Origin of the sequence: Phytobacter sp. V91 (assembly GCF_965644225.1) — a bacterium.
Lineage (GTDB): Bacteria > Pseudomonadota > Gammaproteobacteria > Enterobacterales > Enterobacteriaceae > CBFFRJ01.
The window spans coordinates 1-41436 of sequence record NZ_CBFFRJ010000035.1; the positions used below are offsets into that span (position 1 = coordinate 1).

Genomic DNA, 41436 nt, shown 5'->3' on the forward strand with positions numbered 1-41436 from the left:
CTCTTCTGATTTGTTAGCGCAACCAGTAGATCACACTTCATCGTGCCTTTCACTTTTTCTGGGGATTCCTCAGCCCCCAGGGTGAGGGAGAAAACCAAAGGTGAGGGTAAGGGGAATTATTCGCCGTGATCTTCCCACGCCAGGGCGCGTTTAACGGCTTTCTTCCAGCCGCTGTAGCGCACATTGCGTTCGGTGGTTTCGATCCCCGGACGGAATTCACGTTCAATCACCGCTTTTTCCTGCAACTCATCCAGGTTCTGCCAGAAACCGACCGCCAGGCCTGCCAGGTAGGCTGCGCCCAGCGCGGTCACTTCGCGCACTTCCGGGCGTTCCACCCTGGTGCCCAGAATGTCGGACTGGAACTGCATCAGGAAGTTGTTGGCGACCGCGCCGCCGTCCACGCGCAGGGCATGCAGACGAATACCGGAGTCAGCCTGCATCGCTTCGAGTACATCGCGGGTCTGGTAGGCGATAGATTCCAGGGTTGCACGGATGATGTGGTTAGAGTTCACGCCACGAGTCAGGCCGAAGATAGCACCACGGGCGTACGGGTCCCAGTAAGGCGCGCCCAGGCCGGTAAACGCAGGCACCACATACACGCCGTTGGTGTCTTTCACTTTGGTGGCGAAATATTCAGAGTCGAAGGCATCGCTGATGAGTTTCATCTCATCACGCAGCCACTGAATGGAGGCGCCCGCCATAAACACCGCACCTTCAAGCGCATAGTTCACTTCGCCTTTTGGACCGCAGGCGATGGTCGTCAGCAGCCCGTTTTCTGATTTCACCGCTTTCTCGCCGGTGTTCATCAGCATAAAGCAGCCGGTGCCATAGGTATTCTTCGCCATCCCTTCTTTAACGCACAGCTGGCCAAACAGCGCCGCCTGCTGGTCACCCGCGATCCCGGCGATCGGAATACGGGTACCGCCTTTACCGCCGATGTTAGTCTGGCCATAGACTTCGGAAGACTTACGCACTTCCGGCAGCATGGCGCGCGGGATGTCCAGCGCGTCCAGCATTTTGTCATCCCAGTCCAGATCATGGATGTTGAACAGCATGGTACGGGAGGCGTTGGTGTAGTCAGTGACGTGTACGCGGCCCTGGGTCATTTTCCAGATAAGCCAGGTATCGACAGTACCAAACAGCAGTTCGCCACGTTTTGCACGCTCACGGGAGCCTTCGACATGGTCGAGGATCCACTTCACTTTGGTGCCGGAGAAATACGGGTCAACGACCAGGCCGGTGGCGCTGCGGACGTAATCTTCCATGCCATCACGCTTAAGCTGCTCGCAGATATCCGCAGTACGGCGGCACTGCCAGACGATGGCGTTGTAAATAGGCTTACCGGTTTCACGTTCCCAGACTACGGTGGTTTCACGTTGGTTGGTGATACCAATGGCGGCAATTTCATCGGCGTTGATGTCCGCTTTCGCCAGCACTTCTACCAGCGTGGAGCTTTGGGTTGCCCAGATCTCCATTGGATCATGCTCAACCCAGCCTGGCTTCGGATAAATTTGTTCGAATTCGCGCTGTGAAACGCTGATGATGTTGGCGTCATGATCCATTACAACGGCGCGGGAGCTGGTAGTGCCCTGGTCGAGCGCAACGATATATTTCTTGTCAGTCATGATTTATGTCCCGTAGTCACATTACAGCGAAGCTTTTTGTTGAGCAGTAGAGGTGGAATCTTTGTCTTCCACGGCGCACACATCACACGGCAAATGGCGTCCTATCAGCTTACGATAGCCAAAGGCACCCAGCGATGCGCCGACAATTGGCCCGAACAGCGGCACGAGGAAGTAAGGAATATCTTTGCCACCCGTGAAAGCAACATTGCCCCAGCCTGCCAGCCAGGCAAAGGCTTTCGGCCCGATATCACGTGCCGGATTCATCGCAAACCCGGTCAGTGGGCCCATAGAGGCGCCGATCACCGCAATCAGCAGGCCGATCAGTAGCGGCGCGAGCGGTCCACGAGGAATACCGTTACCGTCGTCCCCCAGCGCCATAATGACGCCCATCAGAATAGCGGTAATCACCATTTCAACCGCGAAGGCCTGCACAAAATTGATATGCGGGTTGGGGTAAGTTGAGAAAGTGCCAGCCAGATCAACACTTTCAACCGTACCGCGGACAATGTGGTGAGTTTGTTCGTAATCGAGGAAAAGATTGTAGTAAAGCCCGTAAACAAGGGCTGCTGCGCAGAACGCACCAGCAAACTGGGAAAAAATAAAAGGAACAACTTTGCGCCCATCGAAACAGGCAAAGAGCCACAAGGCAATGGTCACTGCCGGGTTTAGGTGTGCGCCGGAAACCCCTGCGGTCAGGTAGATGGCCATCGCCACGCCCAGACCCCAAATGATACTGATTTCCCACTGCCCGAAGCTGGCACCTGCTACTTTAAGCGCCGCAACGCATCCCACACCGAAGAAAATCAACAACCCGGTTCCGAGGAATTCAGCGATGCACTGGCCTTTTAAGGTTGAAGTTTGACTCATAATCGGATCCTGCAAAGAGTTTAATGGTTATTGTTTGCATGGAGGTCGGGGCTCCACGATGCCGTGTAGACATACTGTTAATTTATCGTTAATGCTCACAAACGAGAAATATCGAAATCAAAATGTGTGTAGTGCGTCAATAAAATGAGCGTTTACGCGCTACAAAGCGCGTTTTCGAATGGTGGCAAAGTGTGAGCTGAATCATTTTTGTAACTCATAATTTAACAATTAGGGGGCGGCGTCACAATCCTTCCAGGCATAGACTGAAAAGTGTTGCAAAGCTTGATCTGCGCGGCTTGTCGCTGGACAGGGGCGTAAGGGCTTCATACAATCGGCTACCAGGGCCGTGCGCTAAACAAATGAAGGCGTCGCCGTTCACGGAGCGAAGAGGTACCCGCGGGGTACCGCTATCCATCAACGCCTTGCAATTCAGGAGAGGTATGACGATGTCATTAGAAGTATTTGAGAAACTGGAAGCAAAAGTACAGCAGGCGATTGATACCATCACGTTGCTGCAGATGGAAATCGAAGAGCTGAAAGAGAAGAACACCAGCCTGAGCCAGGAAATTGATTCCGCTCAGCAAGGGCGTGAAGAGCTGGAGCGTGAAAACAACCAGCTGAAAGAGCAGCAGCATGGCTGGCAGGAGCGTTTGCAGGCTTTGTTGGGCCGGATGGAAGAAGTCTGATTACGCTTTATCTTTCGCGCTGTGGCGGCGTTGGCAGCGCTCACTCACCCCAGTCACATAGTGGTCTATGTTCCTGGGGATTTGCTCACTTGCCGCCTTGCCACATCACGAAATCTTTCGCGTAATATCCAGTTTTATCTTTCGCGCCGTGGCGGCGTTGGCTGAGAAGAAACGCAACGCTAATACGTGTATCAAGGGCATCTGATGGTGCCCTTTTTTATGCGGATGTCGGCTGTTTTGTTCGCGATACTCTCCCGCTCAGATTACCTGTTCCTCAGCGACGCATTTTGCATTACATTTGTGTAAACGATAATCATTTACATAGAGATGTGCTGAATGTCCCGCAACCTGATTGAGCATTACCAGGACTTCTACCGCGACAAAGATAATCTCTTTGTGGCGAATGGCAGCTTAGCCGATGCCCCTTCTCTGTATGCCAAATATGATATCGCTGAGGGTCAGGGACGAGGCTGGATGGATATGTATCAGATTAACCATGGCCTGATGATTGGCCGTGGCCAGTTCGCGTTGAACTCGGGCTGGCAATCGGATTACAGCGCGCAGAGTCGCAATCTTTCACTCTATATCATGCTCTCCGGCAAAGTGCGGGTTTCCGGCGTTGACGGAAGGGAAGGACGCGTCTTTTCCAGTGGCGCGATGCTGGTGCATGAACACTGTGCGCCAATGCACTATGAGCAGTTCCCGGACAGCCCCTTTGCCGGCATCTCCATTGAGGTGCCAGCGGCAATGGCGGATGGTTTGCATATGGAGGTTGTCAGGCAAAAATGCGCCGCCGTATCAGGCTCACCGCTGGCGATGGGCAGCCTCTGCCCGCAGCACCCTTGCTATGCCTGGGGTTTGCAGGCCGCACAGCGGATCCTTGAACAACGAACTGATTCCGTTATCGGGCGCTTACAGATTGAAGCCGCGGCGCTGGATCTTATCACCCGACTCTGTACCGGCGAGGAGCCGTTGAAACTGCCGGGCAGCCAGCGTCTCTCTTTTCGTCAGCGTACTGCAGTAGCCGAAGTACAACAGATCCTCGAAAGCGAGTTTAAAGACCCGCACACCATTACCTCGCTTTCCCGGCGCGTGCAGCTGAATGAGTGCTATCTGAAATCGGCCTTTCGCCAGGCCACCGGCTACACCATCGCCGAATTTTTGCGTAAGGCGCGTATGACCCACGCCCGTTATTTGATCGAAAAGCATCAGGCCAGCGTGTTGCAGGCGGCACTCTCGGTGGGTTATTCCAATCCCAGCCATTTTTCGACCGCGTTTCGCGCGGTTTACGGCGTGCTGCCGTCATCACTAAAACGCCACCTTCTGTGAGTTTGCGGTCCCCCTCATTCGTATCAACACGAAGTTTCCCGCTCAGGGTATTTCTTCCCGTATCGGGTAGCTGAGCGTTTTTCTTTATTGATAATGCTTCACTGCGTCCAATTGAAAATAAGCATTTTTATTGATGAGTAGCCGCCTGTTGATGATCAAAGAGAGAGAGAAGAAGCCATTTTCCACTTGGGCTCTGCTGGCGAGTTTGTACATTACGCAGTATCTGGGGATGAGCTTTTTTGTGGTGGCGCTGGTGGCGATTCTGCGAGAGCAGGGCGCTTCACTGGAGCGTATCAGCCTGATTTACCTGCTGGGGATGTTCGGCGCCTGTAAATTCCTGTGGGCGCCGCTGGTGGATCGTATCCGCCTGACCCGTCGCTGCGGGCATTATCAGGGCTGGCTGATTGTGTCGCAGTTGGGTCTGGCGCTCGGGCTGGTGGCGATGGGCTGCTTAAATATTGCGACAGACTTTACGCTGATATATCTGCTTTGCCTGCTGGTGACACTCTGTGGGGCCAGTCAGGATATCGCCGTTGACGGACTGGCCTGTCGCTTGCTGACGCCCGCTGAGCGCGGCATCGGTAACGGTCTGCAAACCGCAGGCGGACTGTTGAGTTACCTGATTGGCGGCGGCGTGGTGCTGATCCTCTATCCGCATATTGGCTGGCGAGCCTGTCTGTGGATGCTGGCGGCCGGAACGGCGATTTCGCTTATCCAGTTACCCTTTTTCCGTGAACCAGGCTGGCCCCGGACGCCGCTGCCGGGTCGGCAGCTCCTGCGCTTTATTACCTTCTGGCGTCACGATCGCGCCAGCGGCTGGCTGGTGGTGCTGCTGTGCTATGCGATGGGGATTTCTATCGCATGGAGCATTCTTATCCCGGTGTTGATCGACGCGGGCTGGAAGATGGAGCGGGTCGGCCTGATGGTCAACGTGCAGGGCTCTGTTGCGGGTTGTCTCTCCGCGTTGCTGACCGGCTGGCTGATTCGCCATATTAGCCGTCGTCAGGCTTTGCTGCTGGCGGCGCTGTCTCAGCTTATTGCCGTTGCGGCCATTGCGTTGCCTGTTCTGGGGTATACCAGCAATACGGTGGTGACCTTTGCTGTCTGTATCTATTTCTTCTGTTACAACCCGGCCATGGCGGTGATTGGTACCCTGATTATGGATAACGCATCGCCGCAGACACCCGCGACCGACTTTACCCTGCAATTCAGCTTCTATCAGATCTCAGCCATGTTTATGGGTGCCTGTGGCGTCTGGCTGGCCGGACGACTGGGCTACGGCGCGGTACAGCTGGTAGCGCTTTTCGCCGCGCTCCTGACCGTTGTTTTATCGCTGCGTCACCGGCCAAAGGAGATGCTGCAACATGAGGTTACCGATGCAACCTGAACTGACAGATATTCCCGAAACCATGCTATGGACCCTGCATAATCGGGCCAGCGAATCTCTGCGCCCGGATGCGATGATGAAAGATCCGCACGCCGAGCGAATTTATCGTGCCATCAATTACGATTACCTGCGGCGTTTTGGTCCCTCGGATGCGTCACATGCGGTACGCTCCATGATCTTTGATGAGGCCGTCAAACCCTGGATGAGCGAGCATCCAGGGGGAACCGTTGTGGAGTTGGGCTGTGGCCTGGAAACGCAATTTTATCGTCTGGATGATGGCCAGGTACGCTGGCTGTGCGTCGATGTTCCACAAGCCATTGAGATCCGTGAGCGTTTTTTGACGCCGGATGAACGCTGTCGGCATCTGCGCATGAGTGCCTTTGATACGGCGTGGATCGATGAGGTTGATACCACTCAGGCAGTGTTCGTGACGGCTCAGGGTTTATGATGTATTTTTCCCAGAAACAGGTCAGGGCGCTGATTGAGACCATTATTGCGCGCTTGCCCGGCGTGGAGATCATGTTTGATACCATCCCGTGCTGGTTTTCGCGCAAAACAATCAGTGGCTACTGGCGTACCCCTTTTTACCGTGTTCCCCCCATGCCCTGGGGCATCAATGTCTGGGATGCGCCTGCCCTGATGAAAAGCTGGAGCCCGCAGATAACTCAGGTTGACGTGATCCCCTACCGGCGTTTTCGCACTTTTCCGGCCGCGCTGGCGCCCTGGCTTGCCCGGCTACCCGGTTTAAGAAAGCATATGCCCGGCAATGTCCGGATCCATACCTGCAAATCGCTCTGAGGTCAGTACGTGCAGGTGTGAAAGCCGAATAAAAAAACGGGCCGGTTTCCCGGCCCGTTATCTCTTAATGCGACAGCGAAGCTTACTCGATATCCAGCGGATCTTCGGACAGGATAATACCGGTGTTGTCAGCGTAGAGATGGTCGCCGGAGAAGAACGTTACGCCGCCAAAGTTGACGCGCACATCGCTCTCACCAATGCCTTCACCAGCGGCTCCCACCGGGATAGCGGCAATGGCCTGGATACCTAAATCCAGCTCTTCCAGATCGTCCACCTGGCGCACTGCGCCATAAACGACAATGCCTTCCCATTCGTTCTGCGTGGCGATGCGTGCCAGGTCCGCATCAATTAAGGCACGGCGTACAGAACCGCCACCGTCGACCAGCAGTACACGACCACGGCCATTTTGTTCGAGCAGATCGTACAGCAACCCGTTGTCCTCGAAACATTTCACCGTGATGATTTGACCGCCAAACGACGACCGTCCGCCAAAATTGGAGAACAGTGGTTCCACGACGTTGACATCTTCCTGGTAGATGTCACAGAGCTCAGACGTATCGTATTTCATAGGCTTAACGTTCAGTTGCTGCGAGAATAGTCAGTATATCGCGCATCACACATTGTTGGCAAAATCATCAATTGTTAATTGACCTTTGTCAGTTAAAAATGTACCTGACTTAGAACAATCCCAATCACAAACAAAAGGTTAGTCAGTAATGCCCCTTTAACCGTGCGCTCAAGCATCGGCGGCATGGCTTTCGGGTCCAGCTCACGCATGACAAATCGGGCCTGCTTAAACAGCAATGGCGTGGCAAGCAGGAACAACCAGCCCCAAATGCTTTGCAGTGACAGCAGGTTAAACAGCGCCAGGCAGATCAGGGCTCCGGCCAGTAAACAGGCGTGATAACGACGGGCGTTAACCGGCCCCAGCCGCACGACCAGAGTGATTTTGCCGTTTGCACGATCGCTGTCGATATCGCGCAGGTTATTGATGTTAAGCACTGCCGTTGCCAGTAAACCGCAGGCGGTGGCGGGCAGGAAAACGGCCAGACTCAGTGTGTGCGCCTGTAAATACCAGCTCCCCATCACGCTCAGCCAGCCGAAGAAAATAAGCACCGAAACATCGCCCAGGCCAATGTAACCATAGGGACGCTTGCCGACGGTGTAGGTGATGGCGGCAATAATCGACAGTATGCCCAGCACGATAAAACCGACAAAATCCGCCAGCGTCTGCGTCGCGGCCAGCAGAAGCAACAGGCCGGAAATGCAGCTCAGGGCAATGACGATAATGAGCGCCCGTTTCATCTGCTCAAGGGAAATCGCCCCTTTTTGCATCCCGCGTAACGGGCCGATACGGTCCGGTTTATCGCTGCCTTTAACGGCGTCCCCGTAATCGTTGGCCAGGTTGGAGAGAATTTGCAGCAGCCCGGCGGTACTTAACGCCAGCACGGCGACCAGAGGATCAAAGAAGCCCTGCCACCATGCGAGTGCCGTGCCGACCACAATGGCGGCAAAGGCCAGAGGGAGCGTTTTAGGCCGCAGGCTTTCCAGCCAGGCCTGGGTACGGCTCAAAGATTGTGTCTCAGTCATAGTGCCCAGCCAGTAATAAAAATGGGGGCATAAGCCCCCATCGAAAGTGATGAAAACGTTGTGGCGGGGATTATAAGATAAAACGACTCAGATCTTCATCTGCCACTAAAGCATCAAGGTGCTTACTTACATAGTCGGCATCAATAGTTATGCTTTCGCCGTTCAGGTCGCTGGCTTCATAGGAAATGTCTTCCACCAGACGTTCCAGCACGGTATGCAGACGACGGGCACCGATGTTTTCGGTGGTTTCGTTAACCTGCCATGCCGCCTGAGCGATGCGCTTAATACCGTCTTCGGTGAATTCGATACTGACGCCTTCGGTCGCCATCAATGCTTTGTACTGCACGGTAATAGAAGCATTTGGCTCGGTAAGAATGCGCTCGAAATCTTCTGTCGTCAGCGCTTTCAGCTCGACGCGAATGGGCAGACGTCCCTGCAATTCCGGGATCAGGTCAGAAGGGCTGGCAACCTGGAACGCGCCGGAGGCGATAAACAGAATATGGTCGGTCTTGACCATCCCGTGTTTGGTGGACACGGTGCAGCCTTCCACCAGCGGCAGCAGGTCACGCTGTACGCCTTCACGGGAGACATCCGGGCCGGAAGCGTTACCGCCGCGCTTACAGATTTTGTCGATTTCGTCGATAAACACGATACCGTGCTGTTCAACGGCGTCGATGGCGTCCTGCTTCAGCTCTTCCGGGTTTACCAGCTTGGCGGCTTCTTCTTCCACCAGCAGCTTCATCGCGTCTTTGATTTTCAGCTTACGCGGCTTCTGCTTCTGACCACCCAGGTTCTGGAACATGGACTGCAGCTGGCTGGTCATCTCTTCCATGCCCGGAGGCGCCATAATTTCAACACCCATTGGCGCGGCAGCGAGATCGATCTCAATCTCTTTGTCATCCAGCTGACCTTCACGCAGTTTTTTGCGGAAGGACTGGCGTGCTGCGGAAGGCTCAGTAGGTTGCTCTGCCTGGCCCCAGTTGTTTTTTGCCGGTGGGATCAGAACATCCAGAATGCGCTCTTCAGCCATCTCTTCGGCACGATAGCGATTTTTCTCGATCGACTGCACACGCACCATTTTAAGTGCGGAATCGGTCAGATCGCGGATGATAGAGTCGACTTCTTTACCAACATAGCCCACTTCGGTGAACTTGGTTGCTTCGACTTTGATAAAAGGCGCGTTTGCCAGCTTCGCGAGGCGACGGGCGATTTCAGTTTTACCCACCCCGGTCGGGCCAATCATCAGAATGTTTTTAGGGGTGACTTCGTGACGCAGCTCTTCATCAAGCTGCATACGACGCCAGCGGTTACGCAGGGCGATAGCCACTGAACGTTTCGCCGCGTCCTGGCCGATAATGTGTTTATTCAGTTCGCTGACTATTTCGCGTGGGGTCATTTCAGACATGGGAAATCCTTACGTCCTGGAGGTCAATTCTTCGATGGTGTGGAAATGGTTGGTGTAGATACAAATATCACCAGCGATATTCAATGCTTTCTCAGCAATGTCGCGTGCACCCATTTCCGTGTTTTCCAGCAGTGCCCGGGCAGCCGCCTGCGCGTAGGGACCGCCGGAGCCAATGGCAATCAGATCGTTCTCTGGCTGAATCACATCGCCGTTGCCGGTGATGATCAGCGACGCGGTTTCATCTGCGACAGCCAGCAAGGCTTCAAGCTTGCGCAGCATGCGGTCGGTGCGCCAGTCTTTGGCCAGTTCCACTGCGGCTTTCACCAGATGTCCCTGGTGCATTTCCAGTTTTCGTTCAAAGAGTTCAAACAAGGTGAATGCGTCTGCGGTGCCGCCAGCGAAGCCAGCGATCACTTTGTCGTTGTACAAACGACGGACTTTTTTCACATTGCCTTTCATTACAGTGTTGCCCAGTGTGGCCTGGCCATCACCGGCGATAACGACATGGCCGTTACGGCGTACGCTTACTATTGTTGTCACGAGCAGACCCCCTGGTTACCAATACAGAATTATAAGCCCCGTATGAGTACGGGGCTGAATGCAAGTATAGATGGGGGGGATTTTGGGGGTTTCAACCCCCGGAGGCGAGACGGATACAGTTTGTGTGGCCAGCGACCTTAAGTCTGCTGATGGTGCCATCGGCATTTTCTTTGCCTTTCACCGGGCCGATAACCACGCGATTCCAGCCATTGCTGCTGGTGATGCGGGAATCAAATCCTTCAAACGCGAGCTGGGCACGCACGGTTTCAGCCTGTTCCTGCCCTTTGAAGGAACCACACTGCACCATCCAGCGACGCTCATCCTTCTTCTCGGCCGTCGGCTTCGGCGGCTGCGTTTCGTTTGTAATGGGCGCTGTCGGCGCTGTTTTCGGCGCGGTAGCGGCAGTGTGCGCAGGTGTTTGCAGTAAATCCTGGTAAGGTTGCTGACTGGCCGCAACAGGTTTTTGAGTCTGGCGCGCAGGCTGTTGCGCCGGGGCGGTTTGCGCGGTGCGCGTTTGCGCCGCAGGCTGCTGGCTGCGTGGCTGTTCCGTGGCTGTATTGGCCCACTGCTGTTGCTGCTGAACTTGCTGCTGTGCCTTACGCTGGCGTTGCAGCGTTTGTTGACGCTGTTCCGCCGTTTGTTCGTTCCACGGCACTTCGCTCAGTTGCGTCGGCTGCTGGCGCATATCGGCCTGCATCTGCGCGAGCAACTGGCGCTGTTCGCCCGTCAGCTGATCCGCATTTTGCACTTCCCCGCCGGCAGAAGGCTCGGTCGGCGCACGGACGCCAGGCTGGCGGCTCTCAAGCTCTTTAATGTAACGCCAGCGTTCTTCCGGCTTCGGCGGCAGGCCATTACCTGCCACTTTCTGGCTTTGCAGCGTTTCGGATTCTTCTTTTTTGTGGTGAGTAATAAAGTACAGACCACCGATAAAGGCTACTACCACGGCAGCAGCGATCGCGACCATCGCTGGTGAGACAGCGGACGAACTGCGTTGTTTTTTCCTTGGGCTGTTCTTTTTTTGCCGCGAAGGAGCCGACTGGCTGCGGCGTACATAATCTCGTTGTGCCACTATCGTTTCGCTGTATTTATTTCGTTTATCAGCCCGCCATGTTACTTAAGCGGCGGGCTTTTGACCAGAAGAGGGATTCCAATAACCTGTTTACGTTAGGGCAGCGCTTTTGTCGAGCCTCGAACGATTAATTCGCAGTCCAGCAAGCGGGAACCGCTGCTGACGTTATGTCCCTGTAGTTGATCCAGCAACAGCAGCATCGATTCGCGCCCGATATCGTAGCGGGGCTGGGAGACGGTGGTGAGCGGTGGATCGGAAAATTCAGCCAGCGAAATGTTATCAAAGCCAATAATCGATAAATCGCGCGGGATCTGCAAACCCCGACGTTTGGCATACGAGATTGCGCCAAGCGCCATAATGTCGCTATGACAGAACACCGCTGTGGGCGGCTTGGGCAGATTTAGCAGTTGTTCCAGCGCGTTGCTACCGGCGGCAAAGGTAAAATCACCGCGCGCAATGTAGTGAGGATCAACGGTGATGCCGGAGCGTCTCAGGGCCTGAACGTAGCCCTGGAGCCGGTAGTGGCACAGCGGCATCTCTTCCGGACCGGCAATACAGCCAATTAACAGGTGACCCTGCTCGCGCAGATAATTGACCGCGTTGAAGGCGGCGGTCAGGTTATCAATATGTACCGTCGGCAGTTCCAGCTCTGGGGCGAATTCATTGGCCATCACCATCGGCGGCAGATTGCGTTGTTCTTCAATGCTGGCATCGAAGGGTAAGCGCGAGCCCAACAGCAGCATGCCGTCGATCTGCTTGGTGATGATTAAATCAATAAAGGTTTTTTCTTGTTGATTCTGGTGGGCGCAGTCGCCAATCAGAACCAGATAGCCATTTTCTGCGGCGGTGACTTCAATGCCGCGAAGGATCTCGCTAAAGAAGGGATCGCAAATGTCGGGCACAATCACCAGGATGGTCCGTGATTCATTGCGTTTTACGTTGCGTCCCATTGCCTGCGGCAGATAGCCCACTTCCATTGCCGCCTGCTCAACCCGGTTGCGGGTTGCCTGCGACACCTTATCGGGATTCATTAATGCACGGGACACGGTTGCTGTTGAAACATTCGCTTTTACGGCAACATCTTTCATGGTCGCGGCTGCAACCGGATTCCTGGTCTTCACCTTCTTCTCCTCGCCTGCGCGATACACGCGCAGACACATTTTTATCAGATAGTTAAGCGGACCGGTTACAGTATTTTCATTAAAAGTGTGATGAAAGTTGAATTTTTAGACCCGGCTCGCAACCTTAGCTCTCGATTGGGTCGACATCCAGCGTCCACTTCACTTTGCGTGCCTCAGGCAGGGTGTTGATAAGCGTAAGGGTACCGCTAATGATTTGTTGCAGTCGGACGCGCGAAGGGTGTTGCAGTAACAGCTGCCAGCGCCAGCGGCCCGCGCGTTTTGGGGCAAGGGCAGGGACCGGGCCCAGCACCCACAGTTGCGTATCCGCCAGTGGGCTGGCTTGCAGTAAATTTTTCAACTGTTGCAGGAACACGGGGGCCTGGCTGTTGTTGTTATCTTCGGCGCGGATGATCACATGACTGGTCCACGGCGGTAACTGCATGGTCTGTCGCTCTGCCAGGGCCTGCTCAGCGAAAGTGTCGTAGCCTTTATGTAATAGCGTTTGCAGCAGGGGATGTTCCGGGTGGTGGGTTTGCAGAACCACCTCGCCCTGTTTGCCAGCGCGTCCAGCCCGCCCTGACACCTGGGTATAAAGCTGGGCAAAACGCTCAGCGGCACGAAAATCTGCGGAGAACAACGCCCCGTCCACATCCAGCAGCGCCACCAGGGTGACATCCGGGAAGTGGTGGCCTTTCGCCAGCATTTGGGTACCAATCAGGATACGTGCGCCCCCGCGATGAACATCAGCAAGATGCTGTTCAAGCGCGCCTTTGCGGCTGGTGGTGTCGCGGTCAATGCGGGAGAGCGGCACGCCCGGGAAGAGGGGGGCAAGCGCCTGTTCCAGTTGCTCAGTCCCAAGCCCGACGGGCGTTAAATGCGTTGACCCGCAGGATGGACACTGGCGGGGTACCTGGCGCTGGCTGTCGCAATGGTGGCAGCGTAACTGATGTTGCGTCTGGTGTAGTGTGTAGTAGTGATCGCAGCGCGGGCATTCGGCTATCCAGCCGCAGTCATGGCAGAGCAGGGCGGGAGCGAATCCCCGGCGATTAAGAAAAAGGATAACCTGATTACCGGCCTGTAAATGCTGACGCATCCGGTTAATGAGCGCCGGGGATAATCCCGCCTGTAACGTCTGGCCTTTTAAATCCAGTACGTGTTGCAGGGCCGGGCGAGCGCCACCGGCGCGGCGGGTCAGGCGTAGCATATGGTATTTTCGCGCCCGCACGTTTTGCAGCGTTTCCAGCGCCGGTGTCGCAGAGCCAAGGATGATAGGGATCTGCTCACTGTGGGCGCGGTAAACCGCCAGGTCGCGCGCATGATAGCGCCAGCCTTCCTGCTGCTTATAGGAGGCGTCATGCTCTTCATCGATGACGATGACGCCCAGATTTTTAAAAGGGGTAAACAGCGCCGAACGGGTGCCGATCACAATCGCCGCTTCGCCGTTTTTCGCTTTTAACCAGGCGGATAAGCGTTCACTGTCATTGAGACCGGAATGCAGCACTTCGACAGGGGCGGCAAAGCGTTCACGAAAACGCGCGATGGTCTGTGGCGTCAGGCCGATTTCCGGCACCATCACCAGCGCCTGTTTGCCCTGAGCGAGGGTGTTTTCCAGTACGCTCAGGTAGACCTCGGTTTTGCCTGAGCCGGTAACGCCTGCGAGCAACCAGGCGGAGAAGCGGTCGTCCGCGCTATGAATCGCCCCGACGGCGGTGGCCTGTTCCGTGTTCAGCCTTAAGCGCTCGCCACATACGGCATAACCGGTTCGCCAGTCCTGTAGATCCGGGGCTTCACTATTGAGCTCGGCCAGCCCTTTGCTACGCAGTGACTGCAGGGCCGCTTCGGTGAAATCAAGCTCCGTTACCTGATGTCGCCAGATACGTCCCTGGCGCAGGGCGGCAAGGGCCTGCTGTTGTTTGGGTGAACGCTTAAGTGAGTTGATGTCAACAGCCTGGCCTTGCTCCGTCGCAAACCAGAACCACTGTAATGAAGCGCTGGCGGGTTTCCCCTGGCGCAACAGGACTGGCAGTGCGTTTGAGAGCACGTCGCCGATGGGATGGTGATAATAATCCGCAGCCCAGAGCAAGAGCTTCCAGAGCGATCCGCCGATCACGGGCTCGCCATCGAGTACCTCAAGCACCTCCTTGAGTTCGCTGATGGGCAGTTCGCTGCGTTCGCTGACGGCCATCACGATCCCCACCCGCTGCTGGTTGCCAAAGGGCACACGCACACGGCAGCCCGCGCTGACGACCATGCTCTCAGGCAACCGGTAGTCAAAGGTACGGGGCAAGGGTACAGGCAGCGCTACGTGGGCGACGGACATTTCGGGATCCTGGCTTGAAAACTGGCGGGATAGTATACACATTGTTCCTTGCGGGGCGCGGATCAGTTTGCATACGATGGCTAATTTCTGTATGATTCGCCGCCTTTGGTGCGTATTCACGCAGCAGAGATCCACTATTTTCTTTAACTCGCGTGGTGTCTGGCGTTAGGGCTGGAAGAGCGACGCGGCCTTAAACTGAGGTTTCCCATGAAAAAAGGTATTCACCCAAATTATACCGAAGTTACTGCAAACTGCTCTTGCGGTAACGCGATCAAAATCCGCTCAACCGTAGGTCACGACCTGAACCTCGACGTGTGCGGCCAGTGCCACCCGTTCTACACCGGCAAACAGCGTGATGTTGCTACCGGTGGCCGTGTTGACCGCTTCAACAAGCGTTTCAGCATCCCGGGCGCTAAATAAGCAGCCTGACGAGAAAAGCGCCGCAAGGCGCTTTTTTTGTCCCTACATTTCGCTATAGCCTGGTCTGGCTGCTTCTCACCTCTTCTTTTCCTCATTTTTACAAATTCAGTTTTATTGATTTGATACAGTGTTTCTTTTTTAAAGGCCTATTGTTTCAGTTGGTGATGTGGCGCTTATAAATCTTCGGATTTTTGCCACTAATAGAAAACCCTGGCAAAATTTAAAAGGTTTGCATATTTACATTAAAATACAATTATTCGTGTTGTAACACCTTTTAAATTTGTAGCTATCAATTTCACTTGTTACCTTGGCCTGGAAATTATCAGCTACATGTTTTTCTTTTGTTGAAATTACGTCAAAGAGGAATTTCCATGAAGTTGAAATTCGCATTAATACTGCTTCCAGTAATAGCAGGGGCGGCCCATGCCGGCTATGTCGATTATCGTCATGAATATTATGATGATGGCCGTAACTACGATCGTGTGTATATGTCGCAACGTTTCTCGAACGGTTTTGGTGTGGCAGTGGAAGGTATTTCCCGTTCAAATGATGCACAAGCCAAAAAACCGCTAAATAATATGGAGTCAAACGGCGTCGAGTATACGGCAAGCTACCAGACGACCTTGAGCGACCTGATCTGGCAGGGCGGCATAGCGGTAGAAACAGGCGATAACATCGCGATTTATAAACCTTATATTCGTGCCCAGTACAACATTGATGCTAACTGGTGGACCGCATTCTGCTATCGCTATGAGTATGCGCGCCGCAATGCCGAAGGGCGTGACGATCGCCGTTTGAGTCGCCCGGAAGCCTGGATTGGCTATAACACGGGAAACTGGATGTTCGAGTTAAACGGTTTTTATAAATTCGCGGAAAACGAAAATATTTATAACAACACTAAGACGGATTATGAATATAATTTCCGTGTAGCCTATAAATATGGCTCGTGGGTGCCTTTTGCTGAGGTGGGGAACGTCTCTTCTGGTTATAGTACCGCAACGACAGACGATCGTCAGACGCGTTATCGTATTGGTCTGGGATATAATTTCTAATCATTTCTTTATTGTCGTTATGTGTAAATGCAGTTTTTAATTATAAGTATCTCTTTCATTAAGGACTGCGTAGCAGAATATCGACAGACTAAACAAGTCAGGTAGAAAATCTTAGGCAGAAGATATCGTCTGCCTTTTTATATTACCTGGTAATCATTGGCTGTAGCGCTTTGCCATCTGCGCCTGTTTGGGGTTCATACGCCTGAACCGGGAAAACGATCGCCGGCAGCAAAATTAAGATAAATTTCTTTTGCATGCTTTACCTCCTTGTTGGATACAAAAAGCGACTCAATCCATGAGCCGCCTTTGTTTTATCAGTACTCCCACGTATCAGGGTCGATACCCAATTCGCGCATAATCACTTTGGCTTCTTCCGGGATTTCATCACTGCGTTCTTTACGCAGATCTTCATCATTGGGCAGAGGCTGGCCGGTAAACGCATGCAGGAATGCTTCACAAAGCAGTTCACTGTTGGTGGCATGACGCAGGTTGTTGACCTGTCGACGGGTGCGCTCATCGGTAAGGATTTTTAACACCTTCAGAGGAATGGAAACTGTAATTTTTTTTACTTGTTCACTCTTCTTACCGTGCTCAGCGTAGGGGCTGATATATTCGCCGGTCCATTCAGCCATGAGATACCTTTAATCCTCTCAGTCATTAATAGAAGGTCTGAACCTGGGTTAAGTGCCGTGCCCGGACCGTAATCTCGCGTAGTTTACCGTAGAGTCAGTACAGTGACACGGTGTATCGCGCGACGTTGCTTCACTAAAGCGTATAATTTTAACGGCTATTGCGGTTTTGCTCAATCTATACGCAAAGAAGTTTAGATGTCCAGATGTATTGACGTCCATCAAGCCAGTGTTTACTCTGTGACCTGACTTTTCATCCATTAAGCCAGGAAGCCTTCACCATGACGCGTAAACAGGCCACCATTGCAGTGCGTAGCGGATTGAACGATGACGAGCAGTACGGCTGCGTTGTCCCACCTATCCATCTCTCCAGCACCTATAATTTCACCGGATTTAATGAACCTCGCGCGCATGACTATTCGCGTCGTGGCAACCCAACACGTGATGTTACTCAGCGGGCGCTGGCTGAGCTGGAAGGGGGCGCGGGCGCGGTTCTGACCAATACCGGCATGTCGGCTATTCACCTGGTGACCACCGTGTTCCTCAAACCTGGAGATCTGCTGGTTGCGCCGCATGACTGCTATGGCGGCAGCTATCGTCTGTTCGATAGTCTGGCTAAACGCGGATGTTATAAGGTGTTATTTGTCGATCAGGGCGATGAACAGGCACTAAAAGCTGCGCTGGCGCAAAAACCGAAGCTGGTGCTGGTGGAAAGTCCAAGCAACCCATTGTTGCGCGTGGTGGATATTGCGAAAATCTGCCAGCTGGCGCGCGAAGCCGGGGCGGTAAGCGTGGTGGATAACACCTTTATGAGCCCGGCGTTGCAAAATCCGCTGGCGCTGGGTGCGGATTTAGTATTGCATTCCTGTACTAAATATCTGAACGGCCACTCCGATGTTGTCGCTGGTGTGGTGATTGCCAAAGATCCGGAGACTGTCACTGAACTGGCATGGTGGGCGAATAATATCGGCGTCACCGCCAGCGCCTTTGACAGTTATCTGTTGCTGCGCGGCCTGCGTACGCTGTCTCCGCGTATGGAAGTGGCCCAGCGTAATGCGCAGGCGATTGTTGAGTTTCTGAAAACGCAGCCACTGGTGAAAAAACTTTATCATCCGTCACTGCCGGATAACCAGGGGCATGAGATTGCCGCACGCCAGCAAAAAGGCTTTGGGGCAATGTTGAGTTTTGAGCTGGATGGCGATGAGCAAACACTGCGTCGCTTCTTAAGCGGGCTGTCATTATTCACGCTGGCGGAATCTTTAGGTGGGGTTGAAAGCTTAATCTCCCACGCCGCCACCATGACACACGCGGGCATGGCGCCGGAAGCACGTGCCGCCGCCGGGATTTCGGAGACGCTGCTGCGTATCTCAACCGGCATTGAAGATGGTGACGATTTAATTGCCGATCTGGAAAATGGCTTCCGGATCGCGGCTGAGGGATAAACATGAGTGTGAATGCGCAGGCAGGGGCGAAGGTACGCCAGCTGCACAAATTTGGTGGAAGTAGTCTGGCTGACGTGAAATGTTATCTGCGCGTTGCGGGGATCATGAACGAGTATTCGCAACCGGGCGACATGATGGTCGTCTCGGCGGCGGGCAGCACCACCAACCAGTTGATCAGTTGGCTTAAATTAAGCCAGACCGATCGGCTTTCTGCGCATCAGGTTCAACAGTCTTTACGTCGTTATCAGAGCGAACTGATCGCTGGCTTGCTGCCAGCGGAAGTGGCTGACGGTCTGATCGGCGATTTTATTCGCGATCTCGAACGTCTCGCCGGTCTGCTCGATAGCGGCATCACGGATGCGGTCTATGCCGAAGTGGTCGGGCATGGCGAAATCTGGTCGGCCCGTTTGATGTCGGCGGTGCTCAATCAACAAGGTCTCGAAGCCACCTGGCTTGATGCGCGAGAGTTCCTGCGCGCAGAGCGGGCTGCCCAGCCGCAGGTGAATGAAGGAACCTCCTGGCCGCTATTGCAGCAACTGCTGGCGCAACATCCGGAAAAGCGCATTGTGGTGACGGGTTTTATCAGCCGCAATGAAGCGGGTGAAACCGTGCTGCTGGGGCGTAATGGCTCTGACTACTCAGCGACCCAGGTCGGTGCGTTAGGTGGTGTTTCACGCGTGACCATCTGGAGCGACGTGGCCGGGGTTTACAGTGCCGACCCACGGAAAGTGAAAGATGCCTGCCTGTTACCCTTGCTGCGTCTGGATGAAGCCAGCGAACTGGCGCGCCTTGCGGCTCCGGTGCTGCATGCTCGCACGTTGCAGCCGGTATCGGGCAGCAATATCGATTTGCAACTGCGCTGTAGCTACAACCCGGAGCAGGGTTCCACGCGTATTGAGCGGGTACTGGCCTCGGGCACTGGCGCACGTATTGTCACCAGCCATGACGATGTTTGCCTGATCGAGTTCCAGGTGCCTGCCGGGCAGGACTTCAAACTGGCGCAAAAAGATATCGAGTTGCTGCTTAAGCGCGGGCAGGCGCGTCCTCTGGCTACAGGGGCTCATGCCGATCGCAACCTGCTGCAACTGTGCTACACCTCCGAAGTGGTGGACAGCGTCTTTAAACTGCTGAATGAAGCCGGTCTGCCTGGCGAGCTGCGCTTGCGTCAGGGGCTGGCGCTGGTGGCGCTGGTGGGGGCTGGCGTCTGCCGCAACCCGCTCCACAGTCACCGTTTCTGGCAGCAGCTGAAAGGCCAGCCGGTTGAATTTATCTCTCAGTCTGACGAGGGCATTAGTCTGGTGGCGGTGCTGCGCGTCGGGCCGACCGAAAGCCTGATTCAGGGGCTGCATCAGTCGCTGTTCCGCGCCGAAAAACGTATCGGCCTGGTACTGTTTGGCAAAGGCAATATCGGTTCACGCTGGCTGGAGTTGTTTGCTCGCGAGCAAAGCGCGCTCTCGGCCCGTACCGGCTTTGAGTTTGTCCTTGCTGGCGTGGTCGACAGCCGTCGCAGCCTGCTGAACTATGAGGGGCTGGACGCCAGCCGGGCGCTGGCTTTCTTCAATGATGAGGCTGTCGAACAGGATGAAGAGTCCCTGTTCCTGTGGATGCGTGCGCATCCGTACGACGATCTGGTGGTGCTGGATGTGACCGCCAGCGAGCAGCTTGCCGATCAGTATCTGGATTTTGCCAGCCACGGTTTTCATGTGATCAGCGCCAATAAACTGGCTGGTGCCAGCGACAGCAATAAATACCGCCAGATCCATGACGCCTTTGAAAAAACCGGGCGTCACTGGTTGTATAACGCCACCGTCGGCGCCGGGTTGCCGGTTAACCATACGGTGCGCGATCTGATTGATAGCGGCGACAGCATCCTGGCCATTAGCGGCATTTTCTCCGGGACGCTCTCCTGGCTGTTCCTGCAATTTGACGGCTCGGTGCCTTTCACCGATCTGGTGGATCAGGCCTGGCAACAGGGGCTGACGGAGCCAGATCCCCGGGTGGATCTCTCCGGCAAAGACGTGATGCGCAAGCTGGTGATCCTCGCCCGTGAAGCCGGATACGACATTGAGCCGGATCAGGTGCGCGTTGAGTCACTGGTTCCGGCGGGTTGTGAAGAGGGCTCTGTCGATCACTTCTTCGAAAATGGCGATGAGCTGAATGAGCAAATGGTGCAGCGGGTTGAAGCGGCCCGTGAAATGGGGCTGGTATTGCGTTATGTGGCGCGTTTTGACGCCAACGGCAAAGCACGCGTCGGCGTTGAAGCGGTGCGCCCGGAGCACCCGCTGGCCTCATTGCTGCCGTGTGATAATGTGTTTGCCATCGAAAGCCGCTGGTATCGCGATAACCCACTGGTGATCCGCGGCCCCGGCGCCGGGCGTGATGTGACTGCCGGGGCGATCCAGTCGGATATCAACCGTCTGGCGCAGTTGCTGTAACTAGTCGTTTGGTTTCGCCGCAAAAACCTCTTTTGCGGCGAACAAACCATTCAGCGCAGCCGGAAAACCGGCATAGACTGCCATCTGCATAATGATCTCAATAATCTCTTCCCGGGTTAAACCCACATGCAAAGCCGCAGCGATATGCACCTTAAGCTGAGGCGCAGCGTTACCCAATGCGGTTAAGGCGGCGACGGTGGCGATTTCCCGGCTGCGCAGATCCAGTCCCGGGCGGGTATAGATATCGCCGAAAGGGAACTCAAGCAGGTAACGGGCAAAGTCAGGCGCGATATCCTGCAGGCTGTCTATAACGGCATCACCGCCCTTACCATCCACAAGTTGCAACATTTTTTGACCGGTAATAAAGCGTTCCGAATGCATGATAAATTCCTCATTTGTGATGTACGGCATGAGGATAGAGAGCAGGCGACGTTTTGGGTAATACCCTTTCCGTGATACCTTTTTGGTATGACAAATTCCTCTTTGCACTCTCTGGATATTCGCCTGCTGCGCTACTTTGCGGTAGTGGCGGAGGAAAACAATATGAGCCGGGCGGCGCAGAGACTTTTTATGTCACAGCCGCCGCTGAGCCGCCATATTCGCCAGCTTGAAGAACGGCTGGGGGTTGTGCTTTTTGTCCGTCATACCCGGGGGCTAACCCTTACCGAAGATGGTGTGCGCGTGCTGGAGACAGTGCGGCCATTGCTGGATATGCAGGATAAAACCTGGGCCGCACTGACCCGGATAGCCAAAACCGGCGTGCAGACATTACGCCTGGGACTGAGTACCGCTGTTGAACAGGGTGTTTTTGCTTCGCTGGAAGCCCGGCTCAGGATGCGCGTTAATGCGTTGCATATCACGCGTCATGGTTCACCCGAGCTGATTCGCCTGTTGAGGCGGGGAAAAATAGATGCCGCGCTGGTGGTTCTTCCTCTCGAAACAACAGGGTTAGTGGTGTCCTCTCCGTTCTGGCAGGAGCCGTTGATCGCCGCATTACCGGCCTGCTGGCCGGAGGCAAAAAGTGAATCGCTGAGTTTAAGTGTGCTGCACGACCGGCCCTTATTCTGGTTTAAGCGTGAACGAAATCCGCTATTTTTTGACTATGCCAGGCAGTTTTTCCAGCGCTCGGGCTATGCGCCTTCCTGCCTTGAAGAACCTCTGGAGCACGATGTATTGCTTGCCCGAATAGCCAACGGCGATGGCATGGGGTTATTTGCATCTTCATTTACCGCCATCCAGCGTCAGGGCGTGATTTTTCGTCCGCTGAACGATACTGCGCTCAGTATTAGCGTCGGGCTGGTCATGACGGAGGAGAGCGCCGCACGCTGGCAGTGGCTGAATACATTACTCCAGGCCGGGCTGAGATGAATGTTTTTCATCTTCACTGAGTATTCCTCACGCATAATAATGATTTTCCAGTTGACGCCCGCGCGCTTTTCCGTCATTTTTACATCCAGACGTCTAAACGGATAGATGTTCGCAGCGCAATAAATAACAACATGCGATTGATGAGGTAAGGTATGAGCTTTTTTCACGCCAACCAGCGAGAAGCCCTGAATCAGAGCCTGGCTGAAGTGCAGGGACAGATTAATGTGTCATTTGAATTTTTCCCGCCGCGCACCAGTGAAATGGAACAGACCTTGTGGAACTCCATTGATCGCCTGAGCATCCTGAAACCTAAGTTTGTCTCCGTTACATACGGTGCTAACTCTGGTGAACGCGACCGCACGCATAGCATTATCAAAGGCATCAAAGATCGTACCGGTCTGGAAGCCGTGCCGCATTTAACCTGTATCGATGCCTCCCGTGATGAACTGCGCGCTATTGCCAAAGATTACTGGGACAACGGTATTCGCCATATCGTGGCGTTGCGCGGCGACCTGCCGCCGAACGGCGGTAAGCCGGATATGTATGCCGCCGATCTGGTGACCTTACTGAAAGAGGTCGCGGATTTTGATATTTCTGTTGCCGCCTACCCGGAAGTGCATCCGGAAGCGAAGAGCGCCCAGGCGGATCTACTCAACCTGAAGCGCAAAGTGGATGCGGGTGCTAACCGTGCAATCACGCAATTTTTCTTCGATGTGGAAAGCTATCTGCGTTTCCGTGACCGCTGCGTGAGTGCAGGGATTGATGTGGAAATCATTCCGGGTATTCTGCCGGTCTCCAACTTCAAACAGGCGAAGAAATTTGCCGATATGACCAATGTGCGTATCCCGGCCTGGATGTCGCAAATGTTTGCCGGGCTGGATGACGATGCCGAAACCCGCAAACTGGTCGGAGCCAGTATCGCCATGGATATGGTGAAAATTCTCAGTCGTGAAGGGGTAAAAGATTTCCACTTCTACACCCTGAACCGTGCAGAAATGAGCTATGCCATCTGCCACACGCTGGGTGTTCGCCCGGCTGTCTGACAGCGCGAGATTCCTCTTGTCTACATAAAACACTCCCGACAAACGCCGGGAGTGTGAAGTTTTTATTCCCACTCATCGAGGAAGCGCTGGCCGTACTGGTCGGCGACCAGCAGCGCAGCGTATACCTGATCGGCGGTGGCGCCGCCTGGCATGTTATGGATAGTCTCGCCTTCGGCGCATGCCGCTTCAGCCACGATACGCATCTTCGCCGACACGTCTTCGGTGATATCCAGCTGTGCCAGGGTAATTGGCAGATCCACGGTGTGGCAGAGTGCGGCCACGGTTTCAATCTCTTCCGCAGGTGCATTTTCCAGCACCAACTGGGCCAGGGTTCCAAAGGCAACTTTCTCGCCATGATAGTAATGGTGAGCATCCGCAATGGCGGTCAAACCGTTGTGGATAGCGTGTGCGGCGGCCAGCCCCCCGCTTTCGAAGCCAACGCCGCTGAGGTACGTATTCGCTTCGACAACCAGCTCCAGCGCAGGCGTCACCACGTGCTGCTCTGCTGCCAGCATCGCTTTTTCCCCTTCGTTGATCAGCGTGTTGTAGCAAAGTTCCGCCAGCGCCAGTGCTGCCTGGGTGCACTGTCCGCCAGCCATGGTGGTGGCCCCACTGCGTGAGCAGGCCCGGGCCTCAAACCAGGTTGCCAGCGCATCGCCAATGCCTGCCGCCAGTAATCGTGCTGGCGCACCGGCGACAATTTTAGTGTCGACGATGACCCGGTCCGGATTTTTGGGCAGCAGCAGATAGCGGTCAAACTCCCCTTCATCGGTATAGATAACCGACAGCGCACTGCACGGCGCATCGGTCGAGGCGATGGTGGGCGCAATCGCAACGGGCAAACCCATAAAGTGGGCTAATGCTTTTGCGGTATCGAGAGTTTTGCCGCCGCCTATGCCGAGCACTGCGCCACAGTGCGCGTTCTCGGCGATAGCGCGCAGGCGATCGATTTCACTTTGCGAACATTCACCACCGAAAGGCACTACTTCGCAAGCCAGTCCGGCATCCGCCAGACTTTTTTGCAGGGCTTCCTGGGCGAAACCTAATACGAATTTATCACCGACAACCAGCCAGCTTGCCGCCAGTGGTTTGAGGTAGTCACCGAGACGAGTGATAACGTCTGCACCCTGAATATATTTACCTGGGGATTGAATAATGCGGTCCATACATTTCCTCCATTCTGGCTATTCAGGCCGCGGACTGCGGCCTTATCGCCGGGTTACAGGTTGAGATTGCCGAATGCGTTGTTCCAGTCCTGCTCAAACTTCTCCACTGCTGACTCTACCGCGGGAGTATTGAGCATTTGTTGCGCTACATCTAAAGGCAGGGTGATAGCCTCGCAGCCGGTGAGCAGGCAGTCCAGCGCCTGACGCGGCGTTTTGAAGCTGGCGGCCAGCACTTTGCTTGTTGGCGCGTGTTGTTCCAGCAGGCTCTGGAGCTCCTGGACCGTGCGAATTCCGTCGCCGCCCTGGGCATCAACGCGGTTAACGTAAGGGGCGACATATTTCGCTCCGGCCAGGGCTGCAAGCAGACCTTGCGCGGCGCTGTAAACGGTGGTGCCAAGCGTCGGAATACCTTCTTTTTTCAGTAATTTAATTGCTGCCAGCCCTTCGAAGGTCACCGGGATTTTGACTACGATACCGGGTACGGCGTTGTTCAGGCGTTTGGCCTCGGCAACCATGCCTTCTGCTTCACGGCTGAGTACCTGAGCAAACAACCTACCTTCCGGGCCGATAGCTTTTTGCAAGCGAGGCAACACTTCCCAGATGGACTCTTTGCCTGCGGCAACAATGCTTGGGTTGGTGGTGACCCCGGCAAGGGGATAGATACGTGCCAGACGTTCAACTTCCTGCACATTGGCCGTGTCCAGATACAGTTCCATGATATGTCCTCTTCAGTTTTACAGTTCTAATTCGCGTTGCAGCAGGCTGGCAAGTGACTGCGCTGAGTCAGCGTTGACCAGGGTGTTGCGGAATTCTTCGTGCATGATGCGACGAGCCAGGCGGGAGAAAATACGCATGTGCTGGTCGCCAGCGGCGTGTTTGTTTAGCGTCAGCATAATGATGAATTGTGCCTCCTCATCGCCCCAGCGTACCGGGGCTGGCAGGCGTGCAACGCTAATGGTTGATTGCTCAATATGTTCGGATTTGCTGTGGGGAATAGCAAAGCTAAAGCCCAGCCCGGTCGAAAAAACGGCTTCGCGAGCCCAGAGGTCCGCTTCGAGTTTGCGCGGATAGCGGCAGCGCCCGGCCAGCAATAAATTATCGGTCATCCCTTTAATGACTTCTTCTTTGCTACGCCAGTCGCTATCAAGCGTGATGCACTGGTTGGCGATTAGCGGGGCGTCCTGCTGAGTCATGCGGAACTGCGCAAGAAGATGTTCTACCTCCAGCGAGGTGCGGCAGGCCATTGCCTGATTGAGCAGTTGTCGACAGGCGCGGCTGTCGAGCTGCGCCATGCGCGCTTTGGTGGCGGGAATTGACGGCGCGCTCATGCTGATTTCGTCCAGACCAAGGCCGACCAGTAACGGCAGTACCGACCCTTTGGCTCCGAGTTCACCGCACAGGCCAATCCATTTACCCTGGCGATGTACGGCCTGAACGGCGTAGTCCAGCGCACGCAGGAAGGCGGGGTTCAGGCTGTTATAGTGGCGGGTTACTTTGGCGTTATCCCGGTCAACGGCAAGCAGGTACTGGGTCAGGTCATTGCTGCCAATGCTAAAGAAATCAATCTCTTCACAGCACTGATCGATGATGAACATCACTGACGGCACTTCCAGCATGATACCGAGCTGGATTTTCTCATCAAAAGGAACATGTTCATTACGCAGCTGCTGTTTGGCTTCCGCCAGCTTCTCTTTCACCCACAGAATTTCCTCCATTGAGGAGATCATCGGGATCATGATTTTCAGGCTGCCGTGGGCTGACGCGCGCAGGATCGACCGCAGTTGAGTGGTAAACAGCGTGGCATATTCTTCATAAATACGTACAGCGCGATAACCGAGGAACGGGTTAGCCTCGGCAGGGATATTCAGGTAATCCACGGGTTTGTCGCCGCCGATATCCATTGTACGCACGATAATGCTGCGTCCCTGAGCAGGCACCAGTGCCTGGCAAAAAATGTTGTACAACTCTTTCTCGTCCGGGGCGCTGGCTCGGTCCATATACAGCATTTCAGTGCGGAAAAGGCCGATGGCTTCTGCCCCATTACCAAAAGCTGCCTGCGCTTCCACTGAATGAGCAATGTTGGCGGCCACTTCCATGCGGATGTTGTCGGCCGTATATGCTTGCTGAGTGAGCCAGATACGTTGCTGATCCTGCAGGGCATCCTGCATCCGGGCTTCCTGGAGATAGTAGCGGTCAATGGCTTCATCAGGATCGACAATCACCGCACCTGCGTTACCGTCGATGTAGACTTTTTGCTGCAACCAGGGAGTTAATGCCTCGATTTCCACACCGACCAGCGTCGGGATATTAAATGAGCGCGCAAGAATAACCGTGTGCGACGTCGTTCCGCCGCTTCTCAGCAGCAAGCCTTTGAGCTGTGTTTTGTCCAGTTCGAGGAACTGGCTGGGGGTCAGTTCGTCAGCCATGCAGACTGCAGGTTGGGTCAGTTTGCCCGGCGCCGGGAAGCGTTGTTCGCCATAAATCTGCTGTAAAAGCTGGAAACAAACGTCGCGGACATCCAGCGCACGTTCTTGTAGATAGCTACTGCCTGAACGGGAAAACTCATCACAAAAGTGTCTGGCGCTTTCAATGATCGCTTCGGCGCAGCTTAAACCGCGGGAGATACCACTTAGTAAATGCTGGCGCAGTGAGGTGTCACTCGTCAGCGATCGGTGCGCTTCCAGAATGGCGCTGGTAGCGCCGTCGCTGTCGAGCAGCCGAAACTCAATATTCTTGATTAACCGCGCAAGTCCCTTATCCAGTGCAGATTGTTCGGATTCAACATCGTTGGCGGCGGGAAGTTCGCTGAGCGCATTGAGATCCAGCGAGCTGAGAAGCGTCAGAATCCCCCCGGCGCTGCCGTTGCTCACGGTGTGGGCGCGAAAAAGTTGTGGGTTAAGATGGGTGAGCGAAGCGGGAAGCGGCTCCAGTTCACTGCTGCCGATGTCGGCCAGTGGTGCATCGCAGTGGGGGAATTCATCGCGTATCCACAGGCTCAGGCGCTGGTGGGCAGCTTGTTCATCCGGGCCGGAGATGAGCAACTGGCAGCTATCACCCGCCAGCGTATCGGTGCCAATCAGTGCCAGCGCACTCCTGGCGTTTCCTTTACGGTCGGTACGCAGGTTATGCCATTCAATGTTTGAGCTAAAGGTATTGCACAGCGCTTCAACCTGGCTCGCCGGGCGAGCATGTACGCCATTCGGCAGCTCACAGATAAATTCTACAATCAGGGCCATTGCCTCTCTCCCATAACGGTTCTCTGACCACAGGATAAAAGGACGGTGTCAGATCGCGCCATGTGACAATTCTATCAAAAACTGGATAAATGTAATGTAAGCGTCAAAGTGAGACTTATCTCACAAGTCAATTTTTTTCCGCATAAATTCCTGGATTCTGCAAGTTATGAGTCCGATCGCATTTTTCTACTGACATTACAAAAATCCAGTAAATGGCCCTTTTATCCACTGTCTGCACCGCTTCGGATTGCCTATTGTTTCCCGCAACAACATTCTGGTTATGGGCACTTAGCTGCCCGGGAGCAACATATGAAAGAGCTGGTGCACATCCTGAAAAATACCCGTCAGCACTTGATGACCGGTGTTTCGCATATGATCCCCTTCGTGGTGGCTGGCGGTATTTTGCTGGCGGTATCCGTCATGCTGTATGGCAAAGGCGCCGTACCGGATGCTGCAACCGATCCTAACCTCAAGAAGCTGTTTGATATCGGCGTAGCGGGGCTCACGCTGATGGTGCCTTTCCTTGCGGCTTATATCGGTTATTCCATTGCCGAACGCTCCGCCCTGGCGCCCTGTGCGATTGGCGCATGGGTAGGAAACAGCTTCGGCGCGGGCTTTTTTGGTGCGCTGATTGCCGGGATTATCGGCGGCATCGTCGTTCATTATCTGAAGAAAATACCGGTGCATAAGGTGTTGCGCTCGGTCATGCCTATCTTCGTTATCCCTATCGTCGGCACCTTCATCACTGCAGGCATCATGATGTGGGGATTGGGTGAGCCGGTCGGTGCCTTAACCCAAAGTCTGACGCAATGGCTACAGGGTATGCAGCAGGGCAGCATTGTGATGCTGGCGGTGATCATGGGGCTCATGCTGGCCTTCGATATGGGGGGCCCAATTAACAAGGTCGCTTACGCGTTTATGCTGATTTGCGTGTCGCAAGGGGTGTACACCGTCGTGGCCATTGCTGCCGTGGGCATCTGCGTGCCACCTCTGGGTCTGGGACTGGCAACGCTGATGGGGCGCAAAAATTTCTCCTCTGAAGAGTGCGAGGCAGGCAAGGCAGCACTGGTTATGGGGTGCGTTGGCGTAACTGAAGGCGCGATCCCATTCGCTGCGGCGGATCCGCTGCGCGTGATCCCTTCCATTATGATCGGTTCCGTCTGCGGTACGGTCACGGCGGCGCTGCTGGGTGCGCAATGCTACGCCGGTTGGGGCGGGTTGATCGTGCTGCCAGTGGTTGAAGGCAAGATTGGTTATATCGCTGCGGTCGTTGTCGGCGCGGTGGTGACCGCAGTTTGCGTTAACGTGCTGAAAAGTCTGGCGCGTAAGAAAGTGTCTCAGGTCGGGGAGAAACAAGACGACCTGGATTTAGAGTTTGAAATGAATTAAGTGAGGAATAAGCCATGACCAAGATTATTGCAGTAACAGCATGTCCTTCTGGTGTTGCACATACCTATATGGCTGCTGAGGCACTGGAGAGTGCGGCCAAAGCAAAGGGTTGGGATGTAAAGGTTGAAACTCAGGGTTCGATTGGCCTGGAAAATGAGCTGACCATGGAAGATGTTGCCGGGGCGGATATGGTGATTCTGACCAAAGACATCGGTATCAAGTTTGAGGAGCGCTTCGCTGGCAAAACGATTGTCCGCGTCAATATCAGCGACGCCGTGAAGCGCGCGGATGTCATCATGAACAAAATTGACGCGCATCTGGCACAAACAGCTTAATCCCTTTCCCGCCCGCCCACTGGGCGGGCTTGCTTTTCAAGGATCTCCTCATGACGAATCGCATTCAACGCCTGAAAGCTGCTCTGTTTCAACATCCCCGTGAAATTTCGCTTGAGCGCGCGCGGCTTTATACCGCCAGCCATCAGCAAACGGAGGGTGAACCCGTCATTTTGCGCCGTGCAAAGGCGACGGCATATATCCTTGAAAAAGTAGAGATCTTGATTCGTGATGAGGAGCTAATTGCTGGAAACCGTACCGTGAAACCGCGTGCGGGCATTATGTCGCCGGAAATGGATCCTTACTGGCTGCTTAAAGAGTTAGAACAGTTCCCGGTGCGTCCTCAGGATCGCTTTGCTATCAGCGAGGAGGATAAGCGCCTTTATCGTGAAGAACTGTTTCCGTACTGGGAAAAACGCTCAATGAAGGACTTCATCAACGGTCAGGTGACGGATGAGGTTAAGGCTGCGGTCAGTACGCAGATTTTTAGTATCAACCAGACGGATAAAGGCCAGGGCCATATCATCATTGATTACCCCCACCTGCTGAACCATGGGCTGGGTGAGCTTGTGGTCCAGATGCAGGGGTACAGAGAGAAGGATCCCGCGAACCCATTTTATGCGGCGGCGCTTTTGCTGCTCGAGGCTTCGCAAAAACACATTTTGCGTTACGCCGCTCTTGCGCAGGAGATGGCCGAACATTGCCAGGATGAAAGCCGCTGTCAGGAGTTGCTCTCTATCGCTGCCAACTCGCGGCACAATGCCCTGCATAAACCACAGACCTTCTGGCAGGCGTGTCAGTTGTTCTGGTACATGAACATTATTCTGCAGTATGAATCGAATGCCAGCTCACTCTCGCTGGGGCGCTTCGACCAGTACATGCTGCCATTCTACCAGGCCTCGCTGACGCAGGGCGAGGACCCGGCGTTTTTACAAGAGATCCTTGAATCGCTTTGGGTGAAATGCAATGACATCGTTCTGCTGCGCTCCACCAGCAGTGCGCGCTATTTTGCCGGATTCCCGACAGGTTATACCGCGCTGCTCGGTGGCCTGACGGCGCACGGACGTAGCGCAGTGAACGTACTTTCATTCCTCTGTCTCGATGCTTATCAGTCCGTACAGCTACCCCAGCCCAATCTGGGGGTCCGCACCAATGCCCTCATCGATACGCCGTTTCTGATGAAAACGGCTCAGACGATTCGCCTGGGCACCGGTATTCCGCAGATCTTCAATGACGAAGTGGTGGTTCCTGCGTTCCTCAATCGGGGAGTATCGCTGGAGGATGCCCGTGATTACGCAGTAGTTGGCTGCGTGGAGTTGTCGATTCCCGGCAGAACTTACGGCTTGCATGATATCGCCATGTTTAATCTGCTGAAGGTCATGGAAATTAGCCTGTATGAGAATGAAGGCAACGATGCGCTGACGTATGACGACCTGTTGGCGCATATTCGCACTAAGATCAGCCACTACATCGCACTCATGGTGGAGGGGAGCAACATTTGCGATATTGGGCACCGCGACTGGGCGCCAGTACCGCTGCTCTCATCATTTATCAGCGACTGTCTGGCTAAAGGTTGCGACATTACCGATGGCGGCGTACGTTACAACTTCTCTGGCGTGCAGGGGATTGGCATTGCGAACCTCAGTGACTCCCTGCACGCGCTTAACGGACTGGTATTTGAGCAGCAGCGGCTCAGCTTCGATGAACTTCTGATGGTCTTAAAAGAGAATTTCGCCACGCCGGAAGGAGAAAAGGTTCGTGCAAGACTGATGAACCGCTTCGAAAAATACGGTAATGACATTGATGAAGTGGATAACATCAGCGCCGGACTGCTGCGTCACTACTGTAAAGAGGTGGAAAAATACCAGAATCCGCGCGGCGGGCAATTTACGCCGGGCTCGTATACCGTTTCGGCGCACGTGCCTTTGGGGGCTGTTGTGGGCGCGACGCCCGATGGTCGCTATTGTGGCGAGCAGCTGGCGGATGGCGGGCTGTCGCCGATGCTCGGACAGGATACGCAAGGGCCGACGGCGGTACTGAAGTCGGTCAGTAAACTGGATAATACGCTGCTTTCTAATGGCACTTTACTGAACGTGAAATTCACGCCTGCGACCCTTGAGGGAGATGCCGGGCTATGCAAATTAGCGGATTTTCTGCGGGCCTTTACTCAACTCAAGCTTCAACACATCCAGTTTAATGTTGTGAACGCCGATACGCTGCGGGAAGCCCAACAGTGTCCGCAAAATTTTGCCGGGCTGGTGGTGCGCGTGGCGGGCTACAGCGCCTTTTTTGTTGAGCTGTCGAAGGAAATCCAGGATGACATCATTCGCCGCACAGCGCATCAGCTGTGAGATAGTGGAGTCTGACGCCGGGGAGTGTGCGCGTATTTTCAATATTCAGCGTTATTCGCTGAATGACGGACAAGGGATCCGTACGGTCGTTTTTTTTAAAGGCTGCCCGCATACCTGCCCGTGGTGCGCCAACCCTGAGTCAATGTCACCCCGTATTGAAACGGTGCGCCGGGAGGGTAAATGCCTGCATTGTGCGCCCTGTTTACGGGATGTCGATGAGTGCCCGTCCGGCGCGTTTGAGCGGATTGGCCGTGACGTCACGCTGGATGAACTGGAATGTGAAGTCATGAAAGATGATGTCTTCTTTCGTACCTCCGGCGGCGGCGTCACGCTTTCCGGTGGCGAGGTGCTGATGCAGGCACCTTTCGCCACGCGATTCCTGCAGCGTCTGCGGCGCTGGGGCGTTCAGCGAGCAATCGAAACGGCGGGGGATGCTCCACCGGGCAGATTGCTTTCGTTGGCGAAAGAGTGTGATGAAGTGCTGTTTGATCTCAAAATTATGGATCCGGTTTTGGCCCATAAAGTGGTTAATATGAATCAGCCTCGTGTGCTGGATAATTTGCAGCTGCTGGTGAGAGAGAAAATCACTGTTATCCCCCGAATTCCGCTGATTCCGGGTTTCACGCTCAATAACGAAAATCTACAGCGTGCGCTAACATTGTTGTCATCGCTGGGCTTACAGCAGATCCACCTGTTGCCGTTTCATCAGTATGGTGCGCCTAAGTACCGCATGCTCGGGCAGCAGTGGTTAATGAAAGATGTTCCTGCACCCTCAGTGCAAGAGATGGCAAGGCTTCGCACTATGGCGGAGTGTGCCGGGTTCCAGGTAACCGTGGGAGGCTAATATGTCAGCTGCACCCGTCAAATATTTGGTCGCAGTGACCGCTTGCGTTAGTGGTGTGGCGCACACCTATATGGCCGCTGAACGGCTGGAAAAGCTCTGTCAGCTGGAAAACTGGAGCATTAAGATTGAAACCCAGGGGGCGCTGGGTACAGAGAATCGCCTGACGGAAGAAGATATCAGCCGTGCCGATGTCGTTTTGTTGATCACCGACATTGAGCTGGCGGGTGCGGAAAGATTTGCCCACAGCCGTTCCATCCAGTCAGGCATAAACCTCTTTTTGCGGGACCCTCAACGCGTGATGATTGCGGCGCGAAAGCTCCTTTCTGCCCCGCAACACACCCGACTTATTCTGGAATCGCCTTCTTTTCGGTGAGCTGGCTGTGATATTGCCGACGATATTCCGACGGTGAACGCTCGGTGTTTTTACGAAACAGGCGGCAGAAATAGTTGCTGTCCACGAACCCGCAGGTGTGCGCGACCTCTTTTACTTTCAGATCATAACCCTTAAGCAGCGCTTTAGCGTGCTCGAGCCGGGTGTGGTTGAGGTATTCGTTAAAGCCAATGGCGCCGGTTTTCTGGAAAAGGTGGGAAAGGTAGTTGGGGGAGATATAAAAAGACTGCGCCACGGATTCACGGGTCAGAGGCATAGCGTAATGTTCGTCGATATAGTCGCGAATGGCTTCGAAAAGCGCCTGACTTTTGGATGCGGTTTGAATCTGGCTGCCGAGCAGATCGTGGCAGTGACTCAGCAGGCTGGCCACAATCAAGCGGGCGGTTTGCTGCTCTTTGGGTTGCATCTGTATTTCATGCAGTGTTTGTAACAGGAAAGAGCCGATACGCGGACCACGGCGGGCAACGTGCTGTTTTGTCAGGTTATACAGCTCTTCGCCGTCCCAGCGTGTGACGCTAAATCCCAGTTGCTGCTTGCCAAACATGATGCTCAACGTGGTGGCGGGCGTGGACCATTGCGGGAAATTCCAGCTGCCTGCCGGGACATACAGAACGTCCTGCTCCACCATTAATGGCGTCTCTCCGGCGATACCCAGATCGTCCAGCACCCCCTCCAGCACAATCTCCAGACGAGGGAAATCTACCTGCAAGGCGAGTGACGGCGCGGGGCCGGTTGCGCCTGAGAAGCAGATCTGGCGCAGGGGCGTCGGGCCGCCAATCAGGCGAGAGAGAAGGTGGCTGACGTCGTAATTCATGGTTTCCTTTTCCTTGCACGCGAACCACATCACCTTAACTGGCGGCATAAAAAAAGGCCACATCTGGTGTGGCCTTTTGCTGAATGCCGGGAGAATTAGCCGGTATTACGCATACCTGCCGCCACACCAGCGATAGTGACCATCAGCGCCTGCTCAACGCGGCGATCCGGCTCTTTACCTTCCTCTTCCGCTTTACGCGAACGGTGCAGCAGTTCCGCCTGGAGCACATTCAGCGGATCGGTATAAATATTGCGCAACTGAATGGACTCGGCGATCCATGGCAAATCGGCCATCAGGTGCGAGTCGTTGGCGATAGCCAGTACCACGTTGATGTCGGCCTGGAGCAGCTTACGCAGCTCTGAACCCAGCGCCCACAGCTCCGGAGCAACCAGACGCTGGTCGTAGTAGTCCGCCAGCCACAGGTCTGCTTTCGAGAAGACCATTTCCAGCATACCCAGACGAGTAGAGAAGAACGGCCAGTCGCGACACATCGCTTCCAGATCGCTCTGTTTACCATCTTCCACCACTTTTTGCAGTGCAGCGCCCGCACCCAGCCAGGCCGGAAGCATCAGACGGTTCTGCGTCCAGGCGAAGATCCACGGAATGGCACGCAAGGACTCTACGCCACCGGTCGGTCGACGTTTAGCCGGACGGGAACCGAGCGGCAGTTTGCCTAACTCCTGCTCAGGGGTTGCCGAGCGGAAGTAAGGCACGAAGTCTTTGTTTTCACGCACGTAACCACGGTACATGTCGCAGGAGATGTCCGACAGCTCGTCCATGATATGACGCCAGCCATCTTTTGGCTCCGGCGGCGGCAGCAGGTTCGCTTCCAGAATGGCGCTGGTGTAGAGCGTCAGACTGCTGATGGTGACTTCCGGCAGACCGTATTTGAAGCGAATCATCTCGCCCTGTTCGGTCACGCGCAGACCCCCTTTCAGGCTGCCTGGCGGTTGGGAGAGCAGTGCGGCATGAGCCGGTGCGCCGCCACGACCAATCGAGCCGCCGCGTCCGTGGAACAGCGTCAGTTCGATACCCGCTTTTTCACAGGTTTTGATTAACGCGTCCTGAGCCTGATACTGCGCCCAGGAAGCCGCCATCACGCCTGCGTCTTTTGCGGAGTCGGAATAGCCAATCATCACCATCTGTTTGCCCTGGATAAAGCCGCGATACCAGTCGATGTTCAGCAACTGGGTCATCACGTCATCAGCATTGTTCAGGTCATCGAGGGTTTCAAACAGAGGCGCGACCGGCAGAGCATAGTCGATACCGGCTTCTTTGAGCAGCAGGTGCACACCCAGAACGTCGGACGGGGTCTTCGCCATGGAGATCACATAGGCGGCAACCGATCCTTTCGGCGCATCAACGATCGCTTTGCAGGTCCTGAGCACCTCGAGGGTTTCATTGCTCGGCTCCCAGTTACGCGGTAGCAGAGGACGCTTGGAGTTCAGCTCGCGGATCAGGAATGCCTGTTTGTCGGCTTCGGACCAGCTTTCATAATCACCGATACCCAGGTAACGGGTCAGTTCGCCCAGCGCTTCGGTGTGACGGGTGCTTTCCTGACGAACGTCAATACGCACCAGCGGCACGCCAAAACATTTCACGCGCCTAAGGGTATCGAGCAGTTCACCATTGGCGATGATGCCCATACCGCAGGCTTGCAGAGATTTGTAACAGGCGTAAAGCGGTTCCCACAGTTGTTCGTTCTGGCTCAGCAGACCTTCTGGTTTCGGCAATCGCTGGCCTTTCAGACGCGCTTCCAGCCAGGCCTGCGTTGCCATCAGCTGGCCGCGCAGTTTTTTCATCAGATAGCGATAGGGTTCCTGTGCGCCTTCGGCACCGGCCAGCTCGCGCAGTTCGTCCGTACACTCCACCATGGAGAGTTCGGAGATCAGCAACTGAATATCTTTCAGGAACAGATCGGTCGCTTTCCAGCGGCTCAGCAGCAGGACGTGACGGGTAATGTCTGCGGTAACGTTCGGGTTGCCGTCGCGGTCGCCGCCCATCCAGGAGGTAAAGCGGACCGGGACGAAATCGACTGGCAGTTTGTAATTCAGGTTCTCTTCGAGCTGTTCGTTGAGCTCGCGAAGATAGTTAGGCACGCCTTCCCACAGACTGTTTTCGACAACCGCAAAGCCCCATTTGGCTTCGTCGACCGGGCTCGGGCGATGTTTACGGATTTCATCGGTATGCCAGGACTGCGCGATAAGCTGGCGCAGGCGGCGCATCAGCTGATGGCGCTCATAGTCGGCGATATCGGTGTTATCCAGCTGCTTTAAGCAGTTGTTCACTTCCACCATTTTGTGGATAAGCGTACGGCGGGTGATCTCTGTCGGGTGGGCGGTCAGCACCAGCTCCAGCGACAGCGATTCAACGGCTTTCTTGATGTCCGCTTCGTTGAGATCGGGTTGGTCTTTCAGTTTACGCAGCGTACGAGCAATCACTTCCGGGTTGTTTGCGGCTTCGCCTTTCGGAGAAATGCTGTGGTATTGCTCGGCGGTATTGGCAAGATTCAGAAACTGGCTGAAGGCGCGAGCGACCGGCAGCAGTTCATCATTTGACAGGTTTTGCAGCGTATTGAGCAGTTCCTGTCGGTTAGCCTCATTACCAGCACGTGAAGATTTGGACAGCTTACGGATTGTTTCGACCCGTTCAAGAATGTGCTCTCCCAACGCATCCTTGATGGTATCCCCCAGCAGCTTGCCGAGCATACTGACATTACTACGCAAAGCGGAATATTGTTCGTTCATGTTAACCCAGACACCCCATCTCATTTTATTTTGTTATATCCACCGTCCTGCAACGTCAAACGGATAGATATCAGACACCGCCTTTTATAAAGCCACGTAAAACCCACGACGTCAATTGCTGCGAAATCGGTTCAGCAAACGAATAAATGGCGTGAATTTACGAAATTTAATTCGCTTTACGGCAGATAAGCATAGCTTATGGAATTGTGAACAAGGTCACTGCGTTTTCTCCTCACCCCGACGGCGATTTATCGGGGTGAAGAGGGCGTAAATCAGTGCCAGCAGAAGTGATGCACCACCTGCGTAATTAACTCGCGAGTGGGTTTAATAAAGCGCGTCTCAAGATATTCATCAGGCTGATGCGCCTGATTAATCGAACCAGGGCCTAACACCAGAGTCGGGCACAGGGTCTGAATAAACGGCGCTTCGGTGCAGTAGTTCACCACTTGTGTCTCCACGCCCAGCAGTTTTTCCACCACCTCGACCAGCTGATGGTCCGGCGGACATTCGTAACCCGGAATCGGCGGATGCAGTTCGGAGACGGTCAGACGACCCGGCCAGCGGCTGCTTACCGGCTCTAATGCCTCTTCAAGCAGGCCGTTCAGATCGTTAAGGGTCATGCCCGGCAGTGGACGAATGTCCATATGCAGTTCGCAGCAGGCGCAAATACGGTTGGAGGCATCGCCGCCGTTAATGTGACCGAGGTTCAACGTTGGGTACGGCACGGTGAAGGCGTCATAGTGATAACGCTCTTTCAGGTTATCGCGCAGATGCAAAATATGGCCGATGGCGTCATGCATCAGCTCGATAGCGTTGACGCCACGCGCCGGATCGCTGGAGTGACCCGACTGCCCAAGGATGCGGATGGCACTGGAGATATGACCTTTGTGGGCGCGCACGGGCTGAAGAGAGGTTGGCTCGCCGATAATGGCGCAATCCGGGCGAAGCTGCGTATTTTCTGCAAAGTAGCGTGCGCCTGCCATGCTGGTCTCTTCGTCAGCGGTGGCCAGCACGTAGAGCGGCTTTTTCAGCTTCGTCACATCAACATCACGCAGTGCATCAAGAATGAAGGCGAAGAAGCCTTTCATATCGGCAGTGCCCAGTCCGTAGAGCTTGTTGTCATGCTCGGTCAGGGTGAAAGGATCGCGCGTCCAGCGACCATCATCGAAGGGAACGGTATCGGTATGGCCGGTTAACAAAAGACCGCCGGCGCCCTCGCCGATACTGGCTAACAGGTTAAACTTGTTACGTGTGCCGGGGACAGGTTGCACTTCAACCCTGAACCCGAGGTCGCCAAACCATCCAGCCAGCAGATTGATTAAAGAAGCATTGCTTTGATCAAGGGCTTCTTCCGTTGCGCTGATGGACGGCGTGCCAATCAGGGCGCGGTAAATCTCGATAAATGGCGGCAAATTCATTTTCATTGTTGACATACCTGAGTTCGTGATAGTATCAATATTCATGCATTAATAGTGAATAAAAATACATTAATGTTGAGCGTAAAGGAACCCGTTCGGCGCCTTTACAGAGCGACGTGGGGATTGATGCCGAATCACTCCCTGGCAAACATGACGTACTAAGAAGGTAAACTGCCCCGATGTTGAACACGTTAATTGTGGGTGCCAGCGGCTACGCCGGCGCAGAGCTAGTGACCTATGTAAATCGCCATCCTCTTATGAACATAACCGCTTTGACGGTTTCAGCGCAAAGTAATGATGCAGGAAAATTAATCTCCGATTTACATCCGCAGTTGAAAGGCATTGTTGATCTGCCGCTCCAGGCCATGTCGGACATCAGCGAGTTTACTGATGGCGTGGATGTGGTGTTCCTGGCGACTGCGCATGAAGTGAGCCACGATCTGGCACCGCAGTTCCTGGCGGCAGGTTGCGTGGTGTTTGACCTGTCTGGTGCATTCCGTGTTAACGATCCCGCGTTCTATGAAAAATTCTACGGTTTCACGCATCAGCATCCTGAGCTCCTCGCCCAGGCGGTGTATGGCCTGGCTGAGTGGGCGACCGACGCGCTGAAAGAGGCGAATCTGATCGCGGTGCCGGGTTGTTACCCCACGGCGGCGCAGCTCTCGCTTAAACCGCTGATTGATGCCGGTGTGCTGGAACTGAACCAATGGCCGGTTATTAACGCGACCAGCGGTGTGAGCGGCGCAGGGCGTAAAGCCGCGCTCTCCAACAGCTTCTGCGAAGTCAGCCTGCAGCCCTACGGCGTGTTTAACCATCGCCACCATCCGGAGATCACCACTCACCTTGGTGCGCAGGTGATTTTCACCCCACATCTGGGTAACTTCGCGCGTGGCATTCTGGAAACCATCACCTGCCGCCTGAAGCCTGGCGTGACCCATGCGCAAATTGCCGGGATTTTCCAGCAGGCCTACGGCGACAAGCCGCTGGTGCGCCTGTATGAGAAAGGCGTTCCGGCACTGAAAAATGTGGTTGGGCTGCCGTTCTGCGATATTGGTTTCGCGGTGCAGGATGAACACCTGATCGTGGTCGCGACGGAAGATAACGTCTTGAAAGGCGCAGCGGCGCAGGCTGTGCAGTGTGCAAATATTCGTTTCGGCTATGCTGAAACCCAGTCTCTTATCTAATTGAGTGCAGGCGTGATGATGAACCCATTAATTATTAAACTCGGTGGCGTGCTGCTGGATAGTGAAGAAGCGCTGGAGCGTCTGTTTACCGCGCTGGTGAATTACCGTGAATCCCATCAGCGTCCGCTGGTGATTGTCCACGGCGGCGGCTGCGTGGTGGATGAGCTGATGAAACAGCTTAACCTGCCGGTGACCAAGAAAAATGGTCTGCGCGTCACCCCAGCCGATCAAATCGATATTATAACCGGCGCGCTGGCGGGTACCGCCAACAAAACGCTGCTGGCCTGGGCGAAGAAGCATAAGATTGCCTCCGTTGGTCTGTTCCTCGGCGACGGTGACAGCGTGAAAGTGACGCAACTGGACAAAGAGCTGGGCCATGTGGGCCAGGCGCTGCCAGGTTCACCGAAGCTGGTGACCTCTCTGCTCGATGGCGGTTTCCTGCCGGTTATCAGTTCTATTGGCGTCACCGACGATGGCCGCCTGATGAACGTTAACGCTGACCAGGCGGCTACGGCGCTGGCGGCAACCCTTGGCGCGGATTTGATTCTGCTCTCTGACGTGAGCGGTATTCTGGACGGCAAAGGTCAGCGTATCGCTGAAATGACAGCGGCCAAAGCAGAACAGCTGATTGCCCAGGGCATTATTACCGATGGCATGATTGTGAAAGTTAACGCCGCGCTGGATGCTGCCCGCGCGTTGAATCGCCCGGTGGATATTGCCTCCTGGCGTCATGCCGAGCAATTACCGGCGCTGTTTAACGGCACGCCTATCGGTACCCGTATTCTCGCATAAGATTTTTCCCTCACCCTTACCCTCTCCAGGAGGGCAAGGGGATAAAGAGGGACAACACTCAATAAATTTAAGGAAGCATGTTATGGCACTTTGGGGTGGGCGTTTTTCACAGGCTGCAGATCAACGGTTCAAACAGTTCAACGACTCTTTGCGCTTTGACTATCGCCTGGCGGAGCAGGATATCGTTGGCTCTGTGGCCTGGTCCAAAGCGCTGGTCACCGTTGGCGTGTTAACCAGCGATGAGCAGGTTCAGCTGGAAGAAGCACTGAACGTTTTGCTGCAAGAGGTTCAGGCGAACCCGCAGCAGATCCTCGAAAGCGATGCCGAAGATATTCATAGCTGGGTCGAAGGCAAGCTGATCGATAAAGTCGGCCAGTTGGGTAAAAAGCTGCACACCGGACGTAGCCGTAACGACCAGGTCGCGACCGACCTTAAACTGTGGTGCAAAGACACGGTGGTTGAACTGCTCGTTGCCTGCCGTCAGCTGCAAAGCGCGCTGGTGGAGACTGCAGAGAATAACCAGGATGCCGTGATGCCGGGTTACACCCATCTGCAACGTGCTCAGCCGGTGACGTTTGCCCACTGGTGCCTGGCCTATGTCGAAATGCTGGCGCGTGATGAAAGTCGTTTGCAGGATACCCTGAAACGTCTTGACGTCAGCCCGCTGGGTTGCGGCGCACTGGCGGGAACTGCCTATGAAATCGATCGTGAACAGCTGGCAGGCTGGCTGGGCTTCGCCTCCGCGACCCGCAACAGCCTCGACACCGTGTCGGATCGCGACCATGTGCTGGAGCTGCTCTCCGATGCTTCTATCAGCATGGTGCATCTGTCCCGTTTTGCCGAAGATCTGATTTTCTTCAACACCGGTGAAGCCGGGTTCGTGGAGCTTTCCGACCGTGTCACCTCCGGCTCTTCATTGATGCCGCAGAAGAAAAACCCGGATGCGCTGGAACTGATCCGTGGCAAATGCGGGCGTGTACAAGGCGCGCTGACCGGCATGATGATGACCCTGAAAGGCCTGCCGCTGGCGTATAACAAAGATATGCAGGAAGACAAAGAAGGGCTGTTCGACGCGCTTGATACCTGGCTGGACTGTTTGCATATGGCGGCGCTGGTGCTGGACGGCATTCAGGTGAAGCGTCCTCGTTGCCAGGAAGCGGCGCAGCAGGGTTATGCCAACGCCACTGAGCTTGCGGATTATCTGGTTGCGAAAGGCGTACCTTTCCGTGAAGCGCACCATATTGTGGGCGAAGCGGTGGTCGAAGCTATTCGTCAGGGGAAACCTCTGGAGGAGCTGGCGCTCGCTGATTTGCAGAAATTCAGTGCGGTTATCGCCGATGATGTCTACCCGATCCTGTCGCTGCAATCCTGTCTGGACAAGCGTGCAGCCAAAGGCGGCGTCTCCCCGCAGCAGGTTGCGCAGGCAATTGCTGAGGCGAAAAATCGTTTAGTTTGATCCTCTGAGGGCGGATGTTCTCTCCCACCGGGAGAGGGAGTAAACATTAAAAAAGGCAACCAGGGTTGCCTTTTGGCTCTATAACTTTGTGCGGTCTGATGCCCTCACCCCGACCCTCTCCCACGGGGCTGAGGAATCCCCAGAAAAAGTGAAAGGCACGATGAAGTGTGATCTACTGGTTGCGCTAACA

General features: G+C 54.8%; 36 protein-coding genes. 19 read left to right on the forward strand and 17 right to left on the reverse strand.

The annotated features are described in order from the left end of the window. Window positions 1-116: 116 nt before the first annotated feature. Together glpK and ACSZO4_RS09325 are read right to left on the reverse strand one after the other, a co-directional pair. Entirely contained in the window at window positions 117-1625 is a 1509-nt protein-coding gene (gene glpK / locus ACSZO4_RS09320) for a glycerol kinase GlpK (RefSeq protein WP_437888645.1), read from the reverse strand. A 21-nt stretch (window positions 1626-1646) separates the two neighbouring features. Continuing rightward, window positions 1647-2492, reverse strand: a complete 846-nt coding sequence (locus ACSZO4_RS09325; protein ID WP_437888646.1) for an MIP/aquaporin family protein — start codon at window positions 2490-2492, stop codon at window positions 1647-1649. 440 nt (window positions 2493-2932) lie between these two features. Here ACSZO4_RS09325 and zapB point away from each other — a divergent pair, with 440 nt between their 5' ends. From zapB to ACSZO4_RS09350, 5 genes are all read left to right on the forward strand, one after another. After that, complete coding sequence (gene zapB / locus ACSZO4_RS09330) at window positions 2933-3178, forward strand: septal ring assembly protein ZapB (RefSeq protein WP_437888647.1); 246 nt, start codon at window positions 2933-2935, stop codon at window positions 3176-3178. A gap of 336 nt (window positions 3179-3514) precedes the next feature. Beyond that, complete coding sequence (locus ACSZO4_RS09335) at window positions 3515-4507, forward strand: helix-turn-helix transcriptional regulator (RefSeq protein WP_437888648.1); 993 nt, start codon at window positions 3515-3517, stop codon at window positions 4505-4507. A 133-nt stretch (window positions 4508-4640) separates the two neighbouring features. Continuing rightward, a complete protein-coding gene (locus tag ACSZO4_RS09340; protein WP_437888649.1) occupies window positions 4641-5894 on the forward strand; it encodes an MFS transporter in 1254 nt (417 codons plus the stop codon). Then, window positions 5884-6342: a class I SAM-dependent methyltransferase gene (locus ACSZO4_RS09345; protein WP_437888650.1), complete on the forward strand. Its 459-nt coding sequence runs from the start codon at window positions 5884-5886 to the stop codon at window positions 6340-6342. The genes ACSZO4_RS09340 and ACSZO4_RS09345 overlap by 11 nt, the downstream gene beginning before the upstream one ends. After that, window positions 6339-6692: a hypothetical protein gene (locus ACSZO4_RS09350; protein ID WP_437888651.1), complete on the forward strand. Its 354-nt coding sequence runs from the start codon at window positions 6339-6341 to the stop codon at window positions 6690-6692. The genes ACSZO4_RS09345 and ACSZO4_RS09350 overlap by 4 nt, the downstream gene beginning before the upstream one ends. Window positions 6693-6774: 82 nt before the next feature. On the opposite strand, the gene rraA is transcribed toward ACSZO4_RS09350, so the two are convergent. The 7 genes from rraA to priA form a co-directional block, all read right to left on the reverse strand. After that, entirely contained in the window at window positions 6775-7260 is a 486-nt protein-coding gene (rraA, locus tag ACSZO4_RS09355) for a ribonuclease E activity regulator RraA (RefSeq protein ID WP_043866238.1), read from the reverse strand. A gap of 92 nt (window positions 7261-7352) precedes the next feature. Next, entirely contained in the window at window positions 7353-8282 is a 930-nt protein-coding gene (gene menA, locus ACSZO4_RS09360) for a 1,4-dihydroxy-2-naphthoate polyprenyltransferase (RefSeq protein ID WP_437888652.1), read from the reverse strand. 70 nt (window positions 8283-8352) lie between these two features. Next, window positions 8353-9687 (reverse strand): HslU--HslV peptidase ATPase subunit, encoded by a 1335-nt coding sequence (hslU, locus tag ACSZO4_RS09365; RefSeq protein WP_437888653.1) that lies wholly within the window; start codon window positions 9685-9687, stop codon window positions 8353-8355. A gap of 9 nt (window positions 9688-9696) precedes the next feature. Beyond that, window positions 9697-10227 (reverse strand): ATP-dependent protease subunit HslV, encoded by a 531-nt coding sequence (gene hslV / locus ACSZO4_RS09370; RefSeq protein ID WP_437888654.1) that lies wholly within the window; start codon window positions 10225-10227, stop codon window positions 9697-9699. Window positions 10228-10318: 91 nt separating this feature from the next. Further along, window positions 10319-11296 (reverse strand): cell division protein FtsN, encoded by a 978-nt coding sequence (gene ftsN / locus ACSZO4_RS09375; protein WP_437888655.1) that lies wholly within the window; start codon window positions 11294-11296, stop codon window positions 10319-10321. A gap of 95 nt (window positions 11297-11391) precedes the next feature. Then, window positions 11392-12417, reverse strand: a complete 1026-nt coding sequence (gene cytR / locus ACSZO4_RS09380) for a DNA-binding transcriptional regulator CytR (protein WP_437888656.1) — start codon at window positions 12415-12417, stop codon at window positions 11392-11394. A 124-nt stretch (window positions 12418-12541) separates the two neighbouring features. Beyond that, on the reverse strand, window positions 12542-14737 hold the full coding sequence (gene priA / locus ACSZO4_RS09385) for a primosomal protein N' (protein WP_437888657.1): 2196 nt from the start codon (window positions 14735-14737) through the stop codon (window positions 12542-12544). Between the two features lie 207 nt (window positions 14738-14944). Between priA and rpmE the strand changes: the two genes are divergently transcribed. Continuing rightward, a complete protein-coding gene (gene rpmE / locus ACSZO4_RS09390) occupies window positions 14945-15157 on the forward strand; it encodes a 50S ribosomal protein L31 (protein WP_437888658.1) in 213 nt (70 codons plus the stop codon). A gap of 371 nt (window positions 15158-15528) precedes the next feature. Further along, entirely contained in the window at window positions 15529-16209 is a 681-nt protein-coding gene (locus tag ACSZO4_RS09395) for an oligogalacturonate-specific porin KdgM family protein (protein WP_437888659.1), read from the forward strand. Window positions 16210-16523: 314 nt separating this feature from the next. Here ACSZO4_RS09395 and metJ read toward each other — a convergent pair whose 3' ends face one another. Further along, window positions 16524-16841, reverse strand: coding sequence for a met regulon transcriptional regulator MetJ (gene metJ / locus ACSZO4_RS09400; protein ID WP_437888660.1), 318 nt, complete (start codon window positions 16839-16841; stop codon window positions 16524-16526). A 278-nt stretch (window positions 16842-17119) separates the two neighbouring features. On the opposite strand from metJ, the gene metB reads away from it, so the two are divergent. Together metB and ACSZO4_RS09410 are read left to right on the forward strand one after the other, a co-directional pair. Beyond that, window positions 17120-18280, forward strand: a complete 1161-nt coding sequence (gene metB, locus ACSZO4_RS09405; protein ID WP_437888661.1) for a cystathionine gamma-synthase — start codon at window positions 17120-17122, stop codon at window positions 18278-18280. A 2-nt stretch (window positions 18281-18282) separates the two neighbouring features. Then, a complete protein-coding gene (locus ACSZO4_RS09410) occupies window positions 18283-20715 on the forward strand; it encodes a bifunctional aspartate kinase/homoserine dehydrogenase II (protein ID WP_437888662.1) in 2433 nt (810 codons plus the stop codon). On the opposite strand, the gene ACSZO4_RS09415 is transcribed toward ACSZO4_RS09410, so the two are convergent. Then, entirely contained in the window at window positions 20716-21096 is a 381-nt protein-coding gene (locus ACSZO4_RS09415; protein ID WP_437888663.1) for a carboxymuconolactone decarboxylase family protein, read from the reverse strand. Between the two features lie 87 nt (window positions 21097-21183). On the opposite strand from ACSZO4_RS09415, the gene ACSZO4_RS09420 reads away from it, so the two are divergent. Together ACSZO4_RS09420 and metF are read left to right on the forward strand one after the other, a co-directional pair. Beyond that, on the forward strand, window positions 21184-22083 hold the full coding sequence (locus ACSZO4_RS09420) for a LysR family transcriptional regulator (protein WP_437888664.1): 900 nt from the start codon (window positions 21184-21186) through the stop codon (window positions 22081-22083). A 152-nt stretch (window positions 22084-22235) separates the two neighbouring features. Continuing rightward, window positions 22236-23126: a methylenetetrahydrofolate reductase gene (gene metF, locus ACSZO4_RS09425; RefSeq protein ID WP_437888665.1), complete on the forward strand. Its 891-nt coding sequence runs from the start codon at window positions 22236-22238 to the stop codon at window positions 23124-23126. Window positions 23127-23188: 62 nt separating this feature from the next. Here metF and gldA read toward each other — a convergent pair whose 3' ends face one another. From gldA to ptsP, 3 genes are read right to left on the reverse strand one after another with little or no spacing between them, the layout of a single operon-like run. Then, window positions 23189-24292, reverse strand: coding sequence for a bifunctional L-1,2-propanediol dehydrogenase/glycerol dehydrogenase (gene gldA / locus ACSZO4_RS09430; RefSeq protein ID WP_437888666.1), 1104 nt, complete (start codon window positions 24290-24292; stop codon window positions 23189-23191). A 53-nt stretch (window positions 24293-24345) separates the two neighbouring features. After that, complete coding sequence (fsa, locus tag ACSZO4_RS09435; RefSeq protein ID WP_437888667.1) at window positions 24346-25008, reverse strand: fructose-6-phosphate aldolase; 663 nt, start codon at window positions 25006-25008, stop codon at window positions 24346-24348. Between the two features lie 18 nt (window positions 25009-25026). Then, window positions 25027-27528: a phosphoenolpyruvate--protein phosphotransferase gene (ptsP, locus tag ACSZO4_RS09440; RefSeq protein WP_437888668.1), complete on the reverse strand. Its 2502-nt coding sequence runs from the start codon at window positions 27526-27528 to the stop codon at window positions 25027-25029. Window positions 27529-27837: 309 nt separating this feature from the next. On the opposite strand from ptsP, the gene ACSZO4_RS09445 reads away from it, so the two are divergent. Genes ACSZO4_RS09445 through ACSZO4_RS09465 form a run of 5 tightly spaced genes read left to right on the forward strand, consistent with a single transcriptional unit; the run spans window position 27838 to window position 32817 of the window. After that, window positions 27838-28917, forward strand: a complete 1080-nt coding sequence (locus ACSZO4_RS09445; RefSeq protein WP_437888669.1) for a PTS fructose transporter subunit EIIC — start codon at window positions 27838-27840, stop codon at window positions 28915-28917. A gap of 14 nt (window positions 28918-28931) precedes the next feature. Next, window positions 28932-29252: a PTS fructose-like transporter subunit IIB gene (locus tag ACSZO4_RS09450; protein WP_437888670.1), complete on the forward strand. Its 321-nt coding sequence runs from the start codon at window positions 28932-28934 to the stop codon at window positions 29250-29252. A gap of 50 nt (window positions 29253-29302) precedes the next feature. Further along, window positions 29303-31600: a formate C-acetyltransferase gene (locus tag ACSZO4_RS09455; protein ID WP_437888671.1), complete on the forward strand. Its 2298-nt coding sequence runs from the start codon at window positions 29303-29305 to the stop codon at window positions 31598-31600. After that, entirely contained in the window at window positions 31566-32444 is an 879-nt protein-coding gene (locus ACSZO4_RS09460) for a [formate-C-acetyltransferase]-activating enzyme (protein WP_437888672.1), read from the forward strand. Before ACSZO4_RS09455 ends, ACSZO4_RS09460 begins: the two co-directional genes overlap by 35 nt. A gap of 1 nt (window position 32445) precedes the next feature. Then, complete coding sequence (locus ACSZO4_RS09465) at window positions 32446-32817, forward strand: PTS fructose-like transporter subunit IIB (RefSeq protein WP_437888673.1); 372 nt, start codon at window positions 32446-32448, stop codon at window positions 32815-32817. Here the strand turns inward: ACSZO4_RS09465 and ACSZO4_RS09470 are convergent. The 3 genes from ACSZO4_RS09470 to argE form a co-directional block, all read right to left on the reverse strand. After that, window positions 32789-33649, reverse strand: coding sequence for an AraC family transcriptional regulator (locus ACSZO4_RS09470; RefSeq protein WP_437888674.1), 861 nt, complete (start codon window positions 33647-33649; stop codon window positions 32789-32791). The genes ACSZO4_RS09465 and ACSZO4_RS09470 overlap by 29 nt on opposite strands. 95 nt (window positions 33650-33744) lie before the next feature. Further along, entirely contained in the window at window positions 33745-36396 is a 2652-nt protein-coding gene (gene ppc, locus ACSZO4_RS09475; protein WP_437888675.1) for a phosphoenolpyruvate carboxylase, read from the reverse strand. A 272-nt stretch (window positions 36397-36668) separates the two neighbouring features. Continuing rightward, window positions 36669-37820: an acetylornithine deacetylase gene (argE, locus tag ACSZO4_RS09480; protein WP_437888676.1), complete on the reverse strand. Its 1152-nt coding sequence runs from the start codon at window positions 37818-37820 to the stop codon at window positions 36669-36671. 173 nt (window positions 37821-37993) lie between these two features. On the opposite strand from argE, the gene argC reads away from it, so the two are divergent. The 3 genes from argC to argH all read left to right on the forward strand — a co-directional run bounded on the left by argC (window position 37994) and on the right by argH (window position 41246). Continuing rightward, entirely contained in the window at window positions 37994-38998 is a 1005-nt protein-coding gene (argC, locus tag ACSZO4_RS09485; protein ID WP_437888677.1) for an N-acetyl-gamma-glutamyl-phosphate reductase, read from the forward strand. A gap of 15 nt (window positions 38999-39013) precedes the next feature. After that, on the forward strand, window positions 39014-39790 hold the full coding sequence (gene argB, locus ACSZO4_RS09490) for an acetylglutamate kinase (RefSeq protein ID WP_437888678.1): 777 nt from the start codon (window positions 39014-39016) through the stop codon (window positions 39788-39790). A gap of 82 nt (window positions 39791-39872) precedes the next feature. Next, window positions 39873-41246: an argininosuccinate lyase gene (argH, locus tag ACSZO4_RS09495; RefSeq protein WP_437888679.1), complete on the forward strand. Its 1374-nt coding sequence runs from the start codon at window positions 39873-39875 to the stop codon at window positions 41244-41246. The last annotated feature ends 190 nt before the right edge of the window (window positions 41247-41436 follow it).

Coding starts and splice junctions, on each gene's coding strand:
- glpK (WP_437888645.1), bottom strand. CDS start 1,625: ATGACTGACAAGAAATATATCGTTGCGCTCGACCAGGGCACTACCAGC.
- ACSZO4_RS09325 (WP_437888646.1), bottom strand. CDS start 2,492: ATGAGTCAAACTTCAACCTTAAAAGGCCAGTGCATCGCTGAATTCCTC.
- zapB (WP_437888647.1), top strand. CDS start 2,933: ATGACGATGTCATTAGAAGTATTTGAGAAACTGGAAGCAAAAGTACAG.
- ACSZO4_RS09335 (WP_437888648.1), top strand. CDS start 3,515: ATGTCCCGCAACCTGATTGAGCATTACCAGGACTTCTACCGCGACAAA.
- ACSZO4_RS09340 (WP_437888649.1), top strand. CDS start 4,641: ATGAGTAGCCGCCTGTTGATGATCAAAGAGAGAGAGAAGAAGCCATTT.
- ACSZO4_RS09345 (WP_437888650.1), top strand. CDS start 5,884: ATGCAACCTGAACTGACAGATATTCCCGAAACCATGCTATGGACCCTG.
- ACSZO4_RS09350 (WP_437888651.1), top strand. CDS start 6,339: ATGATGTATTTTTCCCAGAAACAGGTCAGGGCGCTGATTGAGACCATT.
- rraA (WP_043866238.1), bottom strand. CDS start 7,260: ATGAAATACGATACGTCTGAGCTCTGTGACATCTACCAGGAAGATGTC.
- menA (WP_437888652.1), bottom strand. CDS start 8,282: ATGACTGAGACACAATCTTTGAGCCGTACCCAGGCCTGGCTGGAAAGC.
- hslU (WP_437888653.1), bottom strand. CDS start 9,687: ATGTCTGAAATGACCCCACGCGAAATAGTCAGCGAACTGAATAAACAC.
- priA (WP_437888657.1), bottom strand. CDS start 14,737: ATGTCCGTCGCCCACGTAGCGCTGCCTGTACCCTTGCCCCGTACCTTT.
- rpmE (WP_437888658.1), top strand. CDS start 14,945: ATGAAAAAAGGTATTCACCCAAATTATACCGAAGTTACTGCAAACTGC.
- ACSZO4_RS09395 (WP_437888659.1), top strand. CDS start 15,529: ATGAAGTTGAAATTCGCATTAATACTGCTTCCAGTAATAGCAGGGGCG.
- metJ (WP_437888660.1), bottom strand. CDS start 16,841: ATGGCTGAATGGACCGGCGAATATATCAGCCCCTACGCTGAGCACGGT.
- metB (WP_437888661.1), top strand. CDS start 17,120: ATGACGCGTAAACAGGCCACCATTGCAGTGCGTAGCGGATTGAACGAT.
- ACSZO4_RS09410 (WP_437888662.1), top strand. CDS start 18,283: ATGAGTGTGAATGCGCAGGCAGGGGCGAAGGTACGCCAGCTGCACAAA.
- ACSZO4_RS09415 (WP_437888663.1), bottom strand. CDS start 21,096: ATGCATTCGGAACGCTTTATTACCGGTCAAAAAATGTTGCAACTTGTG.
- ACSZO4_RS09420 (WP_437888664.1), top strand. CDS start 21,184: ATGACAAATTCCTCTTTGCACTCTCTGGATATTCGCCTGCTGCGCTAC.
- metF (WP_437888665.1), top strand. CDS start 22,236: ATGAGCTTTTTTCACGCCAACCAGCGAGAAGCCCTGAATCAGAGCCTG.
- gldA (WP_437888666.1), bottom strand. CDS start 24,292: ATGGACCGCATTATTCAATCCCCAGGTAAATATATTCAGGGTGCAGAC.
- fsa (WP_437888667.1), bottom strand. CDS start 25,008: ATGGAACTGTATCTGGACACGGCCAATGTGCAGGAAGTTGAACGTCTG.
- ptsP (WP_437888668.1), bottom strand. CDS start 27,528: ATGGCCCTGATTGTAGAATTTATCTGTGAGCTGCCGAATGGCGTACAT.
- ACSZO4_RS09445 (WP_437888669.1), top strand. CDS start 27,838: ATGAAAGAGCTGGTGCACATCCTGAAAAATACCCGTCAGCACTTGATG.
- ACSZO4_RS09450 (WP_437888670.1), top strand. CDS start 28,932: ATGACCAAGATTATTGCAGTAACAGCATGTCCTTCTGGTGTTGCACAT.
- ACSZO4_RS09455 (WP_437888671.1), top strand. CDS start 29,303: ATGACGAATCGCATTCAACGCCTGAAAGCTGCTCTGTTTCAACATCCC.
- ACSZO4_RS09460 (WP_437888672.1), top strand. CDS start 31,566: ATGACATCATTCGCCGCACAGCGCATCAGCTGTGAGATAGTGGAGTCT.
- ACSZO4_RS09465 (WP_437888673.1), top strand. CDS start 32,446: ATGTCAGCTGCACCCGTCAAATATTTGGTCGCAGTGACCGCTTGCGTT.
- ACSZO4_RS09470 (WP_437888674.1), bottom strand. CDS start 33,649: ATGAATTACGACGTCAGCCACCTTCTCTCTCGCCTGATTGGCGGCCCG.
- ppc (WP_437888675.1), bottom strand. CDS start 36,396: ATGAACGAACAATATTCCGCTTTGCGTAGTAATGTCAGTATGCTCGGC.
- argE (WP_437888676.1), bottom strand. CDS start 37,820: ATGAAAATGAATTTGCCGCCATTTATCGAGATTTACCGCGCCCTGATT.
- argC (WP_437888677.1), top strand. CDS start 37,994: ATGTTGAACACGTTAATTGTGGGTGCCAGCGGCTACGCCGGCGCAGAG.
- argB (WP_437888678.1), top strand. CDS start 39,014: ATGATGAACCCATTAATTATTAAACTCGGTGGCGTGCTGCTGGATAGT.
- argH (WP_437888679.1), top strand. CDS start 39,873: ATGGCACTTTGGGGTGGGCGTTTTTCACAGGCTGCAGATCAACGGTTC.